General features: G+C 61.5%; 55 protein-coding genes (2 of these 55 cut by a window edge). 25 read left to right on the top strand and 30 right to left on the bottom strand.

Annotated features, from left to right (window positions below):
• The 3 genes from gltB to ACQ7C1_RS08635 form a co-directional block, all read left to right on the top strand.
• On the top strand, positions 1-550 hold the end of the coding sequence (gltB, locus tag ACQ7C1_RS08645; protein WP_430957990.1) for a glutamate synthase large subunit. 4172 nt of this gene lie to the left of the window's left edge; only the last 550 of its 4722 coding nucleotides appear in the window; its start codon lies beyond the left edge, outside the window; the stop codon is at positions 548-550.
• A gap of 220 nt (positions 551-770) precedes the next feature.
• A complete protein-coding gene (locus tag ACQ7C1_RS08640; RefSeq protein WP_085779410.1) occupies positions 771-2225 on the top strand; it encodes a glutamate synthase subunit beta in 1455 nt (484 codons plus the stop codon).
• A 214-nt stretch (positions 2226-2439) separates the two neighbouring features.
• Positions 2440-3066: a hypothetical protein gene (locus ACQ7C1_RS08635; protein ID WP_430957989.1), complete on the top strand. Its 627-nt coding sequence runs from the start codon at positions 2440-2442 to the stop codon at positions 3064-3066.
• A 20-nt stretch (positions 3067-3086) separates the two neighbouring features.
• On the opposite strand, the gene ACQ7C1_RS08630 is transcribed toward ACQ7C1_RS08635, so the two are convergent.
• Together ACQ7C1_RS08630 and ACQ7C1_RS08625 are read right to left on the bottom strand one after the other, a co-directional pair.
• Positions 3087-4304 carry an SGNH/GDSL hydrolase family protein gene (locus tag ACQ7C1_RS08630; protein WP_430957988.1) on the bottom strand — a complete coding sequence of 406 codons (1218 nt, stop codon included), beginning with the start codon at positions 4302-4304 and terminating at the stop codon, positions 3087-3089.
• Between the two features lie 64 nt (positions 4305-4368).
• Complete coding sequence (locus ACQ7C1_RS08625; RefSeq protein ID WP_085779407.1) at positions 4369-5592, bottom strand: lytic murein transglycosylase; 1224 nt, start codon at positions 5590-5592, stop codon at positions 4369-4371.
• Between the two features lie 204 nt (positions 5593-5796).
• Here ACQ7C1_RS08625 and galU point away from each other — a divergent pair, with 204 nt between their 5' ends.
• Positions 5797-6684: a UTP--glucose-1-phosphate uridylyltransferase GalU gene (gene galU, locus ACQ7C1_RS08620; protein ID WP_430957987.1), complete on the top strand. Its 888-nt coding sequence runs from the start codon at positions 5797-5799 to the stop codon at positions 6682-6684.
• A gap of 56 nt (positions 6685-6740) precedes the next feature.
• On the opposite strand, the gene ACQ7C1_RS08615 is transcribed toward galU, so the two are convergent.
• Positions 6741-8273, bottom strand: a complete 1533-nt coding sequence (locus ACQ7C1_RS08615; RefSeq protein ID WP_430957986.1) for an outer membrane beta-barrel protein — start codon at positions 8271-8273, stop codon at positions 6741-6743.
• A 140-nt stretch (positions 8274-8413) separates the two neighbouring features.
• Here ACQ7C1_RS08615 and ACQ7C1_RS08610 point away from each other — a divergent pair, with 140 nt between their 5' ends.
• Positions 8414-9409: a KpsF/GutQ family sugar-phosphate isomerase gene (locus ACQ7C1_RS08610; RefSeq protein WP_430957985.1), complete on the top strand. Its 996-nt coding sequence runs from the start codon at positions 8414-8416 to the stop codon at positions 9407-9409.
• Here the strand turns inward: ACQ7C1_RS08610 and ACQ7C1_RS08605 are convergent, their stop codons facing one another.
• The 10 genes from ACQ7C1_RS08605 to ACQ7C1_RS08560 all read right to left on the bottom strand — a co-directional run bounded on the left by ACQ7C1_RS08605 (position 9410) and on the right by ACQ7C1_RS08560 (position 20740).
• Complete coding sequence (locus ACQ7C1_RS08605; RefSeq protein ID WP_430957984.1) at positions 9410-9865, bottom strand: NfeD family protein; 456 nt, start codon at positions 9863-9865, stop codon at positions 9410-9412. It lies immediately after the preceding gene.
• A gap of 3 nt (positions 9866-9868) precedes the next feature.
• Positions 9869-10900 (bottom strand): SPFH domain-containing protein, encoded by a 1032-nt coding sequence (locus ACQ7C1_RS08600; RefSeq protein WP_085779402.1) that lies wholly within the window; start codon positions 10898-10900, stop codon positions 9869-9871.
• A gap of 184 nt (positions 10901-11084) precedes the next feature.
• Complete coding sequence (gene hemH, locus ACQ7C1_RS08595; protein ID WP_430957983.1) at positions 11085-12119, bottom strand: ferrochelatase; 1035 nt, start codon at positions 12117-12119, stop codon at positions 11085-11087.
• A 123-nt stretch (positions 12120-12242) separates the two neighbouring features.
• Complete coding sequence (locus ACQ7C1_RS08590; RefSeq protein WP_430957982.1) at positions 12243-14207, bottom strand: 5'-nucleotidase C-terminal domain-containing protein; 1965 nt, start codon at positions 14205-14207, stop codon at positions 12243-12245.
• A 202-nt stretch (positions 14208-14409) separates the two neighbouring features.
• Complete coding sequence (locus tag ACQ7C1_RS08585; RefSeq protein ID WP_430957981.1) at positions 14410-14784, bottom strand: hypothetical protein; 375 nt, start codon at positions 14782-14784, stop codon at positions 14410-14412.
• Positions 14785-14954: 170 nt separating this feature from the next.
• Positions 14955-16406, bottom strand: coding sequence for a homospermidine synthase (locus ACQ7C1_RS08580; protein WP_183698754.1), 1452 nt, complete (start codon positions 16404-16406; stop codon positions 14955-14957).
• Positions 16407-16572: 166 nt separating this feature from the next.
• Positions 16573-16857: a YciI family protein gene (locus ACQ7C1_RS08575; RefSeq protein WP_430957980.1), complete on the bottom strand. Its 285-nt coding sequence runs from the start codon at positions 16855-16857 to the stop codon at positions 16573-16575.
• 2 nt (positions 16858-16859) lie between these two features.
• On the bottom strand, positions 16860-17489 hold the full coding sequence (locus tag ACQ7C1_RS08570; protein ID WP_430957979.1) for an aminotransferase class IV family protein: 630 nt from the start codon (positions 17487-17489) through the stop codon (positions 16860-16862).
• A complete protein-coding gene (locus ACQ7C1_RS08565) occupies positions 17486-18592 on the bottom strand; it encodes an aminodeoxychorismate synthase component I (RefSeq protein ID WP_430958087.1) in 1107 nt (368 codons plus the stop codon). Before ACQ7C1_RS08565 ends, ACQ7C1_RS08570 begins: the two co-directional genes overlap by 4 nt.
• Before the next feature lie 291 nt (positions 18593-18883).
• Complete coding sequence (locus ACQ7C1_RS08560; protein WP_430957978.1) at positions 18884-20740, bottom strand: M3 family oligoendopeptidase; 1857 nt, start codon at positions 20738-20740, stop codon at positions 18884-18886.
• Positions 20741-20947: 207 nt separating this feature from the next.
• Here ACQ7C1_RS08560 and ACQ7C1_RS08555 point away from each other — a divergent pair, with 207 nt between their 5' ends.
• Both ACQ7C1_RS08555 and ACQ7C1_RS08550 read left to right on the top strand, forming a co-directional pair.
• On the top strand, positions 20948-22492 hold the full coding sequence (locus tag ACQ7C1_RS08555; RefSeq protein WP_430957977.1) for a sigma-54-dependent transcriptional regulator: 1545 nt from the start codon (positions 20948-20950) through the stop codon (positions 22490-22492).
• A gap of 178 nt (positions 22493-22670) precedes the next feature.
• The gene (locus tag ACQ7C1_RS08550; protein ID WP_430957976.1) at positions 22671-24512 is read left to right on the top strand and encodes a DUF882 domain-containing protein; all 1842 of its coding nucleotides are present in this window, start codon (positions 22671-22673) and stop codon (positions 24510-24512) included.
• A gap of 159 nt (positions 24513-24671) precedes the next feature.
• Here ACQ7C1_RS08550 and ACQ7C1_RS08545 read toward each other — a convergent pair whose 3' ends face one another.
• From ACQ7C1_RS08545 to ACQ7C1_RS08535, 3 genes are all read right to left on the bottom strand, one after another.
• Positions 24672-24935 (bottom strand): DUF2312 domain-containing protein, encoded by a 264-nt coding sequence (locus ACQ7C1_RS08545; protein ID WP_008533181.1) that lies wholly within the window; start codon positions 24933-24935, stop codon positions 24672-24674.
• A 91-nt stretch (positions 24936-25026) separates the two neighbouring features.
• Positions 25027-25332, bottom strand: a complete 306-nt coding sequence (locus tag ACQ7C1_RS08540; protein WP_430957975.1) for a DUF1244 domain-containing protein — start codon at positions 25330-25332, stop codon at positions 25027-25029.
• 26 nt (positions 25333-25358) lie between these two features.
• Entirely contained in the window at positions 25359-26147 is a 789-nt protein-coding gene (locus ACQ7C1_RS08535) for an N-formylglutamate amidohydrolase (protein ID WP_430958086.1), read from the bottom strand.
• A 199-nt stretch (positions 26148-26346) separates the two neighbouring features.
• Here ACQ7C1_RS08535 and ACQ7C1_RS08530 point away from each other — a divergent pair, with 199 nt between their 5' ends.
• The 3 genes from ACQ7C1_RS08530 to ACQ7C1_RS08520 all read left to right on the top strand — a co-directional run bounded on the left by ACQ7C1_RS08530 (position 26347) and on the right by ACQ7C1_RS08520 (position 29033).
• Positions 26347-26832 (top strand): DUF1036 domain-containing protein, encoded by a 486-nt coding sequence (locus tag ACQ7C1_RS08530; protein ID WP_011426762.1) that lies wholly within the window; start codon positions 26347-26349, stop codon positions 26830-26832.
• Positions 26832-28271 (top strand): pyruvate kinase, encoded by a 1440-nt coding sequence (pyk, locus tag ACQ7C1_RS08525; RefSeq protein ID WP_085779390.1) that lies wholly within the window; start codon positions 26832-26834, stop codon positions 28269-28271. Before ACQ7C1_RS08530 ends, pyk begins: the two co-directional genes overlap by 1 nt.
• Positions 28272-28397: 126 nt before the next feature.
• Positions 28398-29033: a LysE family translocator gene (locus ACQ7C1_RS08520; RefSeq protein WP_430957974.1), complete on the top strand. Its 636-nt coding sequence runs from the start codon at positions 28398-28400 to the stop codon at positions 29031-29033.
• Positions 29034-29035: 2 nt separating this feature from the next.
• Here the strand turns inward: ACQ7C1_RS08520 and ACQ7C1_RS08515 are convergent, their stop codons facing one another.
• Genes ACQ7C1_RS08515 through ACQ7C1_RS08505 form a run of 3 tightly spaced genes read right to left on the bottom strand, consistent with a single transcriptional unit; the run spans position 29036 to position 30401 of the window.
• Positions 29036-29587 (bottom strand): DUF4865 family protein, encoded by a 552-nt coding sequence (locus ACQ7C1_RS08515; RefSeq protein ID WP_430957973.1) that lies wholly within the window; start codon positions 29585-29587, stop codon positions 29036-29038.
• Complete coding sequence (locus ACQ7C1_RS08510) at positions 29584-29985, bottom strand: cupin domain-containing protein (protein WP_430957972.1); 402 nt, start codon at positions 29983-29985, stop codon at positions 29584-29586. The genes ACQ7C1_RS08515 and ACQ7C1_RS08510 overlap by 4 nt, the downstream gene beginning before the upstream one ends.
• Positions 29982-30401 carry a tautomerase family protein gene (locus ACQ7C1_RS08505; protein ID WP_430957971.1) on the bottom strand — a complete coding sequence of 140 codons (420 nt, stop codon included), beginning with the start codon at positions 30399-30401 and terminating at the stop codon, positions 29982-29984. The genes ACQ7C1_RS08510 and ACQ7C1_RS08505 overlap by 4 nt, the downstream gene beginning before the upstream one ends.
• Before the next feature lie 117 nt (positions 30402-30518).
• Between ACQ7C1_RS08505 and ACQ7C1_RS08500 the strand changes: the two genes are divergently transcribed.
• Positions 30519-31415: a LysR substrate-binding domain-containing protein gene (locus tag ACQ7C1_RS08500; RefSeq protein WP_430957969.1), complete on the top strand. Its 897-nt coding sequence runs from the start codon at positions 30519-30521 to the stop codon at positions 31413-31415.
• Between the two features lie 54 nt (positions 31416-31469).
• On the opposite strand, the gene ACQ7C1_RS08495 is transcribed toward ACQ7C1_RS08500, so the two are convergent.
• From ACQ7C1_RS08495 to ACQ7C1_RS08460, 8 genes are all read right to left on the bottom strand, one after another.
• Positions 31470-32444: a threonine ammonia-lyase gene (locus tag ACQ7C1_RS08495; RefSeq protein ID WP_430957968.1), complete on the bottom strand. Its 975-nt coding sequence runs from the start codon at positions 32442-32444 to the stop codon at positions 31470-31472.
• A 120-nt stretch (positions 32445-32564) separates the two neighbouring features.
• Positions 32565-34301 (bottom strand): gamma-glutamyltransferase, encoded by a 1737-nt coding sequence (gene ggt, locus ACQ7C1_RS08490; protein ID WP_430957967.1) that lies wholly within the window; start codon positions 34299-34301, stop codon positions 32565-32567.
• Positions 34302-34426: 125 nt separating this feature from the next.
• Positions 34427-35482 (bottom strand): alpha/beta fold hydrolase, encoded by a 1056-nt coding sequence (locus ACQ7C1_RS08485; RefSeq protein WP_430957966.1) that lies wholly within the window; start codon positions 35480-35482, stop codon positions 34427-34429.
• A gap of 111 nt (positions 35483-35593) precedes the next feature.
• Positions 35594-36208, bottom strand: a complete 615-nt coding sequence (locus tag ACQ7C1_RS08480; RefSeq protein ID WP_430957965.1) for a tetratricopeptide repeat protein — start codon at positions 36206-36208, stop codon at positions 35594-35596.
• Positions 36209-36315: 107 nt separating this feature from the next.
• The gene (gene ykgO / locus ACQ7C1_RS08475; RefSeq protein ID WP_003582204.1) at positions 36316-36441 is read right to left on the bottom strand and encodes a type B 50S ribosomal protein L36; all 126 of its coding nucleotides are present in this window, start codon (positions 36439-36441) and stop codon (positions 36316-36318) included.
• Between the two features lie 165 nt (positions 36442-36606).
• Entirely contained in the window at positions 36607-37683 is a 1077-nt protein-coding gene (locus ACQ7C1_RS08470; RefSeq protein WP_430957964.1) for a 5-(carboxyamino)imidazole ribonucleotide synthase, read from the bottom strand.
• Positions 37680-38174, bottom strand: a complete 495-nt coding sequence (gene purE / locus ACQ7C1_RS08465) for a 5-(carboxyamino)imidazole ribonucleotide mutase (RefSeq protein WP_064811306.1) — start codon at positions 38172-38174, stop codon at positions 37680-37682. Before purE ends, ACQ7C1_RS08470 begins: the two co-directional genes overlap by 4 nt.
• Before the next feature lie 16 nt (positions 38175-38190).
• A complete protein-coding gene (locus ACQ7C1_RS08460; RefSeq protein ID WP_010028538.1) occupies positions 38191-38394 on the bottom strand; it encodes a YdcH family protein in 204 nt (67 codons plus the stop codon).
• A gap of 227 nt (positions 38395-38621) precedes the next feature.
• Between ACQ7C1_RS08460 and ACQ7C1_RS08455 the strand changes: the two genes are divergently transcribed.
• On the top strand, positions 38622-38795 hold the full coding sequence (locus ACQ7C1_RS08455) for a YdcH family protein (protein WP_008533139.1): 174 nt from the start codon (positions 38622-38624) through the stop codon (positions 38793-38795).
• A gap of 186 nt (positions 38796-38981) precedes the next feature.
• Here the strand turns inward: ACQ7C1_RS08455 and ACQ7C1_RS08450 are convergent, their stop codons facing one another.
• Both ACQ7C1_RS08450 and ACQ7C1_RS08445 read right to left on the bottom strand, forming a co-directional pair.
• Entirely contained in the window at positions 38982-39242 is a 261-nt protein-coding gene (locus ACQ7C1_RS08450) for an ArsR/SmtB family transcription factor (RefSeq protein WP_003552646.1), read from the bottom strand.
• 67 nt (positions 39243-39309) lie between these two features.
• Positions 39310-40074 (bottom strand): sulfite exporter TauE/SafE family protein, encoded by a 765-nt coding sequence (locus tag ACQ7C1_RS08445; RefSeq protein ID WP_430957963.1) that lies wholly within the window; start codon positions 40072-40074, stop codon positions 39310-39312.
• Between the two features lie 107 nt (positions 40075-40181).
• On the opposite strand from ACQ7C1_RS08445, the gene ACQ7C1_RS08440 reads away from it, so the two are divergent.
• Together ACQ7C1_RS08440 and ACQ7C1_RS08435 are read left to right on the top strand one after the other, a co-directional pair.
• The gene (locus tag ACQ7C1_RS08440) at positions 40182-40835 is read left to right on the top strand and encodes a thiamine phosphate synthase (RefSeq protein ID WP_430957962.1); all 654 of its coding nucleotides are present in this window, start codon (positions 40182-40184) and stop codon (positions 40833-40835) included.
• A gap of 10 nt (positions 40836-40845) precedes the next feature.
• On the top strand, positions 40846-41928 hold the full coding sequence (locus tag ACQ7C1_RS08435; protein WP_430957961.1) for a tetratricopeptide repeat protein: 1083 nt from the start codon (positions 40846-40848) through the stop codon (positions 41926-41928).
• A gap of 119 nt (positions 41929-42047) precedes the next feature.
• On the opposite strand, the gene ACQ7C1_RS08430 is transcribed toward ACQ7C1_RS08435, so the two are convergent.
• Positions 42048-43790, bottom strand: coding sequence for a chemotaxis protein (locus ACQ7C1_RS08430; RefSeq protein ID WP_430957960.1), 1743 nt, complete (start codon positions 43788-43790; stop codon positions 42048-42050).
• 339 nt (positions 43791-44129) lie between these two features.
• On the opposite strand from ACQ7C1_RS08430, the gene ACQ7C1_RS08425 reads away from it, so the two are divergent.
• The 11 genes from ACQ7C1_RS08425 to ACQ7C1_RS08375 all read left to right on the top strand — a co-directional run.
• Positions 44130-44459, top strand: a complete 330-nt coding sequence (locus ACQ7C1_RS08425; RefSeq protein ID WP_430957959.1) for an STAS domain-containing protein — start codon at positions 44130-44132, stop codon at positions 44457-44459.
• A complete protein-coding gene (locus ACQ7C1_RS08420) occupies positions 44456-44824 on the top strand; it encodes a response regulator (RefSeq protein ID WP_064804861.1) in 369 nt (122 codons plus the stop codon). The genes ACQ7C1_RS08425 and ACQ7C1_RS08420 overlap by 4 nt, the downstream gene beginning before the upstream one ends.
• Positions 44821-46872 carry a chemotaxis protein CheA gene (locus ACQ7C1_RS08415; protein WP_430957958.1) on the top strand — a complete coding sequence of 684 codons (2052 nt, stop codon included), beginning with the start codon at positions 44821-44823 and terminating at the stop codon, positions 46870-46872. Before ACQ7C1_RS08420 ends, ACQ7C1_RS08415 begins: the two co-directional genes overlap by 4 nt.
• Positions 46869-47378, top strand: coding sequence for a chemotaxis protein CheW (locus ACQ7C1_RS08410; protein WP_430957957.1), 510 nt, complete (start codon positions 46869-46871; stop codon positions 47376-47378). The genes ACQ7C1_RS08415 and ACQ7C1_RS08410 overlap by 4 nt, the downstream gene beginning before the upstream one ends.
• Before the next feature lie 30 nt (positions 47379-47408).
• Positions 47409-49112: a methyl-accepting chemotaxis protein gene (locus tag ACQ7C1_RS08405; RefSeq protein WP_430957956.1), complete on the top strand. Its 1704-nt coding sequence runs from the start codon at positions 47409-47411 to the stop codon at positions 49110-49112.
• Between the two features lie 264 nt (positions 49113-49376).
• The gene (locus ACQ7C1_RS08400) at positions 49377-51302 is read left to right on the top strand and encodes a HAMP domain-containing methyl-accepting chemotaxis protein (RefSeq protein WP_430957955.1); all 1926 of its coding nucleotides are present in this window, start codon (positions 49377-49379) and stop codon (positions 51300-51302) included.
• A gap of 237 nt (positions 51303-51539) precedes the next feature.
• Positions 51540-53348, top strand: coding sequence for a methyl-accepting chemotaxis protein (locus ACQ7C1_RS08395; RefSeq protein WP_430957954.1), 1809 nt, complete (start codon positions 51540-51542; stop codon positions 53346-53348).
• A 2-nt stretch (positions 53349-53350) separates the two neighbouring features.
• The gene (locus ACQ7C1_RS08390) at positions 53351-53827 is read left to right on the top strand and encodes a chemotaxis protein CheW (protein WP_430957953.1); all 477 of its coding nucleotides are present in this window, start codon (positions 53351-53353) and stop codon (positions 53825-53827) included.
• A gap of 26 nt (positions 53828-53853) precedes the next feature.
• A complete protein-coding gene (locus ACQ7C1_RS08385) occupies positions 53854-54711 on the top strand; it encodes a CheR family methyltransferase (protein ID WP_430957952.1) in 858 nt (285 codons plus the stop codon).
• 8 nt (positions 54712-54719) lie between these two features.
• Entirely contained in the window at positions 54720-55817 is a 1098-nt protein-coding gene (locus tag ACQ7C1_RS08380; RefSeq protein WP_430957951.1) for a protein-glutamate methylesterase/protein-glutamine glutaminase, read from the top strand.
• A 199-nt stretch (positions 55818-56016) separates the two neighbouring features.
• Positions 56017-56214, top strand: the 5' portion of a protein-coding gene (locus ACQ7C1_RS08375; RefSeq protein WP_430957950.1) for an inositol monophosphatase family protein. It continues 603 nt past the right edge of the window; the window shows 198 of its 801 coding nt (coding positions 1-198); it begins with the start codon at positions 56017-56019; its stop codon lies off the right edge, out of view.

Genomic DNA, 56214 nt, shown 5'->3' with positions numbered 1-56214 from the left:
CACCGTGCTTTACGGTGCGACCGAGGGCGAATGCTATTTCCGCGGCGTTGCGGGTGAACGTTTCGCGGTGCGCAACTCGGGTGCGATCGCCATCGTCGAGGGCGTCGGCGATCACGGCTGCGAATACATGACCGGCGGCGTGGTCGTCGTGCTCGGTGCGACGGGCCGCAACTTCGCGGCCGGCATGTCCGGCGGCGTCGCTTACGTGCTTGATGAAACAGGCGATTTCGCCAGCCGCTGCAACATGGCGATGGTCGAACTCGAGCCGGTGCCGGAGGAGGACGACATGCTGGAGAAGCTGCATCATCACGGCGGTGATCTCATGCACAAGGGGCGTGTCGACGTCTCGGGTGACATGACGCGCCATGACGAGGAGCGCCTCTACCAGCTGATCTCCAACCATCTGCATTATACAGGCTCCGCCCGCGCCAAGCAGATCCTCGACAATTGGGCCGACTACCGTCCGAAGTTCCGCAAGGTCATGCCTGTGGAATACCGCCGTGCGCTCGAGGAAATGGAGCGTAGCCGGATGGGTATCGCCGCGGAGTGATTTGCGCCGGATATCGGCCGCCTGCCGAGCGCAGATGGCCGATGTCGGAAACGTCTCGATGACCCGTGACGATCATGCCGGTGAAGGCCGCCTGGATCGCGCGGATGTTTCAGAGGATATGTTCCAACGACGGTCAAGAGAAGCAACCCGCCCGGGATACCGGGACTGACGACAGAAACTGGCCGCGGGTGAGGCGGTCATGAGGGTAAGGGACGAAGAAATGGGTAAGGTAACAGGATTTCTGGAAATCGACCGGCAGGTGGCGAAGTACCAGCCGGCGTCGGATCGCATCCGTCATTTCCGCGAGTTCACGATCCCGATGTCGGACCCGGAAGTGCAGAAACAGGCGGCGCGCTGTATGGACTGTGGCATCCCCTATTGCCACGGCCCCACAGGCTGCCCGGTTCACAACCAGATTCCCGACTGGAACGACCTCGTTTACAACAACAACTGGGAAGCGGCGATCCAGAACCTGCATTCCACCAACAACTTCCCGGAGTTCACCGGCCGCGTTTGCCCCGCCCCCTGTGAGGAAGCCTGCACTTTGAATCTCGAGGATGCGCCGGTCGCCATCAAGACAGTCGAGCAGGCGATTGCCGACAAGGCTTATGAACTCGGTTTCATCCGGCCGCAGCCGGCAACGGTCCATACCGGCAAGAAGGTCGCCGTCATCGGTTCCGGCCCCGCCGGTATGGCTGCCGCCCAGCAGCTCGGTCGCGCCGGCCACGACGTGCATGTCTATGAGCGCGAGACCAAGCCGGGCGGCCTGTTGCGCTACGGCATTCCCGACTTCAAGATGGAGAAGAACTTCATCGACCGTCGCGTCGAGCAGATGAAGGGCGAGGGCGTGACCTTCCATTGCGGCGTCAATGTCGGCGTCGACGTCAAGGTCGAACAATTGCTGGCTGAACACGACGCCGTCCTTTACTGCGGCGGCTCCGAGACGCCGCGCGAGGCGGGCATTCCGGGCACCGACCTTGCCGGGGTGCATGATGCGATGCCCTATCTGGTGCAGCAAAACCGCCGCGTCGGGCGGGAGAACATCGATAGTGTCGGCTGGCCGTCGGATCCGATTCTTGCCGGCGCCAAACATGTCGTCGTCGTCGGCGGCGGCGATACGGCTTCGGACTGCGTCGGCACGGCCTTCCGCCAAGGCGCCGTCAAGGTCACCCAGCTCGATATCCGGCCGCAGCCGCCTGAGAAGGAAGACAAGCTTGCTGTCTGGCCCTTCTGGGCGACGAAGATGCGCACGTCCTCCTCGCAGGCTGAGGGCGCAGTGCGCGAATTCCAGGTTGCGACGCTCGAATTCATCGGCGAGGACGGCGTGCTGACCGGCGTCAAGTGCTGCGAGGTCGACGAGCGCCGGCGGCCGGTCGCCGGTACGGAATTCGTCATTCGCGCCGATCTCGCCTTCATCGCCATCGGTTTCCGCGGCCCGTTCACGACAAGCGTGCTGAAGGAGCTCGAAGGCAAGCTGACGCTCAACACCGACAAGCGCGGCTCGACCAACGTCGTCGCAAACGACCGCGACTACAAGACTTCGGTCGACAAGTTTTGGACGGCGGGCGATGTGCGCCGCGGCCAGTCGCTGGTGGTCTGGGCGATCCGCGAAGGCCGCCAAGCAGCGCGCGCCATCGACGAGGCGTTGATGGGCTCGACCGTCCTGCCGAACTGATCGCACCTCATATAGACTGACGAAGACACGAACTCCGCCTTTCCGGCGGAGTTTTTTATTGTGCGCGGCGCATCCGGCGGGACCTCTTTTCGCCGGTGCGACCGCTTGACGCGCCAGGCTGGGGCGCAAGCTTGAAGCAATGCCGGAGGGTGAGGCTTATGCCTGACGCGGGCTCAGGAGGAGCCGCCGCGAATGATCGACAAGGATTATTCAAATGGTTTCTGCACTCGATAATACCAGGATGGTTTCGGCCCAATACGCATTGAACAATCTTCGTAGCTCCGATGAAAGCTCAGAGGATACGCAGAGTTCGTCGGCGGGGAGCATTCTGAGCAGCTATGGACTCGATTCGAGCTCGGCGTCGCTTCTTTCCAATCAGGCGCTGTCGGGGCTGCTCGGCGCGCTTTCGTCCGAGGACGACACCTCAGATGAGACCGACACGACTGACGACAGCGCCGATGTGACCAGCGCCTCCTTCATGTCGATGCTGAAGCAGCAGCTGCAGGAAGCAGCCGCGGCCGAAGGCGAAAGCGGCAAGGCTCACGATATGCTGGCTGCGCTCGAAGCAGGCACGCTCACCATCTCCGATCCGACGCAGGGCGTGTCGGTCCCTGCCTGGGACATCGATGATCCGGACGAGGCAGACACCGAAAGCAAGGCCGGCGAGGCGATCAATGTCAGCGGTTGGAGCGACTTCCTCGATGCGCATCTGGAGCGCGGCAGCGACGGCGCCTTCGTCAAGGAGAACGGCAGCTATGTCGACCAGACGAATGACAGCCATGCCTTCTTCGGGCTGATCGGCTCCAATTACTATTATCTGAGCTGGCCGCAGGCAGCGTAAGAAGGCCGCCTCGCCTAGTTTTACTTCACCGAGACTTCGGCCGGCGTCTTGGCCGCCGGCATGCGATAGTCGTCGACGCGACCGACAGGTGCCGGCGTCATCTCGCCCTGCTCGACCAGGAGATCGCGCGGCGATTTCGTCAGCGTCACCGGTGGCGGCCTTGCGCCGAGGAGCTCGGCGCCGCCATCAAGATTGGGATCGGAGAGGCTGATCGGCACGGTATGCTCGACCGGATTGGTGGGAAGGCCGAGGCCCGGCAGGTTGCTTTCATCGAGGCGCACCAGATCGGGACTTGCCTGGGTGCCGAGAATCCGGCGGGCAGGTTTTTCCACATAGAAGGCAAGCTTACGCCGGCCGGCCTGCGTAAGATTGATGCCGTCGGAGGTGCGCAGACGCACCTGCTGACCGTTCACGTCGGAACCGGTGACGATGAAATTGCCGTTTTCGTCTACGAAGCCATCCCAGATGTCGACGAATTCGCCGCCGATGCTCTCGACCTGGTTGCGATAGAGCTGGTTCATCTGGACAGCATCGGCCGTCATTTGATCGGATTCGAAGGCAGGAAGACCGACCCAGAGCAGCGGTATCTTGCGGCTGGTGACTTCCTTTCCGAAAGAAAGGACACGACGGCGATATTCGGCAAACCAGCCGTCAGTGCGGAACTTCTCCTTCGCGCCGTCGGTCACCATCTGCTGGCGGTCATTGGCGCCGATCATGACGACGACCATTGCCGGCTTCAGCTCGTCGATCATCTTCGGTAACTGTTCCGGCCAGTCGTAATAGTCGTCGCGGACAAGGCCCGAGGAAATGTTGCCGCGGGCTTCGACGACGACGCCCGGCGAGGTCTCGAAGGCGGCGGTGAGCCCGTCGCCGAGGCCGCTGGCAAGGAAATCGCCGACGATCAGGATTTTCCGGGCGTCGCCAAGCTTCTGAACGACCGGCTCTTCCTGCACCGGCGGGCGCACAGGCGATGCGGTGCGGGTATTGATCACGGCTTTCTGGGCTGGCGGCGGGCGCTTGCGCTGCTGGCGTCTCGGCTGCGGCACATCAGGAGCCTGCGGGCTGTCGTCGAGATAGCGCCTGCCGAGGAAGAAATCCAAGATCGACCGGCGCTGATAGCGCTGCTCCTGAGCTTCCGCGACATGCACCGGCGCAACAGCGCCGAGACAAAGCGAAGCCGCCATCAATGCGAGCATGAGCCAGCGGATTTTAGGGGTCCGGTCAGTTTTCTTCATCATGGGCAGTTCCGCAGAGGGCAAGCCAGCTTCTACCCCCGCTATGTAGGTCACGGTTGGGCCGCTTCTAGCGGCGAAGCGCGTTCAGAAGCGGCAACGAGGGCTCGCCGTCCGGCTGCATGCCGATTCGCTCCTGCACGGCCGATATCGCCGCTTTCGAACCTGAGCCGAAATTGCCGTCGACCTCGCCATTGTAATATCCGAGCGTCTTGAGACGAGTCTGCAGCTCGAATTTCTCGGTGATGTCGAGCGCGCCGTCGGGACGCGGCCAGCGCTGCTGCATGCCGCCATAGCCGGCGATCTGGTCGGCCAGCAGGCCGACGGCAAGCGCATAGCTGTCCGACGCATTATAGTTCTTGATGGTGAAGAAGTTTGCCGTCATCAGAAAGCCGGGGCCGCCGGCTCCGGCCGGCATTTTCAATACGGCTTTGGTGCCGCCGTCGCGGAAGGCCTTCCCATTCGGCCGTTTCAGGCCGAGCTCCGCCCATTGAGCGAGCGTATGGGTCTTGCCGATCTGCTTGGCGGCTGCCGCGGGGACGACGACCTCGTAGCCCCAGGTCTTGCCAGTATCCCAGCCGTTCTTCATCAGGAGATTGGCCGAGGTCGCCAGCGCGTCCGGCACCGAATTCCAGATATCGCGATGGCCGTTGCCGTCGGCATCGACAGCGTAGAGCAGATAGCTTGTCGGGATGAACTGAGTGTGGCCCATGGCGCCCGCCCAGGAGCCGGTCATCTGACGTGCCGGCACATCGCCGTTCTGGAGGATCTTCAGCGCGGCAACCAGCTGCTTCTTGGCGAATTTGGCGCGGCTCGGATCGGCATAGGCAAGGGTTGCCAGTGCGCGCGGCACATAGTGCAGTCGGTCGTCCTTGTCGAGGATCGCGCCGTAATTCGATTCCATCGACCAGATCGCGAGCAGAATGGTCTTGTCGACGCCGAAGCGCTGCTCGATCGCATTGAGCGTCCGCGCATGCTTGACGGCCATCTCGCGGCCGATCCTGACGGTGTAGGGGTTAACGCGGGAATCAATGTAATCCCAGATCTTCGAGGTGAATTCCGGTTGATAGGCCGCCTTTTCGAGCACGGTCGGGTCGGGTTCGCTCACCCCGGAAAAGGCCTTTTGATAAGTTGCCTTACTGATGCCACTCTCAGCGGCTGTTTGGTAAAAGTCCGCGATCCATTTCTGGAACCGGGAATCGGCTTTCGCGTTGTCGGGGGCCAGCCCCACCTGGGCGGCGACAACGAGGGCGAGAGCAAGGCCACGAAGGGAGTTTTTGTGATTCTGGATCATCGACAGTCGTATCCGTCATCTTCAGTTTTCGGTGCAGCAGGGGGCATCATGTCCGCCCAGACCCGAGACTACAGGAACGGAGTCAACAAATTCTTTACCATGGCGGCCCGCGGCGGTCACCATTGCAAAACAGTAGCAATTCTATACTAGTCAGACATGAACGGCTTTATTTAAAAGGCGATTTAGTCAAAGCAGGAGGCCTGTGTGGCGCATCACAATAAAGTTCGTAAGGCAGTTTTTCCGGTGGCAGGGTTGGGAACGCGGTTCCTGCCGGCAACGAAGGCTGTTCCGAAGGAGATGTTGACCGTTGTCGACAAGCCTATCATTCAATATGTCGTCGATGAGGCGCTCGAAGCCGGAATCGAGCATCTGGTCTTCGTTACCGGACGCAACAAGCACATTATCGAAGACTACTTCGACATCCATTTCGAGCTGGAACAGACGCTGCGCGAGCGCGCCAAGGAAGCGGAAATTACCCTTCTTGCCGAGCAACTACCGAAGGCAGGAACGGTAAGCTTCACCCGTCAGCAGGAACCGCTCGGCCTCGGTCACGCCGTCTGGTGCGCCCGCGAAATCGTCGGCGACGAACCTTTTGCGCTGCTGCTGCCGGATATGATCATGAAGGGCGACAAGGGCTGCATGAAGGGGATGATCGATCTCTACGGCCAGAGCGGCGGCAATATCATCGCCGTCGAGGAATGTGCGCCCGATCAGGCTCATAAATACGGCATCGTCGGCGTCGGCGAAGCGATCGGCGAAGGCTTCCGCATTACCGGCATGGTGGAAAAACCTGCCAAGGGAACGGCGCCGTCCAACTTCTTCATCAACGGCCGCTACATCCTGCAACCGGAGATCTTTAAGATCCTCGAAACTCAGGAACGTGGCGCCGGCAACGAGATCCAGCTCACCGACGGCATGCTGAAGCTACTGAAGGAACAGGATTTCGCCGGCTACCATTTCCGCGGCACGACCTACGACTGCGGCGCCAAGGACGGCTTCATCCTGGCGAACGTCGCCTACGCCCTCGAACGTGCTGACATCCGTCCATCCGTCGAAGGCGGCTTCAAGGAATTGCTTGCCGGGCTGAAGTAAGGCTTCACTCAGACTTGTCATTGATAAACGCCGCGCCTTCCATCGAAGCGCGGCGTTTATCTTTTCAGCTTGAGGCCGACCCCCGCGCGCCATTGCCGCGAGTCGTCGCCGTCCTTGCGCGTCGTCAGCTCGTAGCCGAGCGTGCTGGTCAGATCGAGATAACGGTTGATGTTCCAGGTCAGTCCGGTCGCCGCGGTATAGACGAGCTCGTCGTTGATGGTGCTGTCAGTGGGATAATCGCGCCATATGACGCCGCCGATCATGGTTCCGACCAGATTGTCGCGCAGCTGGTGGGTGACGGTCGTCGTCAGCGCATGCGAGACGTAGCCGCTCTCGCCAGCGGTGGTCGAGGGCTGGATGCTCGTCTGCAGGTCGAGATTGACGTCGGTGCCGCGGATCGGTGACCAGAGCAGGCTCGCATCGAGCGTGGCCGTATCGATCGAGGCCAGCCGGCTGTCTTCGAAATCCGCCCTTTCGTAGCCGACGCCGACTTCACCCTTCAGCTTTTCGCCGAGGTCGACCTCAACGCCGGCTTTGGCGCCATAACTATGGCCTGAGCGCTCGTAACCCGCGGAATCGCGCGTCTCGTCATAGATCGTACGGCCGATCGTGGCCTCGATGAATGGGATGAGCGCCGGCGACAGCTCGTAGCCGACGCGACCGCGCAGCGTACCGGTCGTCTGATTGCGATCGCTCAACGCCACGGTCGTGCCGTTCGCAAGCGTGGCGTCGGAATAGATCGAACGGTTCAGGGCGAGCGCCGTCGTGCCGCGCAGGATGCCGAAATCGCGCTGGACGGAGGCGCCGGCGGTGAACTCCTGCACGTCGGACTGCTGTGTGGCATCGGCGATGGCGTCGGGATCGTCCGTATCCTCGCGGTAGAAATTATAGCCGGCCGTGAGATGCGCGACCGTGTCGTCGGGAAGGTCCAGCCGGAGATCGCCGTTGACCTTGAAGGACGGCTGCTCCTCGCCTTCACCGCTGATATTCCTCTGCCAGGCGCCTTCCGAGGTCACGGTCAGCTGGTGCCGTCCCCAGTCGGAGGTGAGCGTCGCGGCTGCGTCCGTTTCGAGGAAAGCGCGCCGCTGCCTGGTATTGCCGTCCTTGGTGGTCTCGGTGTTGATGCTTTGGGTCACGCTCGGGCGGAGCACGAAAGTGCCGATCGGAATACCGGGTGTTTCTGCCGTCGAGGCATTTTCGCCAGCCCTGCGGATCGGCGGCGTCTCGTCGATCCGCGCTTCACGGGTGTTCAGTCGGCGCATGTCCTCATCGAGGATGGAGCCGGTAATTTCGTCACCGGATTGCGCGTCCGGTATGGCGGGCCTCTGCTGGGTATCGTCCGGATCTCCCGCCGCACCCGTTGCCACAGGAGTGGTAGAAACGCTGATTTCGTCATCGAAACCGGCTGCGGCATTGTTCGTAGTGCGATTGTCCGGGCTGGCGGAGCGGCTAGCGACAGGCTGCTGTGAGGCGGACTGTGCGAGTGCTGCAGTCTGGCCGAACAGCAGTGTGCCGAACGCAGTAAAGCAGACGACACGCCTCATCGCGCGGAGCGGCGTCACACTGCTCGTCTGTTTTGGTTGGCCCATTCACTCGCCTGACATGCTTTCGGTTCTTACTCAAAGGTAAAGCCTTGTGGTTAATCATTCGTTGTCGCCGGCGGGCGCTGTTCACAATTCGGAAATGGTGCGGGGTGGACTTGGAAAGTGAAAAGGTCTAACGCATCTCCATGAACAGAAGAGCGATCAAACTCGTTGAAAACAGCGTGCTCGAATCGGCAAAACGCACGATAGAGACCGAGAAACGCGGTCTTGAAGCGCTCGAACGGGCCTTTGACAACGGACTGGCCGGCCCTTTCACCCGCGCCGTCGAAATCATCGGCGACATCTCCGGCCGGGTCATCGTTACCGGCGTCGGCAAGAGCGGCCATATCGGTACCAAGCTCGCGGCGACATTCGCCTCGACCGGCACCCCCGCCTTTTTCGTGCATGCGGCCGAAGCCAATCATGGCGATCTCGGCATGATCGCGCGCGATGACGTCGTCTTGGCGATTTCCAAAGGCGGCGAGAGCGCCGAGCTCAAGAGTATCATTTCCTTCACGCGGCGCTTCTCGATCCCCTTGATCGCGATCACCTGCAGCGAAGCTTCCTCGCTTGCGACGGCCGCCGATATCGTGCTTCTGGTCCCGAATGAACAGGAAGCCTGCCCCAACGGGCTGGCGCCGACGACCTCGACGCTGATGCAGCTTGCACTCGGCGACGCCTTGGCGGTCGCACTCCTGGAGGCGCGGGGCTTTTCCGCCACCGATTTCCACGTTTTTCATCCCGGCGGCAAGCTGGGTGCGAGCCTGATGCATGTCGCCGATATCATGCATACCGGCGAGAAGGTGCCGCTCGTTGCCAAAGGCACGCCGATGCCGGAGGCGATCACGGTGCTGTCGCGCAAGCATTTCGGCTGCGTCGGCGTGCTTGACGAGGATGGGCGGCTCTGCGGCATCGTCACCGAAGGCGACATGGCTCGGAACCTGAGCCGCAATCTTGCTGAGCTTGCCGTCGACGACATCATGACGACGACGCCGAAGACGGTGAAACCCACAGTGCTGGCGACGGCGGCTCTGGCGCTGCTCAACCAGCACCACATCGGCGCCCTGATCGTCATCGATGAGGATATCAGGCCGATCGGGCTGGTGCACTTCCATGACCTGCTGCGGATCGGCGTCGCCTGATCAGACCGGTTCGACCCGCAGGTCGCGGCCATGACATGAGATGACCTTCACCTGTGTTCCTACGGGCAAATCGGGCCCCATTACCTGCCATAGCGTATCGTCGAGGCGGATGCGGCCGCGGCCCTCGCGGATCGGCTCCTGCAGCGTGGCGGTGCGTCCGACAAGGCTTGCGCCGCGCTGATTGAGGAAGGGCTCGTCGGTCTCGGCGCTGCTCAGCGTCAGCCGGCGGCCGGCAAAGGTCGTGGCGACGGCCAGAACCGCAAAAAGGATCGCTTGCAGTTCCCAGACCCAGAAGGCGCTGTCCCAGAAAAGCAGCGACAGTGCGCCGACGATCAAGGCCGCGAGGCCGATCCAGACGAGGAAGAAACCGGGCACGATCATTTCGGCGGCGAGCAGCACGAGGCCCGCAACCCACCAGTTCCATGGACCGAGTTCGGCGATGATCTTCGCCAGCATGGCTTATCGCTCCTGATCCGGATTGAAGGGATTGGGGGCAGGCGGATTGATCGGCGGCGTAGAGCGGATCGGCGCGGGACGCGGACGCGGCGGGGAAGGCGGCGGCGGATTGCCGGCGTCCCCGAAGACTTCGCGGGCGATGGCGCCGATGCCGCCGAGCGAGCTCAGGATGGAAGAGGCTTCCATCGGCATCAGCACGATCTTGGAATTGGGCGCCGAGCCGACCGAGGCGAGCGCTTCGGTGTATTTCTGGGCGACGAAATAGTTGATCGCCTGAACATCACCGGCGGCAATCGCTTCGGAGACCATCTTCGTCGCCTTGGCTTCGGCCTCGGCCAGTCGCTCGCGGGCTTCGGCGTTGCGGAAGGCGGCTTCGCGCTGGCCTTCTGCCTGCAAAATGGCGGATTGCTTGGCGCCCTCGGCCCTGAGGATCTGCGCGTTGCGCGCTCCTTCGGCTTCCAGTACCTGGGCGCGCTTCTCGCGCTCGGCCTTCATCTGGCGGGCCATCGCATCGACGAGGTCGCGCGGCGGCTGGATGTCCTTGATTTCGACGCGGGTGACCTTAATGCCCCAGGGCTGCACCGCCTCATCGACGACGCGCAGCAGCCGGTCATTGATCGCGTCGCGGTTGGAAAGCAGTTCGTCGAGATCCATGGAGCCCATGACCGAGCGGATGTTGGTCATGGTGAGATTGAGGATGGCATTTTCGAGGTGGGAAACCTGGTAGGCGGCCTGGGCAGCATTCAGAACCTGAAAGAAGGCGACGGCATCGGCTGAGACCGAGGCATTGTCTTTGGTAATCACTTCCTGGGTCGGCACATTCAGTACCTGCTCCATCACGTTCATTCGCGCTCCGACGCGCTCGATGAAGGGAGTGATGAGGTTGAGGCCCGGCTCCAGCGTGCGGGTATAACGGCCGAAGCGCTCGATGGTGTAGCGATAGCCCTGCGGTACGGTCTTGATCCCGGCAAAGAGCACCAAAATGACGAAGATGACCAGCACGATCACGACGATGTCGAAGCCGCCGAACAGCATGAAAAATTCCTCCCATCGGCGCATGCGCGCCTGCCCAACTGATGTGGTGAGTTAGCACGTTATTTGCGAGGAAGAAATGAGGGCGCAACCGCCCGACTCCAAGTGAGAAGGAGGTTCCGCCTCGGCTACGTCACCCGACTGTTACCGGCGACTTGTCCGGCCCCAGCTTTCTGTCGAGAGTCTCTCAGACCCAGCCCTGCAACTCGCGGCGAACGACCTTTTCCAGCACCGTCATGCCGTCCTCGCTGTCGTTGAGGCAGGGGATATGCGCGAACTTCTCGCCACCATTCTCATGGAATGAGTGGGCGGCCTGTTCGGCGATCTCCTCGAGCGTTTCCAGACAGTCGGAGACGAAGCCGGGATTGATGACGGCGATGCGCTTGACGCCGTCCTGAGCGAGCTTCTCCACGGCCTTGTCGGTATAGGGCTGCAACCATTCCTCCGGCCCGAATCGGGACTGGAAGGTGACCATGAAGTTTTCCTTGGTCAGCCCGAGGCGCTCGCGCAGCAGCCGGCCGGTCTTCTGGCATTGGCAGTAATAAGGATCGCCCTGTTTGAAATAGGACATCGGAATGCCGTGGAAGGAGGCGAGCAGCATTTCCGGCTTCCAGTCGAGCGTCGAAAGGTGCTTTTCGACGGATTGGGCGAGCGCCTCGATATAGGTCTCGTCGTCATGATAGTCGGGCACGGTGCGCAGCGCCGGCTGCCAGCGCATGGTGAACAGCTGCTGGAAGGCCTTGTCGTTGACCGTCGCGGTCGTCGCCGCCGCATATTGCGGATAAAGCGGGAAAAGCACAATACGATCGCAGCCTTCTTGCTTCAGCGCGTCGATGCGCGAAGCGATCGACGGCGTGCCGTAGCGCATCGCCCAGTCGACCTTGACATTTTCGAGATCCCGCAGGCGCTCGGTCATTAGTTCCGACTGGTTGCGCGTGTAGGTGCGGAGATAACTTTCGTTTTTCTCCTTGTTCCAGATTAACTGATAGGCCTTGCCGACTTTCTGTGGACGGGTGTTGAGCACGATGCCAAAGAGGATCGGATACCACTTCCAGCGAGACCATTCGATGACGCGGCGATCGGTCAGGAACTCCTTGAGATAGCGGCGCATTGAGGTGTAGTCGGTGCCGTCGGGCGTGCCGAGATTGACCAGCAGGACGCCGATCTTGCCTGATTTGATGGCTGGATGATCTGCCGGACGGAGTGAAATATCTGCTGTCATTCTGGCCCCAACGGTCGTTGTCTCGTCGGCTGATACGCAGCCTCGAGAACATGGTTCACCCTATAGAAAGAAAAGCCGACCCGGGAAACCCCGGGCCGGCCGATGGTGTCGAGACAAATCGTCTTACTTTGCGGGAACCTGGATCTCCTTGCCGACCGTCAGATGACGTGGGTTGGGCTTGCCATTGGCATCCGAAAGCTTCCGCCACAGCGTACCATCGCCATAGAAGGTCTCGGCGAGATCCCAGAATGTGTCGCCCTCGGCGATGACGTGGGTGGACGGCGTGGCGGATGCGGGAGCGGCGGTCGGGGCAGGTGCGGGCTCTGCAGCGGGAGCCTGTGCAGAAGGTGCTGGCGCCGGTTCTGCGGGAGCGGGCGTTGCCGGAGCCGGGCTCGGTTCGGCAGATGGAGCGGGAGCTGCAGGCGCAGGGGCCGCGGGTGCCGGAGCGGCGGGCGCCGGTTCCGCGGAGGGTGCGGGCGCGGCCTGCGCCACCTCGTTGATACGGCCATCGGTATAGGGCTTATAGGGCGAATGCGCGGCCACGTAGTCGGCAGTCACGTCGGCGAGATCCGGGCCGTAATCGTAAGCATTTTTGCCCTCCTTGAAGATCGAATAGCCATCCCCGCCAGCCCGCATGAAGTTGTTGGTGGCGATCTTGTAGGTCTTGGCCGGATCGATCGGCACGAAGCTGTCGCCGTCCTTCACCTGAACATCGCTGACGCGGCTGCCGACAGGCTTCGACTGGTCGAACGAGAACTTCAGGCCGGCGACCTGCGGGAACCGGCCGGCGCCCTGATCGATTTGGCTGACGCCGTTCTCAAGCGCCTTGACGACTTCCGCGCCAGTGGCTTCAAAAGTGGCGAGGGTGTTCTGGAAAGGCAGGACGGTGATGACTTCGCCCTGCGTGACATCGCCGCCGTCGATAGACGCACGCAGGCCGCCGCCATTCTGAACGGCGATGGTGACGCCCTGGTTCCTCGTACGGTCAAGCATGGCGTCGGCCACCAGATTGCCCATCGAGCATTCCTTGACGCGGCAGACCTTGCGGTCGCCCTCGATAGGACCTTCGGAGGAGCCGATCACCTTTTTGCGCAGTTCTTCGATCGGTTTTGCCAGTTCGGCGACGCGGGTGACGACGGCCGGATCGGGTGTAAAGGACGAGTCGATCAGGATTGGATCGCCCTTGGCATCCTTGACGACGCCATTGTCGTCGAAGTTGACAACGATGTCGCCGAGATACTTGCTGTAAGAGGCGGCCTGAACGACCGGCACCTTATAGCCACCGGGGTTGTCGACCATCGTCGGATACGGGCCTTCGGCCTTCGGATCGGTATTGGAAAGCAGGCTGTGGGAGTGGCCGCCGACCACGACATCAACGTCCGGGATCTTGGCGATGAACGCTAGGTCGCGGGGATAGCCGACATGGGTCAGCGCGATGATCTTGTTGACCCCCTGGCTTTTCAGGTCCTGCACGGCTGATGTGATCGTCTGAACGTCATCTTCGATCGTGACATTCGGGCCGGGCGAGGAGAGCTCCGGCGTATCATTGGTGACGGCGCCGACGATGCCGATCTTCTGGCCGCCGACATCGAGCACCAGCGAGGGCTTGATGCGATCGCCGAGCTTTGAGACGGCACTCGCCTTGACGTTCGCGGTCACGACGGGAAATTGCACCTTGTCGAGGAAGGTCGCAAGCCCATCCTCGCTGTCGTCGAATTCATGATTGCCGACGGTCATGGCGTCGAACTTCATCAGATTCAAAAATTCGGCTTCGGCCGCGCCCTTGTAGGTGGTGTAAAAGAGCGAGCCCTGGAAATTGTCGCCGGCATTCAGGAGAAGGACATTCTTGCCCGACAGCGCCTGGCGGCGCTGGTCGATCGCAGTCTTCAGGCGGGCGGCGCCGCCGAAGCATTCCTTCTTGCCTTCCTCCTCGGCCGAGCAGGTGGAATCGAATTTGTTGATCGATTCGATGCGTGAATGGAAATCGTTGATGTGAAGAATATTGAGTTCGTAATCGGCAAAGGCGGCGCCCGCGCTCAGCGCCAGCATGGACGCGGTCAAAAGACCGAAGCTGAAAGACTTCGTCATCCCTGTTCTCCTGATTGAGGCGAGAGATCCCCCTGATCCTCGCCGATCCCTATCGTAGTGTCAGGCGGTATCCCGCGTGCCGATGTTTCAACAAACGACGCATAGTCGCAAGAGGGAAGCTGGGTTTGCTGCGGCGCTTTCCAAGAGGCCGCAAAACAAAAAAGCTCCCGAGTGGGAGCTTTCGCAGGGCCATGTTGAAGCGTTACAAACGACGTGTAAGCGTGAACTGCGAATTCGTTGCAGTCGTACAATTCAGCTGACTCGTGCCGCTCAAAGCGCAATTAACAAGCGAAGACGTCCGCTTAACATTCGAGTAAAGGTTTATCTGAATGATTCCGTCGGGGGTGGTTGTATATGTTCCCGACGCCATCTGCGTGTTCGTTCCGTCGCTGGTGCGGGTTACGAATTGTCCATTCGTGAAGGCGGAGGTCAAGCCGTTGGCATCCGTCCATTCGCCTTCAACAGAGTTTGTTGCAGGCGGCGCGACCGCGATCGGTCGCTGTTGCGGTCCTGATGAAACGCAGGCGGCAAGAGCGGCCGCTGCACCGACAAGAACGAGACCAGTTCTGATTTTCATAAGGCTTCTCCCGGCGAATCGGCGTGGCGGTCACCCGCCAAGTTCGGGCAAAACATGGCGTGCGTCTGCCATGATGGCAAGGCTTGGAGCAGTGGGGGCGGCATTTATACAGCCAGCGTTACAAAAATGCCCGCCTCGCGGCGGGCATCTTCAAAGTTGCACTGACAATGTCAGCGAACGAGGATGTTCCTGAACTGCCAGGGATCCTTGGTGTCGATATCCTCAGGAAACAGACCGGGACGGCCGTCGAGTGGCGTCCAGTCGGTATAGTGGCCTTCGACCGGGCCGAGATAGGGCATCTGCACGTCGAGGCAGCGCTTGTAATCGATCTCGTCGGCTTCGACGATGCCGGCCTTAGGGTTTTCCAGCGCCCAGACCATGCCGGCGAGAACGGCGGAGGTCACCTGCAGGCCGGTGGCGTTCTGGTAAGGCGCGATGCGGCGGGTTTCTTCCAGCGACAGGCGCGAACCATACCAGTAGGCATTCTTCTCATGACCGTAGAGCAGGACGCCGAGTTCGTCGATGCCGTCCTCGAGCTCGTCCTCGTCGAGAACGTGGTGGACCGGCTGCGGGGTGCCGCCGTTGCCGAACATCTCATGCAGCGAGAGCACGGCGTCGTTGGCCGGATGGTAGGCATAATGGCAGGTCGGACGGAAGGTGACTTCGCCGTCCTTGTCGCGGACCGTGAAGTAATCGGCGATCGAGATCGATTCGTTGTGGGTGACGAGGAAGCCGTATTGCGGGCCGGGGGTCGGGCACCAGGTGCGCACGCGGGTGTTGGCGCCCGGCTGCTCCAGGTAGATCGCCGCCTTGTTGCCCTTCTTGTGCTTCTTGGCGTTCTTCGGCATCCACTGCTCGTGCGTGCCCCAGCCGAGTTCGGCCGGCTGCATGCCTTCGGAGATGAAGCCTTCGACGGACCAGGTGTTCCAGAAGACGTTGAGCGGCTTCGGATGTTTGGTGCGCTGGGTGTCGCGCTCGGCGATGTGGACGCCCTTGACGCCGACTTTCTTCATCAGTTTGGCCCAGCCTTCGCGATCGTGCTGGTCCGGTTCCTCGAATTTAACACCGGTATCATTGGCGAGGTTGACGAGCGCCTGCTTGACGAACCAGGAGACCATGCCCGGATTGGCGCCGCAGGTGGAGACGGCGGTGGCGCCGCCGGGGTTTTTCGCCTTTTCCTTGCGCACCGTCTCGCGCAGCGCATAGTTGGTGCGGTCGGCATTGCTCATGCCCTTGTCGAAATAGAAGCCAAGCCAGGGCTCGACGACCGTATCGATATAAAGAACGTCGAGCTTGCGGCAGAGCTTGATGATGTCGAGCGAGGAGGTGTCGACCGAGAGGTTGACGCAGAAGCCCTGGCCTTCGCCTTTCGTCAGCAGGGGCTTCAGCAGCTCCTTGTAATTGTCCTTGGTAACATATTCCTTGATGTGGCGAACGCCGTGCTTCTTCAGGATCTCCATATCGGAGGGCTCTTCACGCGGGTCGATGACGACCATCCGGCTCTTGTCGAATTTGAAGTGGCGCTCGATCAGGGGCAGGGTGCCGCGGCCGATGGAGCCAAAGCCGATCATCACGATCGGACCGGTAATTTCGGCATATACCGGATAGTTCTGTTCCGTCATTCTTTTCTCCTGTGGAAGGGGACGAAGGCGCTCAGCCTGAAGAATTCTTGTGAGATTGCCGCAGAAATTGCGAAGTGACCGGCTCTAACCACAAAACGCCGTCACAATAAAGAGCGTTGACGGGGAAAGGCCAAATATCGGCGCGACAAGATGCCCTGACCGAAAATCACCGCTTCAGGATTTCCAATCCTTCGACCGTCGTCGTTATCGCAAGTTCGGTGATTTCGTATTCGGCGACGCCGTGGACGGTGAAGGGGTCGGCGGCGACATAGGCTTCGATTGCGGCACGGTCGCCAATGGCGAGGATCGCGCCGCCGGTGCGCGGCACCTTGCGGCCGGAGGCGAGGAACCAGCCTTTAGCGTAACCCTCCTTCACCCAGGCCATGTGCGGCTCCATGTGAATGTCGGCATCGTCGTTGGATTTGCGATAGGTGAGGGAGAGGATGAACATGGTCAATTCCTGAGGAGGTTTGCGCGGATCAGTCCACGCAGCGAGTTGCCGACATAGAGCGTGCCGGCATCGAGATCAGCGAGGCTCAAGCGACCGACGCGGGCCTTGCGCGCGCAGATGAGTTCGGTGCGCAGCACGCCGGCGAGCAGGCCGCAGGAGATCGGCGGAGTGCGTAAAATGCCGCTTCCGTCGTCGAGAAAGATGGAGGTGATGGTGCCCTCGCAGACCTCGTCGTGTTCGTTCAAGAGGATGACTTCGTCGGCTTCCGCTTGAGCATATTCGGAGCGCGCGGTTTCGTAGACGGCGCGTCGCGTGGTTTTGACCCGCAGCAGCCGGTCGGCGGAATCGAGGCGCGTTGCGGCGAGGCGGGCGGTCCAGACTGTATCAGGCGCCAACGGGACGAAGGGCGCGCTCGTCACCTCGATGCGGCCTTGTGCGTCGAAGGTCATGCGGATGCGCAGCGGGCCCTTTGCCTCACTGACGGCTTTATCGAGCTTCGCCGCCGCGCCGAGCGGCTGCGGAAAGCCGAGGCGGCGGGCGGAGCGGGAAAGCCGGGCGAGATGCAGGCGCAGGCGGATGAAGCCTTCCCCAGGCTGCCAGCGCAGTGTCTCGATCAGCGAGAAATCGGTCATCGCGCGATCCACTGGTCGCCAACGGCGAAGCGGGCCTTGAGCAGGCATTCCTCATATTCCGCCTCGGCGGTGGAATCGAAGACGATGCCGCCGCCGACATTGAAGACCGCCCTGCCGCCGCCAAAAAGCGTGACGGTGCGGATGGCGACGGAAAAACGCATGGCGCCGGTCGGCGAGATCATGCCGATCGCACCGCAATAGGCGTCGCGGGGACTATCTTCGAGCGCGTGGAGGATTTCCATCGCCCGTATCTTCGGCGCTCCGGTGATCGATCCGCAGGGGAAGAGGGCGGCAAAAATATCGCGGATTGATAGGCCGGGTCGCAGCTTTGCCTGCACATGGCTGACCATCTGGTGGACGGTCGGATAGGTCTCCACGTCGAAGAGCTTCGGTACATCGAGCGTGCCGACCTCGGTGATGCGGGAGATGTCGTTGCGCAGGAGATCGACGATCATGCGGTTTTCGGCCTGCGTCTTGATATCTGCCCGCATGGCCGCGATGATTTCGGCATCCTCGGCGGCAGTCGTGCCACGCTTTGCCGTGCCTTTCATCGGATGGGTCTCGATCCAGCCCTCTTCGTCGGTGCGAAAAAACAGTTCAGGTGAACGCGACAGGATGACCGGACCGCCGAGATCGACCAGCGCACCGTATTTCACCGGCTGACGTTCGATTAGCGACCAGAAGGCGGCGCGCGGATCGCCGCTCCAGCGGGCTTCGATCGGCATGGTGAGGTTCGCCTGATAGGCGTCGCCGAGCCGCAGGTGCTGGTGAAGGCGGTTGAAACGCTCTTTATATATAGGGAAATCCCAGGCGGCCTTCGGTGCGGTGAGGAATTCCTCGTTTTCGAGACGCTGTTTCGGCTGGGCGAGCGGGTGTGTGTCCGGCTGCGGAGCATCGAATACGCCGAAACAGAGGAGCGGCGTTTCGCGACCTTCTCCGGCGAAGGCAGCGAGTTTTTCTTCGAAGAGATATCCGGCCTCGTAGGCCATGTAGCCCGCAAGCCATTTGCCCTCGGCCTTGGCCTCTTCCATGCGGACAAGGCCGGCGAAGAATTCGCTGCGAGTCCGAGCGACGATGATCTCAGCCGGCTTGGCGAAAAGCATCACCTCGTCGGTCGTGTCGTCGCGAAAAAGGATATAGGGTTGGTCGGCCACGCGACACTTTCAATTTGTTCTGCTCTCCATTGCTCGAGGTGAGATGGGGAGGGTGAGATACTTCCCTCTTCTCCCTATGGGGAGAAGATACCCGAAGGGCAGATGAGGGGGCGGAGCGACGTCCTGAGCAGATGCGAAGGACAGCTTCTGCTATGTCGCCCCCTCATCCGCCTGCCGGCACCTTCTCCCCCGAGGGGAGAAGAGACTCATTGCTGCCTCTCCGCTCCTGGCGACGAGAATTCACCCCTTATCTAATGCTTCCAACTCATCAATCAGCCCTTCGATCATCGACAGGCCCTGGCTCCAGAACGACGGATCGGTGGCGTCGAGGCCGAAAGGCTTCAAGAGTTCAGAATGATGCTTGGTGCCGCCGGCCTTCAGCAGTTCGAAATACTTTTCCTGGAAGCCCTTCTCGGCCTTCTGGTAAACGGCGTACAGCGAATTGACCAGGCAATCGCCGAAAGCATAGGCGTAGACATAGAAGGGCGAATGGATGAAGTGGGGGATATAGGCCCAATAGGTCTCGTAACCCTCTGAAATATTGATCGCCGGCCCGAGGCTTTCCGACTGGACGGAGAGCCAGAGTTCGCCGATGTCGTCGGCGGTGAGTTCGCCTGCCTTGCGGGCGGTGTGCAGCTTGCGCTCGAATTCGTAGAAGGCGATCTGGCGCACGACCGTGTTGATCATGTCCTCGACCTTCTGGGCAAGCATCGCCTTGCGCTCGCGCCTGTCGGTCGTCTTTTCCAGGAGCGCGCGGAAGGTCAGCATCTCGCCGAAGACCGACGCGGTTTCGGCCAGCGTCAGCGGCGTCTGGCACATCAACGCGCCTTGCGCGCCGGCGAGAACCTGATGGACACCGTGGCCGAGTTCATGGGCAAGCGTCATGACGTCGCGCGGCTTGCCCATATAATTGACGAGCACGTAAGGGTGTGCCGAGGGAACCGTCGGATGAGCGAAGGCGCCAGGCGCCTTGCCGGGGCGAACCGGGGCATCGATCCATTGCTCGTCGAAGAAGCGCCTGGCGATATCGGCCATCTCGGGGGCGAAATTGCCGTAAGCCGATAGCACCGTGTCCTTCGCGTCGGACCAGGAGATCACGGCGCTCGACGTTTCCGGAAGGGGCGCGTTGCGGTCCCAGAAATTCATCTGCTCCATGCCGAGCCATTTCGCCTTCATTCTATAATAGCGGTGCGAAAGGCGGGGATAGGCTTCGCGGACGGCTGCGGCCAAGGCGTCGACAACCTCTCGCCCGACGCGGTTTGCCAAATGCCTGGAGTCGGCGATATCCTCGAAGCCGCGCCAGCGGTCGGAGATATCCTTGTCCTTGGCAAGCGTATTGGTGATCAGCGTGAAGATGCGGATATTCGCCTTGAAGGTTTCGGCGAGCGCCATGGCCGCCTTGCGGCGCACTTCCGGATCCTTCTCCTGCAGCATGTTCAGCGCCACCTCGAGCGGCACTTTCTCGCCATCGATCTCATAGCGAAGCTCCGCCATGGTTTCATCGAAGAGGCGATTGAAGGCGGAGGCCGATGTCATCGACTTCTCGAGGAAGAGCTGCTCCAGCCTGTCATCGAGCTGATAGGGCTTATCTTTGCGCAGGTCGATCAGCCAGGGGCGATAATGGCCGGCATCGGGGTCATTGGCCATGCAGGCGTCGATCACGGCGTCGTCGATCCGGTTCAGCTCGAGCGCGAAGAACAGGAGATGGCCCGAGAATTCGGTGATTTTGGCCTGGACGTCGCCGTAGAGCTTGCCGTTTGCCGGATTGGTGGTGTCGGAAAAATAAGTGAGGCCGGCAAAGGAGCCGAGGCGGCCCATGATGTCGTCAAGCGCCTCATATTCCTTCAGCGCCGCGCCGATGCCTTCGGTGCCGGTCTTCGCTGCCGCTTCGGCGAGTTTGCCCTTCCACTTTTCTTCGAAAGCGATCGCGGCCTTGCCGGCCTTTTCCATGTCGGCGACGAAGGCGGTGGAAGTGGCGGAGGGATAAAGATCCTGCAGCTTCCAAACCGGCAGGTCGCCGAGCGCCGGATCGGCCGCCGCCCCGGCTGGCGTTGCTGGCGAGAAAGAAAACCCGGCGTGCAGGGGCTCGATTTTCATGGGCGCAATTCCTCTCCACTTTATGACAGGTCTGCTTGAATAAGCGCGAGAAGGCCCCGCATCAAGGGCCTTTCGGCGCATAAAAGGCCTCGCTTCGGCACGAAATCGGGCCTTCGCAATCGTTAAAATGCAATTATTTCTCAAAACTGGATGTTCAAGCCTTTCTGCCAGAGTGCGCTTCATGGTTTCGCATGAAGTGGAGCGACAATGACCGGTTACAATGAGCTCAAGGGAGCAGGGCAAATCCTCGTGGTCGAGGACGACCCGGTGCAACGCCGTCTGCTCAAGAACGCAATCGAGCGTCACGGCCATGTCGTGCACCAGGCCGAAAACGGCCGCATCGGCCTGGAAATGGTCAAACGCGACAGCGGCCTTTTCAATGTCATCGTGCTCGATCTGATGATGCCCGAGATGACCGGCCTCGAGTTTCTCGACGCGCTTCACGAATTCGGCACGCAGATCCCGGTCATCGTCCAGACGGGCCAGGGCGGCATCGAGACCGTGGTGCAGGCGATGCGTGCCGGCGCCTTCGATTTCGTCGTCAAGCCGGTGTCGCCCGAACGCATCGCCACCTCAATCTCCAACGCGATGAAGCTAGACCAGCGCGAGGTGAAGGCTCGGGCCGGACGCCGGTCGCGCTCAGGCTCGGTCGGCTTCGACGACATTGTTTCGGCCAGCCCGGCGATGATCCGCGTCATCGATCTCGCCCAGCGGGCGGCGCAATCGAACATCCCGGTCGTGCTCGAAGGCGAATCCGGCGTCGGCAAGGAGTTGGTGGCCCGCGCTATCCAGTCCGGCGGCGACCGCTCGAACAAGCCTTTCGTCACCGTCAATTGCGGGGCGATCCCGCACAACCTCGTCGAAAGCATCCTCTTCGGCCACGAGAAGGGCGCGTTTACCGGCGCGACCGAACGTCACATCGGCAAATTCATGGAAGCCGATGGCGGCACCATCTTCCTCGACGAGATCGGCGATCTGCCGCTCGAGGTGCAGGTGAAACTCCTGCGGGCCGTGCAGCAGGGCGAGATCGAGACGGTCGGCGCGCGCACCGCGCACAAGGTCAATGTCCGGCTGATCTCCGCGACCAACAAGGACCTGATCGAAGAGGTCAAGAACGGCCATTTCCGCGAGGACCTCTATTATCGCCTCAACGTCTTCCCGATTACCATTCCGGCGCTGCGCAAGCGCAAGGAAGACATCCCGCATCTGGTGCGCGTCTTTACCGACCGCTTCTCCAGCGAGCAGAAGAGCGGCCGCCGGATGACCGTCAATTCAGGCGCGCTGGCACTGCTGACCGCCTATGATTGGCCGGGCAATATCCGCCAGCTCGAAAATGCGATCTTCCGTGCGGTCGTTCTCGCCGAAGGGCCGGAGCTGACGGAGGCGGATTTCCCGCAGATCGCCGCCCAGCTTCCGGAATATGAAGTGGTTGACCACCTGGCGCTCGTTGCCGACAATACCGGCCTCGACCCGGATGAAGCCTATGGCGAGGAATACCGGGCGCCGATGCCGGGTGAGGTGCATCACCGCCTGTCGGAGACTTCCGAAAACGCCATTGCCAGTGTCAATCCCTCCGGAGACGTGCGCAAACTTGCCGACGTTGAGGAGGAGCTCATCCGATTCGCGCTCAAATTCTATCGTGGGCAGATGAGTCAAGTGGCGCGCAAACTTGGCATCGGCCGGTCCACACTTTATCGCAAGCTCAAAGATTACGGCATAGATCCCGATAATCCCCAGAAAGATGCGGCTTAGGCCCTATTTATTAAGACTCGGGCAACCACGATTTGTTACTGATCATAAACCACTTGTTAGTGGCTCGTTCACTATGTAAAGAAAAGGTTGATCATGTGTGGCATTTTTGCCATCGTGTGACCGCATTTGACAGTCATCTGGGACAGTACGGGACATTGTCTGTCTGACGGGGATCGAGTTGCCGAATCTGAATGGGAATTCCAAGCCTTCGCGCTTGAGCTGGCGTTCTTTGTGCGCCGACATTTGCGGAAAGGCAGTGAGGACGGCGGCGGCCGCCCTTCTTGCGCTTGCGGTTTCCTCGCCGGTATTCGTCGGTACGCCTTCTCAAGCAGCGGGCGAAACCCGCAGCCTCAAGCTCTATTTCATCCATACCGGCGAAAAAGCCGTCATCACCTACAAGCGTAACGGCAAGTTCGACCCGAAGGGTCTGGAGCAGCTGAACCGGTTCCTGCGCGACTGGCGCAAGAACCAGCCGACCAAGATGGATCCGCGCCTGTTCGACCTGATCTGGGAAGTCTACCGCCAGAGCGGTTCGCGGGACTACATCAACGTCGTCTGCGGTTTCCGTTCGCCGGCAACCAACGAGATGCTGCGCGGCCGCTCGCGCAATTCCGGCGTCGCCGAAAAAAGCCAGCACATGCTCGGCAAGGCGATGGACTTCTTCATTCCCGACGTCAAGCTTGCGACGCTCAGGGCCATCGGAATGAAGATGCAGATCGGCGGCGTCGGCTTTTATCCGAAATCCGGTTCGCCCTTCGTGCACATGGATGTCGGCGGCGTTCGCGCCTGGCCGCGTATGAGCCGCGACGAGCTTGTCCGGCTTTTCCCGAACGGCAACACTATTCATATCCCGGCCGACGGCAAGCCGCTGCCCGGTTATCAGCAAGCGATGGCCGACTACAAGCGCCGCGTCAGCGGCACGCAGATCGAGATCGCCAGTGCTTCCGAATCGGCGCCGAAGCATAAGACGCTGTTTGAGGCGCTGTTTGGCGGCGGGGCTGACGAACAGGAAGATGATTCGGACGATTCGGCTCCCGTTGCTGTCGCCAAGGCGACGCCGTCGAAGGCGGAGCCTGCTCCTGCCGAGCCGCAGCAGACCGAAGTCGCAGCCCTGAACGCGCCGGTGCCGCAGGTTCGCCCGGCTTTCAGCAACCAGCCGGCCGGCAGCGAAATGGCCAGCGCACTGGTGGCGCCCTCTTCGGGTAACGCCGCGCAGCAGGCCCTCGTCGCGGCGCTTCCGGCCGATCAGGCCCAGCCACAGCAATTCGCCGATCTCAGCGCCTACAGCATTCCCGTTCCCTCGCTTCTCGGTCAGCGTCGCGCGCCTGGTGACGCCGAGGTCGCGTCGATCGATCCGAACATGCAGAACGGAATGCCAGTTCCCACTCCGGTCGAGCGCCCTGCCGTTGCTGAAAATCTGCTTGCTGCGGCGGATGCCGATCCCGAAGCGGAGGCAGACGAGGCCGATCAGGATGGCGGCCTGTCTCCTGCCATCGCCGCCGCGCTCGAGCAGCAGAACAAGGATACGCAAAGCCAGGTCGCCTCGCATGAGCCTCAAATGAGCGTGGAGCAGGCAATCGCCGCCGCGATGCCGCAAAAGGCGCCCGCCGAAAAGCCGTCATTGCAGCTCGCTGCCTTGGCGCCGGCGACGAAGTCGGCAAGCTTCGGCGATGCTTTCGACGCCCCGGCTGCCGAGAGCCCCGCGCCGCAGCCCCTCCCGGTCAAGGGCGGCCGTCCGACGCAGAAGGAAGCCGCCGCAGCCGATGCCAGCCGCGCGACGGTGCGTACCGAGCCGAAGCTGACGCAGAAGATGATCTCGCAGTGGGCGCTGACCAATGCCCGTCTCGAAATGGCGTCCAAACAGGTCAAGGCGCCGCGCTTCGTCAGCCAGACGATGCGCGCCCAACCGACCGCTGTCTATGCCGAGGGCTTCAACGTCAAGACCGCCTCAGTCGACCCGGCCCGTTTCAGCGGCAACGCCGTCAACTTCATGGAAGTGCGTAAGTTCAATACGAACTGAGCTTGCCGATCGCGTCAGACCGAAAACCGCCGGAGCGATCCGGCGGTTTTCTTCTGACTATTCGATCGGCTGGACAGTTGGAGTGCCAGCAAGATCCGGCGCAAAAGAAAAGCCGCCGGAAGGTCCGACGGCTTTTATCGAAGCAGCGACGTCGGCGAATCAGCCTTCCGGCGGCGCTTCGATCATGCCGAGCGCGTGCAGATAGGTGTCGAGGATGGCTTCCTCCTCCATGCGCTCCTGCTCGTCCTTCTTGCGCAGCGCCACGACCTTTTTCAGGATCTTGGTATCGAAGCCCATTCCCTTGGCTTCGCCATAGACGTCCTTGATGTCGTCGGCGATGGTCTTCTTTTCTTCTTCCAGCCGTTCAATGCGCTCGATGAAAGCGCGAAGCTGATCGCGGGCGACGCCATGAGCATCAGACATCGTGTTCTCCTGATTTTTCGGTGATCAATTCGGGATGCACGTGACTGCCGCGAAGCGGCGTCACGGTCAAGCCTGTTAAAGGCCAAGCGGACTATTTGTGTGGCTTGTTCAGCTCAAATGCCGCCTTTTGCACAGGCGAGGCCTCCTTCTGGTGGAGGTTCTTCCAGTCCTCGTAGGGCATGCCGTAGATCATCTCACGCGATTCGTCCCGGCTGACCGGAACACCTTCGGCCTCGGCGGCCTCGCGGTACCAGTTCGACAGGCAGTTGCGGCAGAAACCGGCCAGGTTCATCAGATCGATGTTCTGGACGTCGCTGCGGTCACGAAGATGCTTGACCAGACGACGGAAGGCGGCGGCTTCGAATTCGGTCTGTTGTTCCTTGCTGAGCGCTGTCATCTCGCTCTCCTTTCATTCCGTGGGCCTCAATAGGGGCCGGTGCGCGACGGATGGACGTCGTATTCGTGCAGGGCCGGATCCGCATTCATCGCTGCAAAAACCGGCGCCAGGCGCTCGGCCCATGCCGATATGCCGGCTTCATCCGCGATCAAATCCTGACGCACTTCGAGCAGGGCATGTGGGATTCCTGTCACCATACAATGGCGGTACATGGTATCGCCCTTCAAAGCGCCGTCATAGGGTTCGTTGTCGCCGACGACGAGATCGGGATCGGCGCGCAGCTTGTCGAGCAGCGGGCCGACGGCGCGCCGGTCGCTGTCCCAAAGAACGGCGGCGTGCCAGGGTCGGGGAATGCTCTTCCATGCCGGCGTGAAAGAATGCAGCGATAGCACCAGCGGTGCCTTGCCTGTGCTATTCGCCACCGCGTCGATCGTGCCTGCCACGGCCTCGTGGTAGGGGCGATGAAAGGCTTCGATCCGGTAAATACACTCCTGCGGCGTGATCGGGTGATTGCCTGGGATGACGGCGCCGTCCGAGATCTTCATGATCAGCGTCGGATCGTCTTCTCCGCGGTTCGGGTCGATCAGCAGCCGCGAGAAGCCGCCGAGCACGGCTGGTATGCCGAGCCTCGCTGAAAGCTGTCGCGTCAGGCCTTCGATGCCGATGTCATAGGCGATGTGGCGGGCGAAGGCAGACTCCGGCAGGCCGAGCCTTTCATACCGGGCGGGAAGGCGGTTCATTGCGTGATCGGCGAGGATCACCATGCCTTTGTCATGTTTTCCGGGTAGAATTTCGAAGGATTGGAAGTCGTCCATGAAGGAATTGCCGTTGCTCATTGCCCAGTCGCGCCCAGTGATTGCATGAGCCCGCGACCGGTTCAAGCGCGACGGGCGGCGACAGCGGATATGAACCTTTGCGGACCGTTATCAAAGGGAATATAATCGATTAGCATTGCGTTGACTTTCGGATGGCGGCGGCGCAAGAAGGCACGGATATGAATAACCGTGGAGCTATTTGGGAGCCGTGTTGATTCAAGCCGCGCCAAGTTTCCTCACGCGGTCCGGACCGCTGGTCCGACTCGCCCTGTTTGCTCTTGCAGCCGCCATGCCCTTCTTCATCGCAGATGCCGCACGCGCCGATTTTCGCGTGTGCAACGGAACGCAAAATCTGGTTGGGGTAGCGATCGGATACAGAGCCAAAGACGGCTGGATCACGGAGGGCTGGTGGCAGGTGCCGGCAACGACTTGCGCCACGCTGATCGAGGGAGAATTGCAGTCGCGTTATTATTACCTCTACGCAGAGGACGCCGCCCGGGGAGGACGGTGGACGGGGGACGTGCAGATGTGCGTGGCGGAAAACGAATTCAAGATCTCGGGCGTGCAGGATTGTTATGCCCGGGGCTACCAGAAGATGGGATTCAAGGAATATGACACGGGCCGCCAGGGCAGCTGGATGGTTCAACTCTCCGACACCCCAGGGACGCAAGAAAGTCAGAATTGATGAAGCGTAATCGCAAAATTAAAATCCTCGCCACCCTCGGGCCCGCCTCCGCCGAGGAATCGATGATCGAGAAGCTGCACCAGGCCGGTGCCGATGTCTTCCGCATCAATATGAGCCATGCGAGCCACGACCTGATGCGAACGCTCATCCAGCGCATCCGCTCGGTCGAGGCGCGTTCAGGCCGGCCGATCGGCATTCTCGCCGACCTGCAGGGACCGAAGCTGCGCGTCGGCAAGTTTGTCGACAGCAAGGTCGATCTGAAACCCGGCCAGACCTTCACGCTCGACAACAATGAAGCGCTCGGCGATGCCACACGCGTCTACCTGCCGCATCCCGAGATCCTGGAATCGGTGCAGCCTGGCCACCGTCTGCTGATCGATGACGGCAAGCTCTGCCTGCGCGCCGACAAGTGCGACGGGAAGAGCATCGTCACGACGGTGATCTCCGGCACGCGCATTTCCGACCGCAAGGGTGTCAGCCTTCCCGACACGTTGCTCGGCGTCGGTGCGCTGACAGACAAGGACCGGTCCGATCTCGACGCCGTGCTCGCCACCGACGATGTCGACTGGGTGGCGCTTTCCTTCGTCCAGCGTCCAGACGACCTAGCCGAAGTGCGCAAGATCGCCCGCGGCCGCGTCGGCCTGATGTCGAAGATCGAAAAACCGCAGGCTCTCGAGCGCATCGAGGAGATCATCGAGCTTTCCGACGCTCTGATGGTCGCCCGCGGCGATCTCGGCGTCGAAATGCCGCTCGAATCGGTTCCAGGCATTCAGAAGCAGCTGATCCGTGCCTGCCGCCGTTCGGGCAAGCCGGTTGTCGTCGCCACGCAGATGCTGGAATCGATGATTTCAGCGCCGGTGCCGACACGCGCCGAAGTATCAGACGTCGCGACCGCCGTCTTCGAAGGCGCCGATGCCGTCATGCTCTCGGCCGAATCGGCCTCGGGCGACTATCCGGTCGAAGCCGTTTCGACCATGGCCTCGATTGCCACGGCCATCGAGCGCGAGCCGCATTATCCCGGCATCATCTATGCTCAGCGCGCCCAGCCGGAAGCAACCGGCGCCGATGCGATCTCGCTTGCCGCCCGTCAAATCGCCGAAACGCTGAAGCTGTCGGCGATCGTCTGCTACACCTCGTCGGGCACGACGGGTCTCCGCGCCTCGCGCGAGCGCCCGCAGGTGCCGATCCTGGCATTGTCGCCGATCATCAAGACTGCGCGCCGGCTTGCCATCGTCTGGGGCCTGCATTGCGTCGTCACCCATGACGCGACCGATCTCGACGACATGGTCAACCGCGCCTGCCGCATCGTCGCCGACGAAGGTTTCGGCAAGCCGGGCGATCGCATCATCATCTCGGCCGGCGTGCCGCTCGGCACGCCGGGCGCCACCAACATGCTGCGCATCGCCTATATCGGTTCGGACGGCCAGAGCGGCGTCTGATCCGATCGCATCTGTGATGAAGCCTGCTTCCTAAAGGGGCGGCAGGCTTTTTTCGTTCATGTGACCAGGCATTGCCAAGGGATGCGGCGCATGCAAGTCTCGATCCTCGGGTTTGGAGGGATCATCATGGATATCGTCACTCTTTTGGCTTTCGCGGCCGTTTCCTTCGTCGGTATCGCCACACCAGGACCGACAGTGCTGCTGGCGTTGACAAATGGTTCTCGGCATGGGCTGCGCCGCGCGGTCGCCGGCATGGTCGGCGCGGTTCTTTCGGATTTCGTCCTGATTGGCGCTGTGGCTGTCGGACTCGGTGCGCTGCTTGCGGCATCGGAATTCTGGTTCTCGATGCTGAAATGGGCGGGTGCCGCCTATCTCACCTTTCTCGGCATCATGCTCTTGCGCTCGAAGGGCACGATCGACGCGGCGCTGAAACCCGATGAGGCGGCGGTCATGAGATCGGCCTTTTCGATCGGGCTGAAGAGTTTCATGGTCGCGGCGACGAACCCGAAGGGATATCTCTTCTTCTCCGCCTTTCTGCCGCAGTTCATCGAGCCCACCCAGCCGCAGACGGCGCAGTATTTGCTGCTCGCCCTTGTCTTCGCTGTGCTCGATTTCATCATCATGTTCGGTTACGCTTTCTTCGGCTCGCAGGCGGTCCGTTTCCTGAAAACGTCAGGCGCCTTATGGCTGGAACGCGCATGCGGCGGCGCGCTGCTCGCCCTTGCGGGATCGCTTGCCTTTTACCGTCGGGCCACCGCCTAAACTCATCGGGCCAAGGACATATGGCCGACGCGGTAGGTCTGCGCGTCATCGCCGATCTCGGGAGGCTCCCGCCACAAGCTGAAGCGTATGCGGGTCCAAGTCGTCGGTTCGAAGCCGGAGACGGAGGCGAGTGCGCCTGCCGCCAGATCGGCTTCGGCCTCTGCGATTTCGGCCCGCCGGAGATCGGCAAGCGGTGCATGGGCTTCAGTCTGCAGAATATTGCGGGTTGCGAAGGCGGCAGCGGCGATATCGGGCGAGATTTGCGCCTCCCACACGATCCAGGTCTTCACCTGCGGCCAGCCGAAGGCACTGGTGAGCGCCTGGAAACCCGTGCCGCAGAGGAAGTCGCCTGCGCGTTCCGGCCTCCGCCAGAGGTAGAAGGGCGCATACAGGTTGTCGCGGCTGCCGAATTCGCTGATGCGGGCGCTGAGATAGGCTTTGAAGCCGAGATTGGGGAAGCCGTCGAGCAACGGCCCCTTGTCGCGGATGCGGCGGTCGATGATCGACATGTCGTAATCGGCCGGCAGGGTAAAGCTGTATTGCATAGCGATCATGGCCGTGCCTCCACTGGATCCAGCCATTCGACAAAGCTGCCATTTTCCGCCGGCTGGATGCTGATATAAGTGAACGGGCTGTCAGCGGCGGCGCCATGCCAGTGGCGTTCGCCGGGCGCAAACCAAACCGCATCGCCGGCACGCAATTCCTCAACCGAGCCGCCCTCATTCTGTGCCAGGCCCTGTCCCACAAGGACATAGAGCAACTGCCCCTTGGGATGGGTGTGCCAGCGGGTGATGGTGCCCGGATCGAGCGTGGCACGCACCGCGGTATTTTCGCCGTCGGTGCCTTCGAGCAGCATCTCAACCCAGAAGGGCGCGGTTGCCACGCCTTCGGGCGAGCGGGTCACATTACCAGGTCGCCTGACGGTCATCGATTTCGGGTTCGAAGCGCTCATTGCCGGCCTCCGGCTATCTGCAGCCGCCAGTCTGGATCGGTCATTTGGGCGATCCCGTTGCCGAAGGACCAGTCCTCAGGCGCGCTGGTGCTGACGACGATCATCACGTCTTCCGGCCGAAGGCCCGGCGATTGGGTCAGCAGCTCGGCGAGCCGCCGATACAGCGCTGCTTTCATCTCCCCCGTTCGCGGCCGGCCGATCGTGACCGAGATATAGACGAAATCGTCCGAGCGAGGGCCGGCAAGATAGCTGCGGTCGAAGATCAGTTCATTCTCATCATGCTGATGGATGGCTTGGAAGCGGTCGTTTTCGGGCACGTCGAAGGTCTCGACCAGTGCGCGCTGGACGTTGTCGGCAAGCGCTGCGAGATATTCCTGTGACTTGCCTTTGCGAAGAGAGACGCGAACGAAGGGCATTGGGATCTCCATGGTTCGGGCCGTCCGGCGGCCTTGACAACAGCATCATCGCAGCACAGGATGATGCTGAAAATCAGAATTTTATGGATCAAATATCCCAAAATTTGGAACAATACGATGCGGCGAACGATCTTCGATCTCGATGTGCTGCGGACCTTTTCGACCGGCATGGAGCTCGGCAATTTCGCCAAGGCGGCGGAAAAGCTTGGGCGTTCGACGTCAGCGGTCAGCGCGCAGCTGAAGAAGCTGGAGGAACAGGCTGGCACCCCAATCTTCCGCAAGGCGGGTCGCGGGCTGGCGCTGACCGATGCCGGCGAAACGATGCTCGGTTATGCCAGACGGTTGCTGGAGCTCAATGACGAGGCGGCGGCGGCCGTGCACAGCATTGAGCTGGAAGGCTGGGTGCGACTGGGTCTGCAGGAGGATTTCGGCGAGAGCTTGTTGCCTGAGGTGCTTGGCCGTTTCGCGCGGGCCCACCCGAAAGTCCGCATCGAGGCGCGGGTGGTGCGCAATGCCGAACTTCTCCAGCGGGTCACCTCAGGCAAGCTCGATTTGGCACTCGCCTGGAGCGACGGGAAATTGACGGCGCATTGCGAGCGCATCGGCGAAGTGCCGATGTGCTGGATCGGGCCTGCCGAGGGACAGCCCGGCTGGCATGTGGCAAGCGGCGAGCCGATGCCGCTTGCCTCGCTGGAGGCGCCGTGCCTGTTGCGCAGTGCGGCGACCAAGGCGCTCGACGCGGCGGGAATCTCCTGGCGGCTCGCATTCGTCAGCCCCAGTCTCGGCGGCCTCTGGGCAGCGACGGCGGCGGGCCTCGGTTTGACCATCCGCACGCCGATCGGCCTGCCGGCAAAGGTCCGGGCGCTTGCGCCAGAGGCAATCGGCCTGCCTGAGCTGCCGAAGCTCGGCCTGGTGCTGCATAGAGCCGAAGCTGAGCTGCAACCAGCTGCGGCGCGGCTTGGCGAACTGGTTCTACAGTCCGTGCATGGCGCGCTGCACGGGACGGCAGGCTGATCTCTCGCTTGCCTCTGCGAGCGCAGGCCCCGATCAATGAATCCGCCCTGTTATTCAGCCGAAGCGTTCCAACGCCATAGCGAAGATGTCGGTATCCACATTGCCGCCGGAGGTGACGGCGACGACGGTATCGCTTTCCAGCGCCTCGCCGTGGAAGAGGGCGGCAGCCAGCGCCACGGCGCCGCCCGGCTCGACGACAATCTTCAATCTGACGAAGGCCAGCGCAATGGCGCGCAGCGCCTCGTCGTCGGTGACGACGATGCCGGCGCCGGCGAGGCGCTTCAAGATCGGGAAGGTGATCCTGCCCGGCTCCGGTGTGATGATCGCATCGCAGATCGAACCCGACATCGAGGCGTTGCGTTCGATCCTGCCGGAGGCGAGCGAGCGGGTGGTATCGTCGAAGTCCCTGGGCTCGCAGGGACGGACGCGAAAGCCGGGGGCGCTGGCTTCGAGGGCGAGCGCGATGCCTGACGTCAGTCCGCCGCCGCCGCAGGGAACGAGCACCTCGGCTTCCGTTATACCTTCTTCTTCCGCCTGTTCGGAGATTTCGAGACCAGTCGTGCCCTGACCGGCGATGACAAGCGGTTCGTCGAAAGGTTTGATCAGCGTCAGGCCGCGCTCGGCGGAGAGGCGGGCGCCGATTTCGTCGCGATCCTCGTTGGCGCGGTCGTAGAGTACGACCTCGGCGCCAAAGGCGCGGGTATTGGCGATCTTCAGCTTCGGCGCATCGCTCGGCATGATGATGACGGCGGGCACGCCGTGCAGCTTGGCGGCAAGAGCGACGCCCTGCGCATGATTGCCCGAGGAGAAGGCGATGACGCCGCGTGCGCGTACTGCCGGGTCGAGCCCGGAGACGGCAGACCAGCCGCCGCGAAACTTGAAGGAACCCGAATGCTGCAGACATTCCGCCTTCACGAACAGGCGCCGGCCGGCGATCTCGTCCAGGAAGGGGGAGGAGAGAAGCGGCGTGCGGCGCGCGCGACCACGCAGTCGAGCGCGGGCGGCAACAATCATTTCAATGCTGACCATTCGAGAATCGTCCTGCTTGCGGCGTCGCTCATGCATAGGACGGGGCAAACGGTTTGTGAACGGCGACTTTGTCACCGTGACATGAATGACCATGCGCAATGCCCGGCGGCTCGCCGACCGTCAATAGCCGCCCGCCGAGCCTTCTGTCGCGCGGGCGTCCATGGCGCCGTTGTAACGAGCGCCGCCGCCCTTTTCGATGGCGGCAAGGCTTTTGCCGCCAACGAGGATGCCAGCGGCCTGGCCCCAGAGCGGCGCGTCGTTGCCGCCGTCGAAGCTATAGCCCATTGCCGCAAGCGTCTTTTCCGTATCCGGCGAGAGCGCATAGGGCTCGAGATAGACCTTGTCGGGCTGCCATTGGTGATGAAGCCGCGGTGCGTTGACTGCCTGGCTGATATCCATGCCAAAATCGACGACATTCAAAATCGCCTCCAGCGTGATGGTTATGATGCGCGAACCGCCGGGGCTGCCGATCACCATGAAGGGCTTGCCGTCGCGGGTGACGATCGTCGGGCTCATCGAGGAGAGCGGCGTCTTCTTCGGAGCGATGGCGTTGGCTTCGCCCTGAACGAGGCCATAAAGGTTCGGCACACCCGGCTTGGAGGTGAAATCGTCCATCTCGTTGTTGAGCAGAATGCCGGTGCCGGGTGCCACGACCGCTGCGCCGAAGGAGCCGTTCAGTGTATAGGTCACGGCAACCGCATTGCCCTCGTCGTCAATGATCGAATAGTGGGTCGTCTCGTTGCTTTCCTTGCCGCCGAGCGGTTCCAGGTTGGCCGAAGTCCCGGCCTTGTAGGGATCGATCTTTGCTGCGATCTCCTTGGCGTAGCTCTTGTCGAGCAGTTTTTCGACCGGATTATCGACGAAATCGGGATCGCCGAGGGCCGCGTTGCGGTCGACATAGGCGTAGCGCATCGCCTCGACCATCACATGCACGGTTTCAGCCGAGGCGTAGCCGAGATAGGAGAGCGGATAACCTTCGAGGACGTTGAGGATCTCGCATATGATCACGCCGCCGGAAGAGGGTGGCGGCGAGGAGATGATGTCATAGCCGCGGTAATTGCACTCGATCGGCTTCAGCTCGCGCACGGCATATTGCTCGAAGTCCTCCTTGGCGAGGATGCCGCCCTTGGCCTGGCTCGCTTTTACGATCGCCTCGGCGGGGGAAGCCTTATAGAAGGCGTCCGGTCCTTTTTCCGAAATGGCCGCCAGGACTGCAGCGAGATCCGGCTGCGCAAGCTTTTCGCCGGAGCCATAGGGCTTGCCGTCCGGTTTCAGGAAAATCTTCGCCGCCGTCTCGTCCTTGGCAAGGCGCTTGGTGCTGCCGGCAAGGATCGCCGCGTCACCCTGTTCCAGCGTATAGCCCTCCTTGGCGAAGCGGAGCGCGGGAGCGATCAGATCCTGGCGTGAGCGGGTGCCGTATTTCTCGCGAGCCGTCTCGAAACCCATGACGGAGCCCGGAACGCCGACGGCGAGATAGCCATCAAGGCTGGCCCGCGGCACAATATCGCCCTTAGCATCGAGATACATGGTCTTTGTCGCGGCGAGCGGCGCGCGTTCGCGGAAATCGAGGAAGGTCTTGGTGCCGTCTTTCAGGCGGATGGTCATGAAGCCGCCGCCGCCGAGATTGCCGGCCGAGGGATAGACGACCGCCAGTGCATAACCGACGGCGACCGCTGCATCGACGGCGTTGCCGCCGCTCTTCAGCACCTCGACGCCGACATCGGTCGCCAGATGCTGGGCGGTGACGACCATCCCGTGTTCGGCTTCGACCGGTGCGGGCGAGGCCGCGAAGGCCGTCGTCAGAGTTAGCGACAATGCCGATATGACGGAGATCGTCCCGATATGCAGCCGGCCCATGATTTCCCCTCCTATGGACAACAACGGAAAGACATATGGGGCTGCTGCGGCCCGCGGCAATGCAAGGAGCAGGCTTTGTGCGAGGAAGCGGAGCGAATGTCCCGAGAGGAACACCGCCGGAGAGATCAAACGCCGTGGAGAGCCCCCGGCATCAGCGACGGCTGGGTTTGGACCGCCGGACTATGCAGAGAGGCGGCGAGCCTTTCTTCGGCCCGGCGGGCGGCCGCCTGAAGGTCGCGCGGCTCGCCGGCGATCTTTTCCATGGCGGCGATGGCGACGTCGGTGGCGAGATAATCCGGCTTATGGCCGACGCCGCGGACCGTAACGAGTTCGGAGCCTGCTATATCGCGGGCAAGGCCACGCGAATGCAGGTGTTCCCAGACGATCTCGTCGCGGTCGCCTGTGATGATGACGGTCGGCGCGGTGATCTGCGAATAGAGCGGCGACTGCTCCTTCACATAGGCGAGCAGTCTTTTGAAATCGGCTGCATTGTTGTGGAAGGTGCGCGGCCGCAGCACCAGCGACGGGCCGGTTTTTTCGATGTAGTCGGCAGGGCGTGGATTGGGACGGAAGACATTCAGCGTGCCGCGCTCCAGCCGGCTCAGTCCAAGCGGAATGACGATGGCGTGGTTGAAGAGCCAACCGATGACCGGCACGGTCGCCACATGATAATACCAGTCGATGCCGCCGGGCCACGGATGGGTGGCGGGTGCGAGGAAGAGCAGGCCGGCGGTTTTATCCGGGTGGCGCAGGCAGAAGGCGGCGGTGATCGCGCCGCCGAAGGAATGGCCGACGATGATCGCCTTCTCGATGCCGCGCCTTTCCATCAGCCGGGCGATTGCATCGGCCTGGCCCGAGGGTACGGCGTTCTCAGGGCCGCCGCGCTCGGAATAACCGTGACCGGGACGATCGACGAACAGCATTTCCGCCCGGCCCTCGAGCGGTGCGCGAAAAGCGACGATCTGATCGAGCAGATTGCCGCTGGCGCCGTGAATGAAGACGAGCGCCGGCAGGTCCGCATTTTCGGGACGCTTGACATGGACGGCGTTCATGCGGCAGCCGCCGACATCCGTTAACTCGCCGATATTCGGATAGGTCTGTTCGAATTGCCGCGCCTTGTAAGAGGAGTAACCGATGGCGGCGGCGAGCGGGGCGAGAAGAGCGGAAACTTCGGCAAGCATGATCTTAAAGGCGACAGTCGGTGGGTTTTGCGGGGGACGGTTATGTCAAACATCCCGCGACAGTTCTAAAATTGCGCGCTCTGGCCGCAGGTCAAGCTCGGTGAGCCGGCTTCAGGTTCGATTGCCGGCCAGTTTTTCCGCAAGTATGTTGACCTGCTCCTGCGCGGTGCGATCGGCGGGATAGATATCGAGGAACCGTTCCCAGGCCTTCAGGGTCAATTGATCATTCCCGGAATTGCTGAGGATCGCGGCCATGCCGGAGAGCGCGCCGAAATGGCGCGGCTCGATATCCAGCACATGCTCGATGTCGGACATCGACTTGCGATAATTGCCCATGACGAAATTCAGCGTGGCGCGGCGATTCCAGCTCTCGGCATAATCGGGCTTTAGGGCAATCGCCTCGTCGAGGAAATCGAGAGCGGCGGGATTGCGTTTTTCCTCGATCGCCTTGTCGGCCCATTGCATCAGCAGGTTCACGGTCGCACTGCCGGAATCATTCCATTCCAGACGAATTTCATTGGCGATACTGCTGGCCTTGTCGGGATCACGCTCGCGCTTCAACTGGCTGAAGAGCTGATCGAGACGCTGCTTCGGCGAACTACTGGCATCCCTCCGCTCGACAATGACGTTCTTTTCCGCCGCGGCGGCCGGAAACGGGGAAGTGGAGAGGATGAAGGCGAGTGGCAGCACCGCTGACGTCAAAGCAAAAAAGCGCATGGCGGACATATTAGTCCGCCAGTGCCGAAGATCAAACAAAATAGACGTGATCACCGCAGCGACCACCGGATGTCCGTCGACGCAATCTGCGCGCCGCACGATCCGGATGCGCGCAATCAGCCCTGACGAGCCTTGTAGCGCGGGTTCAGCTTGTTGATGATGTAGATGCGGCCCTTGCGACGAACCAGACGGTTGTCACGGTGACGAGCCTTGAGCGACTTGAGCGAATTCTTGATCTTCATTTTTCTGATCCGCGATCTCTATGGGGGAATTCACATTCGCCCGTAACTTTAACAATCAAAAGCGCGCCGTCGGGGCGCGCTCTTTAGGTGGGGGTGCAGATACCCCGTCACCTCCAGCGTGTCAACCGCGTGACGATGTTTTTCCCAAGCCGCACGGTCATTTTCTCACTGCGAAACCGGCAATTTCGGCGCCAATGTCGTGACATGACCCATCTTGCGGCCGGGGCGCCACTCATTCTTGCCATAGAGGTGAACCAGCGTGTCGGGACGCTGCAGCCAGTCGCGAACGGCAAGGACATCATCGCCGACCAGATTCTGCATGACGCAGTCGGAGTGCCGCTCGCCATTGCCGAGCGGCAGGCCGGCGACAGCGCGGATATGCTGCTCGAACTGGCTGACGACGCAGGCGGCTTCCGTCCAATGACCGGAATTGTGGACGCGCGGCGCCATCTCGTTGGCGATCAGGCCACCGTCGGCGAGCACGAAGAATTCGATGCCGATCACGCCGACATAGTTCAACGCGGCGAGAATCTTTTCGGCCGATTGACGAGCAGCCTCCGCTGTCGTCGCCGAGATTGCGGCCGGAACGGTCGAGGTGTGGAGGATGCCGTTGCGGTGGACATTCTCGGCGGGATCGAAGCAGACGACCGTCCCGTCCGCGGCGCGGGCGGCGATGATCGAGACCTCGCGCTCGAAGGCGACGAAGCTTTCGAGGATGAGCGGCACGGCCCCGAGCGCGGCATAGGCGCCGTCGGGATTGTCAGCGGGCGAGCGGAAAACCTTCTGCCCCTTGCCGTCATAACCGAGACGGCGGGTCTTCAGTACACCCTTGCCGCCGAAATCCTTCAGCGCTGTTTCTAGATCAGCCTGGCTGTCGACCGCATGAAAGCGAGCGGTTGATATGTCGCAGCCGTTGAGGAAGCGTTTTTCGACGAGCCGATCCTGGGCGGCCTCGAGCGCCTTGGCAGGCGGATAGACGGCGATGCTTGCCGAGAGCGCTTCGGCGGCGGCGACGGGCACATTCTCGAATTCGTAGGTGACGACGTCGCAGGCGTCTGCCAGTTCGGCCAGCGCCGCCGGATCGTCATAGGCGGCGACGATCTGCCGGTTCGCCAGTTGGGCGGCGGGGCAGTCGAGCTGCGGCTCGAGGATGACAGTGCGGAAATTCAATTTGGCGGCGGCGATGGCCAGCATGCGACCGAGCTGGCCGCCGCCGACAATGCCGATCGTTCCTATGGTCATTGGTCGTCCATTGGATATTCGGCGACGGCAGCACTCTGGCGCTCGCGCCATTCGTCGAGCCTGTCGGCAATCTCTTCGTCGGAAAGGGCCAGCACGGCGGCCGCGAGAAGAGCCGCGTTGACCGCACCCGCCTTGCCGATCGCGAGGGTCCCAACCGGAATGCCGGCCGGCATCTGCACGATGGAAAGAAGGCTGTCCTGGCCTGACATGGTCTTCGACTGAACCGGGACGCCGAAGACCGGCAGCGGCGTCATCGATGCGGTCATGCCCGGCAGATGCGCCGCACCGCCGGCGCCGGCGATGATGACCTTGAAGCCTTCCGCGCGCGCGCCCTTGGCGAAATTCATCATGCGCTCGGGCGTACGGTGCGCTGAGATGATGCGCGCATCATAAGCGATTTCCAGCGCTTCCAGCGTGTCGGCCGCGTTCTTCATGGTTTCCCAATCGGATTGGCTGCCCATGATGATGGCGACGAGTGGTCTATCTGTCATCCTGCGACCGTTCCTTTCAGGCAATGATATCGGGAACGATCTGGTCTTCCAGCTTGGAGAGCTTGTCCTTGATGACGAGCTTCTTCTTCTTCATGCGCTGGATTCGCAGAGCGTCGCATCCGGTCTCGATCATGGCGTTGATCGCAGCGTCGAAATCCTCGTGCTCCTGGCGCAGACGCGCCACCATGAGCCTGATTTCCGCCTGTTCCTGATCGGCCATATGCATTCCCCGTTATCGTCCTCGGACCTTGTCCGATCTGCCGATGATTTCCGCAAGCTCCTATCACCAAATACGGGTAACGGCTAGTTAGTCTTGATCATGAATTTGCCATCGCATCTTCATCTTTTGGCCTTCGACAAGCCGTCAAAAATATGTCACAGTCCGCCCCGTTGACACCTTGATCCCCGACGAGATGGTCGGGGAGGGTAAGAGGAAGGAAGGGTCAAATGACAGTTGAAGCTCATCTTGAATCACTCCAGAAAAAGCATGTCGCTCTCGAGGAGGAGTTACATGCTCTCAGAACAGCTCCCTCTATCTCCGATACAGAAATTGCCGAATGCAAGCGCCGCAAGCTGCGCATCAAGGACGAGATTCAGCGTCTCAAGTCATCCGTCCATTAATCTTCCCAAGGGTCGCCGGCGATCATCTTGCGCACGAGGTAAATCCATCCATTCCGCCTAAAATTTGCAAGAACCGGTGATTACACCAGAATTGCGCCAGCCCGATGCTTTGTGACGTCGCGGCTGGCGCATTTGCGTCTGCGTGTCGCCAATGGCGATAATGAGTGCGTCAGGGCGTCATGGGAGTCAGGCCCAGAACTGATCCAGCCACAGATTGAGCTTGTCAAAGCCGCGGTTGTTGACCGCATAGATGCGTTTCGTACCTTCCGAGGTCACGGAGACAAGATTGCTGTCGAGCAGGGCCTTCAGGTGCTGCGAGACAGCAGGACGACTGATCGGCAGGCCCTCGGCAAGCTCGTTGACGGTGCGCGGCGCGCGCCGCAACTCCTCCAGCAGAAAGCGCCGGTTCGGGTCGGCAATCGCAGAGAAAGGGTCCGTGTTCGACATGGCGGAAACGCTACGTCAAACCGGCCGATGCAGCAAGGAAATTGTGCATTGCAGCGTGCCGCCGCGCTTACCAGCCGAGGCCCTCTCGCGTGATCAGAAGGGCTGCGATCAGCGCCATCATATACATGAAGGGATAAAAGATCTGCGGCTTCATGCGGCGCACGCACCAGGCGCCGGCAAGAGTGGCGAGCGGCGCGAAAGGCAGGAGCGTGGCCGAGGTCGCAAGGTTCTGTGTGTCGAGCTGGCCGAGCGCAAAGTAGGGAATGAGCTTGATGGCGTTGAGGATTGCGAAGAAGCGCACGCTGGTGCCGGTATATTCGCGCGGCTCCAGTTTGAGCGGTAGGGCATAGATCTGAAACGGCGCGCCTCCGGCATGGGCGACGAAGCTGCCATATCCGGAAAATGTGCCCCAGAGACGGGCGGCGACCGGCCGCTGTCCGCGCGGAGGGATCGTCTTGCCGGCGCGGGGGCCGAAATTGCTCCAGAAATAGCGGAGGCAGAAGAGGATCGTCACCGCGCCGATGACGACGCGAAGGACGTTGCCGGGAACGAGCGCCGAGGTCGCCCAGCCGAGGGCAATGCCGAAAATTGCGCCCGGCAGCATGATCCTCAGCGTCGCCCAATCGCCATGCCTGCGCCAGATGACGAGCGAGATCATGTCCATGAAGACCAGGATCGGCAGCAGGATCGCCGCCGCCTCGAGCGGCGAGACGGCGAGCGCGAGAAAGGGCAGGCCAATCAGCGACAAAGCGTCGCCCATACCGCCTTTTGCGAGGCCGACAAGCAGAACCGCGGGCACGGCGGCGTAGTAGAATGACAAGTCCTGCGGCATGCTTTCGACGTCCTCCTCTTGCAAGCCTCCTCTAACGGAACTACTCACACAAAACGAGTGCGGATCCGTTATTTCGAGAAGGGAATTCGCAGGAAACGGAAAGACTCATGACCGAAGCCGAAAACCGCTGCCGCCTAGTGCTCATCGTCCCCGATATGGCCGACGCCGATGAACAGGCAAAGATCGTCGCCGATGCGCTGAAGGGCGGCGATGTCGCCTCCGTCATCGTGCCGCAATACGGGCTCGACGACGGCGCCTTCCAGAAACATGCCGAAAAGCTGGTGCCGGTGATCCAGGATGCGGGGGCCGCCGCGCTGATTGCAGGCGACAGCCGCGTGGCGGGACGGGCGAAGGCGGATGGCCTGCATATTACCGGCAATGCCCAGGCACTGTCGGAGGCGATCGACAAACACGCTCCGAAGCTGATCGTCGGCGGCGGTAATGCCAGCGACCGGCACAATGCGCTGGAGATCGGCGAAGTCAGGCCGGATTATATCTTCTTCGGCAAGCTCGATGGGGATATCAAGCCGGAGGCGCATCCCAAGAACCTTGCGCTGGGCGAATGGTGGGCCTCGATGATCGAAATCCCCTGCATCGTTATGGGCGGCACCGATCCGGCGTCGGCTCTTGCCGTCGCCGAGACCGGAGCAGAGTTCGTGGCGCTGCGCCTGGCGGTATTCGAGGAGCTCGGCCGAGCACCGTCCATCGTTGCCGAGATCAATGCTCTGCTCGACGAAAAAGCGCCACGGTTTGAGGATTGAAATCCCGCTCATGTCGATCCTGCCCGCCCGCCCTTTGAAATATCTGCTTGCCAGCATAGTCGCCCTCACTGCGGGCGGGTCTGATATCGCCGTGGCGCAGGCACCGGACAGCGTCATCAGCCAGCCAGGCACCGCGCCGGCGTCAAGCTTTCGCACCGACCGGCTCCCCAATGGGGATGTGAAGCCCTCGGATGGCGTGGGCGTTTTCGACCGCATGGGCGCGAAGCTGCCCGACCTTCCGCCGGAGAAGGACTACAAAGGGCCGATTGACGAGGCGTACGGCGCCTTTCAGCGCGGTTACTATCTGACCGCGATGGACAAGGCGCTGCCGCGCGCCCAGCTCGGCGATCCGGCGGCGCAGACGCTGATCGGCGAAATCCTGTCGCAGGGTCTCGGCGTGAAGAAGGACGTGAAGAATGCCGCCTTCTGGTATGGCAAGGCGGCCGAAGGCGGCGATCCTGCGGCGATGTTCAAATATGCGCTGATGCTGATGGAAGGCCAGGGTGTGCCGCGCGACAAGGCCAAAGCCGACGACTATATGCGCAAGGCCGCCGAAGCCGGCAATCCTTCAGCCGAATTCAACTGGGCGCAGATCCTCGTCGCCGACAATCCCGGAGAAAAGGGGCTGAAGCTCGCGCTGCCGTTCTACGAGAAATCAGCCGAGCAGGGCATTGCCGATTCGCAGTATGCCGTGGCGCAGATCTATGGAACGCTGAAGGACCTGCCGCAGGAAAAGAAGCAGCTCGCTCGCGAGTGGATGGCGCGCGCAGCGCGTGCCGGCTTCGACACGGCCCAGCTCGATCTCGGCATCTGGCTCGTCAACGGCGTCGGTGGCCCGAAGGATTATGTCAAGGGTTTCGAATGGCTGAAACTTGCCGCCAATGGCGGCAATGTCGTCGCGCAGAACAAACTCGCCCATCTCTACATCAACGCCATCGGCACGCCGCCGAATCCGATCGAGGCGGCGAAGTGGTATGTGCTGTCGCGCCGTGCCGGGCTTGCCGATCCCTCGCTCGAGGATTTTTATCTCGGGATCGAGGACGATCAGCAGAAGGCGGCGATCGATGCCGCCAACAAGTTCCGGCGGCGATAGCGGCCGCGCGCTTCATTCTCTAAGGCATGCCGCGATCTTTCAGGTTCGCTTATCCTGCCGTCGGTTTTTCCTTATGTCTTTATCGCAAGACCGCCGCACAGTCTTGCGAGAGACATGCTTTAGAAAAGCGCGTCGGCGAAAAGATCCTCGTCATTTTCGACTTTGGCGGTCTCGGCCGGCGCTGGAATGCTCTCCTCGCTTGCCGGGATGATGTCGCGATGAATGTTGCGCTCCTGGACCATCGTATAGAGCTTGAAGATCTTGCGGTCGAGCGGTGCGATGGCCTCCGCGAGATCGGAGATATCGGCGACATCGGTGCCGGCGACGCCTTCGAGCACATCGGCACAGCGGGCAAGGACATCGCCGAGTTCGTGCTGGAAGTCGAGCTTGCCGATCAACAGACCGATCTTGGTGGCGACCTCGCGGCCGTTCTCGGCGAGCACCTTCAACTCGTTTTCCATGACGTTGGCCGCGGAACGGATGTTGCCGACGGCCGAGGTCAGGCTCTCGCCCAGCCCGCCGGCCGCGGCGTCCGTGGCCGGAGCCACGCGCCCGGCGGCGGCTTCGAGCGCCGGCAGGCCGTTGACGATGGCGTCGGCGGATTCGTCGAGCTTGCCGGCGAAGATGCGCAACTCGGCTGTGACGACATTGATCGATTTGCCTTCCTCTCCAAGCCGGCTGCAGCGCAGATTGGTGTTCAAAGCCATGTAATGGATGTCGGTCCTGACGACGCGGATGTTGGTGATGGCTTCGGAAAGCTTGGCGGCCGTGCCGATTGTCGAATGGCTTACCTGGTCGGCCTGCCGGCTTGCCGTGTCGACCTGCTTGACGATCTCGTGGGCGGCGGAAACGCTGGATTCCAGCGCGCGCATGAAGTTGCCGCCGGCTTCACCGCTTTCCGCGCCCATTTGATCGCGCAGTTTGAGGATTTCCCGCATGTCGTGGTCGAAACTCGCAATCGTCTTGACGACATTCTCCGAATCCCGCTGGAAATTGACGCACATGTCGCTCATCTGCGCCGCGGTCAGATGGTGAACGACATTCTGGAGACGCTGGCGCGCACCGGCCTCGAGCCTGGCGCCATCTTCGCCGGTGAGGAAATCTTCAAGCAGCGAAAAGGTTGCTTGTACATGCTCGATGCGCTGACGGGTGATATCGCCGATCTGCAGGGCCGATAGAGTGGAACTGACCTTGCTCTGGACGCCGCGTGCGATCGCGCCGACCTCACGGGCGATGACCCCGAGATTCTTGCGATGTTCGGCGATTTTGGCGGCATCGTCGCGCAGGGCTTCGGCGACGGCGGGAACGGTATCGGCGTAGCCTTTGGAAACGCTGACGCCGAAGGACGCGGCGAGTTTGACCTCTTTCTCGAGGCTGTCGAGATGGGCAGCGAAGCGATTGACCTCGTCGGTACCCGAATAGATACGTTCCAAAATCTCCTGCGCAAAGCCGGCGAATTCGGCAAGGCCGGCGCCGGTGATCTTTACGGTCACGGCAAAGGTTCTGAGATAACGCATCGTCTCCTGCATGTCGGCGACATGCTTGCGCAGTTCCCTGCCGGTTTGCGCCAGCGAGACGAGTGCCTGCTGGCGGTTTCCTTCGGCCACCGGCAACGCAAGCAGGCTCTCCACAGTGGCGCGGAGATCGGCGCTGGTATCGCTCGCCTCGTTGTCATCGAGTGCCTTGGCGACACTTTCGAGCGAATTCAGCAAGCGGTTGAGGACATCCATCACCGACAGCAGCACCGAGCCGCCCTCGAGAAAACGCTCCTCGACTTGGCAGCGGGCGGATTCCAAGGTCTGACTGATCTCCCGCCCCGATGTGTAGGCTGCAGCGTTGGATGTTACCAGAGCGTGTGCCACATTTATACCTTTTCTTAAAACGCCGGCCATTTGACTCTATTTCTACGGGCAGGATGGAAATGTCCGGTAAACGCGCCAGACTCGCCTCCGTTGTGATTAATGAAAGGTTTGAGACGAGGCGCCCGGTGCAGCGCGTGGCCGAAAGGGGCCATTTAAGATTCTGTTTTTACTTTATTTATCTCTAAATTTTCAGAGAAATATACAACTTATTCCAGATAAGAATTGGGAGTCGCGGACTGCGACCCACGTCGGTTTTCTACAACCGCTGTTTACGCTGCATTAACGCTGTCGTGAGAGTCCTCTTAGGGTCGAAGTATTTCTCGGGCCCAGGAGGCTGCATTGGATGCTCAGAGCCAATATTATGAATCTATAAATTTACCGGGTGTGCTAAGCATTCGTCATGTGGCTGAACTACATTCCAAGCTTATGGACGAATTTAATAGTAAATATGACATTGTCGTCAGCATAATCGCTGACGCCGAAGCTGACATTAGTTTCATTCAGCTTATCGAGGCAGCGCGTCGTCAAGCAAAATCTGACGGAAAGACGTTCAGGCTTTCTTCTCCGGTCAGCGGCTCACTGCTGAAGGTACTTGAGCGCGCCGGTTTCATCGAATCTTTCGATCAAGAAGACTTAAAGTTCTGGTTGCATAAAGAGGTGACATTATGAGTGCCAACATCCTGACCGTAGACGATTCCGCCAGCATCCGCCTGACTACAAAAGTCACGCTGACCAATGCCGGCTACAGCGTCACCGAAGCGGTCAACGGGGCGGAAGGCCTCATGGCGGCAAAGGGCAGCAGCTTCGATCTGATCGTGACCGATCTCAACATGCCTGTCATGGACGGGCTGACAATGATCGAGGAATTGCGCAAGCTGCCGGCGCAGGCCGGTGTTCCGATTATCTTTCTAACCACGGAATCTGACGCCGATCTCAAGGCACGTGCCAAGGCTGCCGGCGCGACCGGCTGGCTGACCAAGCCGTTTGACCCGGAAAGTCTCGTGAAGATCGTGAAGAAGGTCCTCGGAAGATGAGTACGCTCGACCCCGTCGCCGTATTCCGCATGGAGGCTGCCGAATGCCTCGAAGCGATCGAGGCCGGTCTTCTCGACCTCACTCACCAACTCGACAATAGGGATCTCGTCGACGCGGTATTCCGCGGGCTTCACACGCTCAAGGGATCGGGCGCGATGTTCGGTTTCGAGGCGCTCGCCGCCTTCACCCATCATTGCGAAACGGCCTTCGACCGCGTCCGAAAAGGTGAGGTCGCGGCGACCAGCGAACTCGTCGCCGCCGTTCTCGCCGCCCAGGACCATATGCGTGCCCTCGTTGACCGGCCCGACGCCGATCACGGCGACATCGGGCATAAGCTTCTGGCACAGCTGCAGGCGGCGGTCGGCGCCAAGGCTGCGGCGCCCGCCACGGCGACGGCGGCCGTGGCAGTGCCCGTGCAGGAGGCGTCGGCGAAGAAGACGACGAACAGCTGGCGCATCCGCTTCAGTCTGCCGGCCAATTCGATGGCCAACGGCACCAATCCGCTCGGTCTGCTGGACGAACTGCGCGATCTCGGCGAATGCAGCGTGCGCGCCGACACTTCGGCCATTCCGCCTCTCGACGAGCTCACGCCGACGGAACTCTACATTTCCTGGGATGTGACGCTGATGAGCGAGCAGGACCGTTCGGCGATCGACGACGTCTTCATCTTCGTGCTCGACGACATGGAACTCAGCGTCGAGGAGATCGACGGCACGGTAGCGGCAACGGCCGCTCCGGCTGAAACAACGCCGGTGCCTGCCGCTGCCGCCTCAGCACCACCAGCGCCTGTCCCGGCGGCCGCCGTGCCGGAATTTCGTCCCGTCGAAGCGGTTGCTGTCAAGCGTGAGGCACCCGCCGCCAGCCAGGCGAAGGCTGCCGAGAACGTGCGCGTTCCGGCAGAGCGCCTAGACGAACTGATGGACCGCGTCGGTGAGCTCGTGATCGCGCAATCGCGCCTCAGCCAGCTCGCGAGCGCCAGCACCGATATCGCACTGCGCTCCGTCTCGGAAGAAATCGAACGTCTGTCCGGCGAACTGCGCGACACGATGATGGTGCTGCGCATGGTGCCGGTTGCGACCCTCTTTTCCCGTTTCCGCCGCCTCGTCCACGATCTTGCCCGCGAGACCGGCAAGGTGATCGAGTTGGTGACGGAAGGCGAGAGCACCGAGGTCGATAAAACGGTTATCGAGCGGCTGGCCGATCCGCTGGTGCACCTGGTGCGCAACTCGATCGATCACGGCCTCGAAGTGCCCGCCGACCGCCTTGCCGCCGGCAAGGCCAAGGCCGGCACGGTAACGCTTTCGGCCCGTCAGGCCGGTGGCGAGGTGATTATCTCGATCAAGGACGACGGCCGCGGCATCAACCGTGAACGGGTCCGCGCCAAGGCGGAATCCTCCGGCCTCATCCATCCGGGCCAGCCGCTTTCGGATCCCGAGCTCTTGCAACTGATCTTTGCTCCCGGGTTTTCGACGGCGGCGGCGATCACCAATCTGTCCGGGCGCGGCGTCGGCATGGACGTGGTCAAGAAGACGGTCGAAGAGCTTCGCGGCGCAATCGATATCGTCAGCGTGCCCGGACAGGGTTCGGAAGTGTCGCTGCGCATTCCGCTAACGCTTGCCATTATCGACGGCCTATTGGTGCGTGTCGGTACCGGCCGTTACGTCATCCCGCTTTCTGCCGTTGAGGAATGCCTCGAACTGTCGCTCGAGGAGGATCTGCGCTCGCGCGGCCGCAGCTTCATCTCGCTGCGCGACAGCCTGGTGCCGTTCCTGCGCCTGCGGGATCTTTTCCGCACCGGCACGAAGCCCGACGTGCACCAGAAGGTCGTCGTCATCTCGACCGGCACGGAGCGCGTGGGCCTCGTCGTCGACCAGATCATCGGCGACCATCAGACTGTCATCAAGTCGATGTCGAAACTACACAACGACGTGGCGACCTTTTCGGGCGCCACCATTCTCGGCGACGGCAGCGTCGCTCTCATTCTCGACGTCGGGCATCTGGTTGCCGCGGGTCAGCAACAGGAGGCGCAAATGCGGGTAGCAGGATGAATGCAACAGCAGCACTCGAACACTTCGACAATCATTGGAGCTATGCCGAGGAAGTCGAGGTTCTGACTTTCGATCTCAACGGCGAAACCTTTGCGCTGGAGGCGGTCATCGTCCAGGAGATCCTGGACCTGCTTCCGGAGACGGCGGTGCCGGGAAGTCAGCCCTTCGTCGCTAGCGTCATCAACTTCCGCGGCAAGGTCATTCCGCTTGCCGACCTGCGTCTCGCTTTCGGGATGGAGGCGGCGGAGGCAACGATCGATAGCCGCTTTATCGTCATCGAGATCGATCTGCAGGGTGAGCCGACGCTCGTCGGCCTCAGAACCGACAAGGTGAACGAGGTGACGACACTCGCAAAAACCGCGAGTGAGGCGCCACCGAGCGTCGGCATGCGCTGGCGCGCCGACTACATCAACTGCCTGGTGAAGAGGGGTGGAGAGTTCATCATTCTCCCGAATCTGCAGGCGATTTTTTCAACGCGACATGACGCGGCGGGGGCCGCCAATTGACGTCGGAAAATCCAAGAGGGGTTTGGGACGATGAGACTGACAATCAAGACGAAACTGGTGACGGCGTTCACCTTTATTATTCTCATGTTATTGGGCACTGCTGCTTATGGCATTTTCAGCCTTGGATCACTGAACGATACGATCGGCAATCTTCTTGCCGGCCCGGCAGCCCGCCTCGATCTTGCGCAGCAGATCAACATCGCGCAGCTCGAAGCCATCCGTCAGCAGAAGAACCTGCTCACTGCCCGTGGCGCCGATGAAGCGGCCGCGGCGATCGACAAGGGCAACCAGGCCCGCAAGGACTTCAGTGACGCCTTCAATCAAGTGCTGACGCTTGCCACGGAAGAAGGCAAGGCGCGTTGGACGCGCATCGCCGAGCTTTCCAAGGCTTTCAACGCAGCCGACGACCAGATCCGCGACTACGTGAAGAGCGGCAACGCGGAGGGTGCAAACAACGTCTCCATCACGACGGCGCGGGCTGCTGCCAACAATATCGACTCGACACTCGCCGAGATTCTGTCGCTTGAAAAGCAGCGCATGAAGGCCGCCGACGCCGATGCCGACACGCAGTATGGGACGACACGCACGACGATGATCGCCGTCGCTGCCGTTGCACTGCTGATTGCCGCGATAACCGCCTTCTGGATCGCCAGCACGATTAGCAAAGGCCTCAGCCGCGCCAACACCGTGGTTCGCGAAGTGTCTGAAGGCGACCTGACGAAAATGGCCGAAATCACCAGCCATGACGAAATCGGCGAGCTTCTGGGCAATGTCAACATCATGATCGAACGCCTGCGAGGCGTCGTCGCCGACGCGATCTCGGCCGCCGAGAACGTCTCGTCCGGCAGCCAGGAGCTTTCCGCAAGTTCCGAACAGGTGTCGCAGGGCGCCACGGAACAGGCCGCTTCGGCCGAAGAGGCCTCCGCTTCGATGGAGCAGATGGCCGCCAACATCAAGCAGAATGCCGACAATGCCGCCCAGACGGAAAAGATCGCCCGCCAGTCGGCCAAGGACGCGGAAGCCAGCGGTGAAGCGGTAACGCGGGCTGTCGACGCCATGCGCACGATCGCACAGAAGATCGGCATCGTGCAGGAAATCGCTCGTCAGACCGATCTGCTGGCCCTTAACGCAGCTGTAGAAGCAGCACGCGCCGGCGAACACGGCAAGGGTTTTGCGGTCGTGGCCTCGGAAGTGCGCAAGCTTGCCGAACGCAGCCAGTCGGCCGCAGCCGAAATCAGCTCGATGTCGAGCGATACCGTCAAGGCCGCTGCCGATGCCGGTGAGATGCTCGGCCGCCTGGTGCCCGACATCCGCAAGACGGCGGAACTCGTTTCCGAGATCAGCGCCGCCTGCCGCGAGCAGGATATCGGTGCCTCGCAGATCAACGAAGCGATCCAGCAGCTCGACAAGGTGACGCAGCAGAACGCGGGCGCCTCCGAACAGATGTCGGCAACCTCCGAGGAGCTCGCTTCCCAGGCGGAAGAACTGCAGACCTCGATCGCCTTCTTCAAGGTCGATACGACGGGCAGCGCGCGGTCCGGCGCCCAGAAGATGCGGGCGAACGGCTCAGCCAAGGCGGTCAAGGCCCCGGCCCGCAAGCCTGCGCCGCAGGCCCAAAGCCAGGGCCGCGGTCAGACGGTTTCGGCTCAGCAGCAGCGTCTCAAGGGCTTTGCTCTCGATATGTCGATGGGCGGTCCGGACGCCAGTGACGACGATTTTCGGGAGAGCGCGTAGACGCTTCCTGAGACGCGCATAGCGTTTCCCGGCGAGGCACCTGAGCGCCTTCGCCCTCATCGGATATCTCGGGCCGCCCCGGTGGCCCGAGGCGGAATATCCCCAACGCGTGTAGGCGTTGGCGCTGCGACCGATAAATGTCCGGCTGCCGGGAAGTGAATGTAGTCGCTTTCCCTCTTTCAGACACATCACTCTGAAGTTCGGCGTTCCCTGGACCGGAACGTCTCGCTATCCATCGCTTTGGCGCATAGAACGGGGTATCACATGCGTTTCACCATCAAACTCAAACTGGGCCTTGCCTTTGCAGTCATGACGCTGCTTTTGATCGGCATCGCAATTTATGGAAGCCTGAGCCTCGGCACTTTGGACAAGGCTAGCGGCAATATGATCGATGGGCCGGTGCGCCGCCTGGAGCTGGCGCTGAATGCCAATATTGCCGAAGTCGATGCGATCCGCGCTCAGAAGAACGCGCTGCTTTCGACCGATCACGAAACCGCCGCCGGCTTTTATAAGGAAGCCGACCAGAAGATGCAGACCCTGTTCGACACTGTCGATGCCGGCCTCGCCATCGCCTCGCCGGAGGGCAAGCCTCATTGGGAGAAACTGCGGACGATCGGCGGGAAATTCCGGGAAAAATCTGCCGAACTGCAGCAGCTTGACGCAAGGGGCGACAAATCAGGCGCGCTGGCGCTTTCGCTCGGCGATCTCAGAGTGATGACTGACGATATGGCCGGTGCGATCGCTTCCCTGACCGAGATCCAGCGCAAGGGCATGCAGGCGACCGATCAGGCCAACACCGATCTTTACAATTCGACCAAGCTTATCCTCACCACAGCATCCGGGATCGCCGTGCTCGTGGCGCTCGGCGCCGCATTGTGGATCACGCTCGGCATCAACAATGGTCTGAGGAAGATCACGAGCGTCGCAAACGCCGTGGCAATCGGCGATCTCAATCAGAAAGTCGACGTCAGGACCAATGACGAGATCAAGGATCTCATCGATACGGTCAACACCATGACCGCCAATCTGCGCGCGACCGCCGCCCTTGCCGACCAGATCGCCACGGGCGACCTGACCACGGATGCAAAGCCGCTCTCGGACAAGGACACGCTCGGCATTGCGATGCAGAGCATGGTCGCCAACCTGAGGACCACGGCGGGGATCGCCAACCAGATCGCAAACGGCGATCTCACCGTGTCTCCGAAGCCGCTCTCCGACAAGGATGCGCTCGGCCTTGCCCTGGAGCAGATGGTTGAGCGGTTGCGCGGTGTGGTCGCCGACGCGATCTCGGCCGCCGAGAACGTCTCGTCCGGCAGCCAGGAGCTTTCCGCAAGTTCCGAACAGGTGTCGCAGGGCGCCACGGAACAGGCCGCTTCGGCCGAAGAGGCCTCCGCTTCGATGGAGCAGATGGCCGCCAACATCAAGCAGAATGCCGACAATGCCGCCCAGACGGAAAAGATCGCCCCCCAGTCGGCCAAGGACGCGGAAGCCAGCGGTGAAGCGGTAACGCGGGCTGTCGACGCCATGCGCACGATCGCACAGAAGATCGGCATCGTGCAGGAAATCGCTCGTCAGACCGATCTGCTGGCCCTTAACGCAGCTGTAGAAGCAGCACGCGCCGGCGAACACGGCAAGGGTTTTGCGGTCGTGGCCTCGGAAGTGCGCAAGCTTGCCGAACGCAGCCAGTCGGCCGCAGCCGAAATCAGCTCGATGTCGAGCGATACCGTCAAGGCCGCTGCCGATGCCGGTGAGATGCTCGGCCGCCTGGTGCCCGACATCCGCAAGACGGCGGAACTCGTTTCCGAGATCAGCGCCGCCTGCCGCGAGCAGGATATCGGTGCCTCGCAGATCAACGAAGCGATCCAGCAGCTCGACAAGGTGACGCAGCAGAACGCGGGCGCCTCCGAACAGATGTCGGCAACCTCCGAGGAGCTCGCTTCCCAGGCGGAAGAACTGCAGACCTCGATCGCCTTCTTCAAGGTCGATACGACGGGCAGCCGCCGTGACCGCGCGCCGGCTGCCAGGACAACGGTGCGGAGTCCCGTTCCAGCCGCCGCCCGCAAGCCTGCGGCCAAAAAGCCGGCCGCCGGCAGTGTCGCTGCTCAACAGGCGCTAGTGAAGGGGTTTGCCCTCGACATGTCGATGGGCGGTCCCGACACCGTTGACGACGAGTTCAGGGAGAGCGCTTAGCGCTCCCCCTTGGGGAGAACGGTCCCCTGGAGAAGCGCATGAGCGCTATCTCCGTTCGAAACTGTCGTGGGCCAGCTACATGGCCCATGACGCACACTTCCGGCGCTTGGGGGTGCCTGCGCGGGAGTCTATTTGTTCTCTCCGTGACAGGTTATCGCCTGACGGAATTTCTTTGCTGCATGATGCCGCGCCACCTGGACCATATTTATTGCCTCGCTCTCAGAGAGGAATATTGAGATGCGTATTACGATCAAACTTAAACTCGCAGCCGCTTTCGGCTTTGTCATACTCTTGCTGGTGGGCAGCGCGGCCTATGGAATCTTGAGCCTCAGCTCACTGAACGACGCTGTCAGCGATCTTATTTCCGGTCCCGCAAAAAGGCTGGAATTGGCTCTGGAAGCCAAGACTGCCGAGCTCGATGCCGTCCGCTGGCAGAAGAACGCGCTTCTGGAAATGAATCCCGAAGCGGTCAAGAAGTACTATCTGAATTCGGCAAAAAGCGTGGATGAAATGCGCGCCCTCGCGACAAGCGGCCAACAGCTCGCAACCGCCGAAGCAAAGCCCACCTGGGACAGGCTGATCGAACTGGCGAAACGCTTCGGCGAAGAGTCCAGCAAAGTCGCCTCCATTCAGGAAAGCGGCGACAGGGCGGGGGCCACCGCATTCTCGCTGGGAGAGGTTCGCGCCCTCGTAGCGGAGCTGGAAGAGGTTTTTGAGAACCTCGTCACGCTTCAGCAGAAAGCGATGAAGCAGGCCGACAGCGACACCGACGATCTCTATAGTTCGACGAAGAACATGCTGATCGGTCTCGCAATCGGCGCTTCCCTTATCGCTTTTGCGGCTGCGTTGTGGATCGCGCTTGGCGTCAACAGCGGTCTGCGCAAGATCATGAGCGTCGCAAGCGCCGTCGCCATCGGTGACCTGAACCAGAAGGTCGAGATCAGGACCAACGACGAGATCAAGGATCTGGTCAACATGATCAACACCATGACGGACAACCTTCGCGTCACCGCCGACATTGCGGCGCGGATCGCCGACGGCGATTTGACGGTGTCCCCGAAACCACTTTCGCAGAAGGATACGCTCGGTATTGCGCTGGAGCAGATGGTCGAGCGCCTGCGCGGCGTCGTCGCCGACGCGATCTCGGCAGCGGAAAATGTTTCGGCCGGCAGTCAGGAATTGTCGGCAAGCTCAGAGCAGGTGTCGCAGGGCGCCAGCGAACAGGCAGCTTCCGCCGAAGAGGCCTCAGCCTCGATGGAGCAGATGGCCGCCAATATCAAGCAGAATGCCGACAACGCCGCCCAGACGGAAAAGATCGCTCGCCAGTCGGCTAAGGACGCCGAGATGAGCGGTGAAGCGGTATCGCGCGCCGTGCAAGCGATGCGGACCATTGCCGAGAAGATCGGCATCGTCCAGGAAATTGCCCGGCAGACCGATCTACTCGCACTCAACGCGGCTGTGGAAGCAGCACGCGCCGGCGAACACGGCAAGGGTTTTGCCGTCGTTGCCTCGGAGGTGCGCAAGCATGCCGAACGCAGCCAGTCGGCCGCCGCCGAAATCAGCTCGATGTCCGGCGATACGGTCCAGGCCGCTCAGGACGCCGGCGACATGCTTGGTCGCCTGGTGCCCGATATCCGCAAGACGGCTGAACTCGTTGCCGAAATCAGCGCCGCCTGCCGCGAACAGGATATCGGTGCTGGCCAGATCAACGAAGCGATCCAGCAGCTCGATAGGGTAACGCAGCAGAATGCCGGCGCCTCCGAGCAAATGTCCGCCACCTCGGAAGAGCTCGCGAGCCAGGCTGAAGAAATGCAGGCGTCGATCGCCTTCTTCAAGGTCGATAACACAAGCGACCACCAGTCCCGCATGCCGGCCGCGAGGGTGACCGTCCGAAGCTCGGCTTCCGTCACCGGCCGCAAGCTCGGTGTCAGAAAACTGGCCGCCAACAGCGTCGCCGGGCAACAAGCGCGGGCGAAGGGTTTCGCTCTCGATCTCTCCATGGGCGGTCCCGATGATGGGGACGCCGAATTCAAGGAAAGCGCCTGATCATGGCTCCAACACCTCTGGAAGCGCAATTCGTGACCTTCAGCCTCGGTGAGGAAATTTTCGCCGTGCCGGTCGAGGTCGTGCGGGAAATCCTCGACTATGCGGAAGCTTTCAAGATTCCGAACGGTCCCGACTATCTGCTCGGCCTGCGCGACGTGCGCGGGCAGGGGGTGCCGACGATCGATCTTCGATTGAAGCTCGGCATGACGAAGACCGAGCCCACACCACATACGAGGGTGCTCGTCCTCGACGTGCCGATGGAAAACCGGCTGCTCACTCTCGGCCTCGTCGCCGATCGCGTCTTCGAGGTCACGCCGTTCCGGCGTGACCAGATCGAGGCGGCGCCCGATATCGGCGTGCGCTGGCGTTCCGACTATATTGCAGGTGTCGTTCGCCGCGAAAACGGCTTCGTCGTCATCATCGATCTCGCGCGGCTCTTGTCGCGCGAGGACGCCTCGGCTCTGCAATCGGCCGCCTGACCCTGCATTAACGGAGTACTGCGTCAATGAGTGTGGCAGCAATGGCGGAAACCCAATTGCCAGGTGACCGGATCAGCAAGCGCAATTTCGATAAGCTTGCCCGGTTCATCTACGACTATAGCGGCATCAAGATGCCGCCGACCAAGCTGACGATGCTCGAGGGCCGGCTGCGACGCCGCCTTCGTGCGACCAATCATTCGACCTTCGACGATTATTGCGAGTTCCTGTTCAATCAGGACGGGCTTGCCCAGGAAACCGTCTACCTGATCGACGTGGTGACGACCAACAAGACCGACTTCTTCCGGGAAGCCAAGCACTTCGAATATATGCAGACCGTGGCGTTGCCGGCGATCGCCAATAACGGCGTGCGCACCATCCGCACCTGGAGCTCGGCCTGCTCGACGGGGGCCGAACCCTATACGATGGCGATGGTCCTGGCGGAATTCGCGGAAGGCCGCAATGATCTTTCCTATAGCGTGCTGGCCACCGATCTTTCCACCGACGTGCTGCAGACGGCGCGCCGCGGCATCTATCCGGAAGATCTGATCGCGCCGGTGCCGCGCGATCTGCAGCGCAAATATGTTCTGGTCGCCAAGCAGCCGGGCCGCAAGGAGGTGCGCATAAGCCCCAAGCTGCGCAGCAGGGTGGGATTTGCCCGAATGAACCTGATGGACGACAAATATCCCGTCGGCGACTTGATGAACATCATCTTCTGCCGCAACGTGCTGATCTACTTCGACAAGCAGACCCAGGCCGGCGTGCTGAACCGCCTCTGCGAGTGCCTGGCGAAGGGCGGCTACATGTTCATCGGCCACTCCGAGTCGATCACCGGCTTCGACCTGCCGCTGAAACAGGTCTCGAACACGGTGTTCCAGCGGATCTAGAGGCATTCATGCGCAAGAAAATCCGCGTTCTCATCATCGACGATTCCGCCAGCGTCCGGCAGACGCTGGCCCATGTGCTGGAGCAGGATCCGGATATCGAGATCATGGCGGTGGCGTCCGATCCTTTCGTGGCGGCGCGCAGGCTGCTGGACGAGGTCCCCGACGTCATCACGCTCGACGTGGAGATGCCGCGCATGGACGGCATCACCTTCCTGCGCAAGCTGATGGCGCAGCGGCCGATCCCGGTCGTGATGTGCTCGTCGCTGACGGAGGCGGGTTCGGAAACGCTGATTCAGGCTTTGGAGGCGGGCGCCGTCGACGTCATCCTGAAATCGAAGATCGGCGCCGCCGACAGCCTTGCCGACGACGCCATGCGCATTCGCGAAGTCGTTAAAAGCGCCTCGCAGGCGCGGCTTTCGACCGTGCGCCGCGCCGCGGGAACCATCCGCTCCGCTTCCGCCGAGGGGCCGGCTAAGAAACTGACGGCTGATGCCATGCTGCCGCCGCCGACGGGGCGGGCGATGGCGAAGACGACGGAAATGGTCGTCTGCGTCGGCGCCTCCACCGGCGGCACCGAGGCACTGCGCGAATTCCTGGAGGAACTGCCGGCCAATGCGCCCGGCATGGTGATCGTCCAGCATATGCCGGAGAAATTCACAGCCGCCTTCGCCAAGCGCCTGAACGGGCTCTGCGAGGTCGAGGTCAAGGAGGCCGCCGACGGCGATCCGGTGCTGCGCGGCCATGTGCTGATCGCGCCCGGTGACAAGCACACGCTGCTCGAACGCCAGGGTGCGCGCTATTATGTGAGCGTGAAGACCGGGCCGCTGGTCTCCCGCCACCGGCCTTCCGTCGACGTGCTCTTCCGTTCGGCGGCGCGCTCGGCCGGCTCGAACGCCATGGGGATCATCATGACGGGTATGGGCGACGACGGTGCGCGCGGCATGCTGGAGATGCATGAAGCCGGCGCCTATACCGTGGCCCAGGACGAGGCGAGTTCGGTTGTCTTCGGCATGCCGAAGGAGGCGATTGCAAAAGGCGGCGTCGACCGCATTCTGCCGCTCGATCAGATCGCCCGCGAAGTCCTGATAACGCAGCAGAAGTTCTGAGTCCGGTCCAGTTCCAATGGCAAATAAGGCCGACGCTTTTCAGGCCTGTGAGCAGCCCTCCGTGCCTCCCCTTGAAATTTCCGCGATTTTGTGGTCTTGAGGCCGCCAATCTTTGCTAGCGCTGCCTGTCATGCATGTTCAGGGACATTTCCCGCCCCTGGCAGCGCGCGTCCCGTATCAGTCCCAAGGAAATGCGCCGATGGCCCGTTCAGCTCTTCTCAATGTCATGGTTCAGGCTGCTCTCAAGGCAGGAAAATCGCTGGGGCGTGATTTCGGCGAAGTGCAGAACCTGCAGGTTTCGGTGAAGGGACCGGGCGATTTCGTTTCCGCCGCCGACCGCAAGGCCGAGAAGATCGTCAGGGAAGAACTGTTGAAGGCGCGGCCGACCTATGGCTTC

Source organism: Rhizobium sp. Nf11,1 (genome assembly GCF_050587665.1).
In the GTDB taxonomy this organism is placed as follows: Bacteria; Pseudomonadota; Alphaproteobacteria; order Rhizobiales; family Rhizobiaceae; genus Rhizobium.
This window is presented reverse-complemented; position numbering and strand designations above follow the sequence as displayed.

Bases quoted from the DNA above. Each gene is read 5' to 3' on its own strand.
- pyk (WP_085779390.1), top strand. From the start codon at position 26,832: ATGAAGCGTAATCGCAAAATTAAAATCCTCGCCACCCTCGGGCCCGCC.
- ACQ7C1_RS08580 (WP_183698754.1), bottom strand. From the start codon at position 16,406: ATGACGGAACAGAACTATCCGGTATATGCCGAAATTACCGGTCCGATC.
- ACQ7C1_RS08435 (WP_430957961.1), top strand. From the start codon at position 40,846: ATGTCGATCCTGCCCGCCCGCCCTTTGAAATATCTGCTTGCCAGCATA.
- ACQ7C1_RS08495 (WP_430957968.1), bottom strand. From the start codon at position 32,444: ATGGTCAGCATTGAAATGATTGTTGCCGCCCGCGCTCGACTGCGTGGT.
- ACQ7C1_RS08480 (WP_430957965.1), bottom strand. From the start codon at position 36,208: ATGTCCGCCATGCGCTTTTTTGCTTTGACGTCAGCGGTGCTGCCACTC.
- ACQ7C1_RS08600 (WP_085779402.1), bottom strand. From the start codon at position 10,900: ATGCTGTTCGGCGGCTTCGACATCGTCGTGATCGTGCTGGTCATCTTC.
- ACQ7C1_RS08575 (WP_430957980.1), bottom strand. From the start codon at position 16,857: ATGTTCATCCTCTCCCTCACCTATCGCAAATCCAACGACGATGCCGAC.
- ACQ7C1_RS08605 (WP_430957984.1), bottom strand. From the start codon at position 9,865: ATGCTGGCGAAGATCATCGCCGAACTCGGTCCATGGAACTGGTGGGTT.
- ACQ7C1_RS08400 (WP_430957955.1), top strand. From the start codon at position 49,377: ATGCGTTTCACCATCAAACTCAAACTGGGCCTTGCCTTTGCAGTCATG.
- ACQ7C1_RS08460 (WP_010028538.1), bottom strand. From the start codon at position 38,394: ATGGCCGATCAGGAACAGGCGGAAATCAGGCTCATGGTGGCGCGTCTG.
- ACQ7C1_RS08585 (WP_430957981.1), bottom strand. From the start codon at position 14,784: ATGAAAATCAGAACTGGTCTCGTTCTTGTCGGTGCAGCGGCCGCTCTT.
- ACQ7C1_RS08570 (WP_430957979.1), bottom strand. From the start codon at position 17,489: ATGACCGATTTCTCGCTGATCGAGACACTGCGCTGGCAGCCTGGGGAA.
- ACQ7C1_RS08470 (WP_430957964.1), bottom strand. From the start codon at position 37,683: ATGACCATAGGAACGATCGGCATTGTCGGCGGCGGCCAGCTCGGTCGC.
- ACQ7C1_RS08515 (WP_430957973.1), bottom strand. From the start codon at position 29,587: ATGATCGCTATGCAATACAGCTTTACCCTGCCGGCCGATTACGACATG.
- ACQ7C1_RS08450 (WP_003552646.1), bottom strand. From the start codon at position 39,242: ATGTCGAACACGGACCCTTTCTCTGCGATTGCCGACCCGAACCGGCGC.
- ACQ7C1_RS08410 (WP_430957957.1), top strand. From the start codon at position 46,869: ATGAATGCAACAGCAGCACTCGAACACTTCGACAATCATTGGAGCTAT.
- hemH (WP_430957983.1), bottom strand. From the start codon at position 12,119: ATGACAGCAGATATTTCACTCCGTCCGGCAGATCATCCAGCCATCAAA.
- ACQ7C1_RS08555 (WP_430957977.1), top strand. From the start codon at position 20,948: ATGACCGGTTACAATGAGCTCAAGGGAGCAGGGCAAATCCTCGTGGTC.
- ACQ7C1_RS08455 (WP_008533139.1), top strand. From the start codon at position 38,622: ATGACAGTTGAAGCTCATCTTGAATCACTCCAGAAAAAGCATGTCGCT.
- ACQ7C1_RS08540 (WP_430957975.1), bottom strand. From the start codon at position 25,332: ATGACAGCGCTCAGCAAGGAACAACAGACCGAATTCGAAGCCGCCGCC.
- ACQ7C1_RS08485 (WP_430957966.1), bottom strand. From the start codon at position 35,482: ATGCTTGCCGAAGTTTCCGCTCTTCTCGCCCCGCTCGCCGCCGCCATC.
- ggt (WP_430957967.1), bottom strand. From the start codon at position 34,301: ATGGGCCGGCTGCATATCGGGACGATCTCCGTCATATCGGCATTGTCG.
- ACQ7C1_RS08610 (WP_430957985.1), top strand. From the start codon at position 8,414: ATGAACAGAAGAGCGATCAAACTCGTTGAAAACAGCGTGCTCGAATCG.
- ACQ7C1_RS08405 (WP_430957956.1), top strand. From the start codon at position 47,409: ATGAGACTGACAATCAAGACGAAACTGGTGACGGCGTTCACCTTTATT.
- ACQ7C1_RS08535 (WP_430958086.1), bottom strand. From the start codon at position 26,147: ATGGACGACTTCCAATCCTTCGAAATTCTACCCGGAAAACATGACAAA.
- ACQ7C1_RS08565 (WP_430958087.1), bottom strand. From the start codon at position 18,592: ATGCTTTTCGCCAAGCCGGCTGAGATCATCGTCGCTCGGACTCGCAGC.
- ACQ7C1_RS08635 (WP_430957989.1), top strand. From the start codon at position 2,440: ATGGTTTCTGCACTCGATAATACCAGGATGGTTTCGGCCCAATACGCA.
- ACQ7C1_RS08385 (WP_430957952.1), top strand. From the start codon at position 53,854: ATGAGTGTGGCAGCAATGGCGGAAACCCAATTGCCAGGTGACCGGATC.
- ACQ7C1_RS08500 (WP_430957969.1), top strand. From the start codon at position 30,519: ATGCGGCGAACGATCTTCGATCTCGATGTGCTGCGGACCTTTTCGACC.
- ACQ7C1_RS08625 (WP_085779407.1), bottom strand. From the start codon at position 5,592: ATGATCCAGAATCACAAAAACTCCCTTCGTGGCCTTGCTCTCGCCCTC.
- ACQ7C1_RS08520 (WP_430957974.1), top strand. From the start codon at position 28,398: ATGGATATCGTCACTCTTTTGGCTTTCGCGGCCGTTTCCTTCGTCGGT.
- ACQ7C1_RS08590 (WP_430957982.1), bottom strand. From the start codon at position 14,207: ATGACGAAGTCTTTCAGCTTCGGTCTTTTGACCGCGTCCATGCTGGCG.
- ACQ7C1_RS08630 (WP_430957988.1), bottom strand. From the start codon at position 4,304: ATGATGAAGAAAACTGACCGGACCCCTAAAATCCGCTGGCTCATGCTC.
- ACQ7C1_RS08415 (WP_430957958.1), top strand. From the start codon at position 44,821: ATGAGTACGCTCGACCCCGTCGCCGTATTCCGCATGGAGGCTGCCGAA.
- ACQ7C1_RS08615 (WP_430957986.1), bottom strand. From the start codon at position 8,273: ATGGGCCAACCAAAACAGACGAGCAGTGTGACGCCGCTCCGCGCGATG.
- ACQ7C1_RS08380 (WP_430957951.1), top strand. From the start codon at position 54,720: ATGCGCAAGAAAATCCGCGTTCTCATCATCGACGATTCCGCCAGCGTC.
- ACQ7C1_RS08510 (WP_430957972.1), bottom strand. From the start codon at position 29,985: ATGAGCGCTTCGAACCCGAAATCGATGACCGTCAGGCGACCTGGTAAT.
- purE (WP_064811306.1), bottom strand. From the start codon at position 38,174: ATGACAGATAGACCACTCGTCGCCATCATCATGGGCAGCCAATCCGAT.
- ACQ7C1_RS08445 (WP_430957963.1), bottom strand. From the start codon at position 40,074: ATGCCGCAGGACTTGTCATTCTACTACGCCGCCGTGCCCGCGGTTCTG.
- ACQ7C1_RS08640 (WP_085779410.1), top strand. From the start codon at position 771: ATGGGTAAGGTAACAGGATTTCTGGAAATCGACCGGCAGGTGGCGAAG.
- ACQ7C1_RS08505 (WP_430957971.1), bottom strand. From the start codon at position 30,401: ATGCCCTTCGTTCGCGTCTCTCTTCGCAAAGGCAAGTCACAGGAATAT.
- ACQ7C1_RS08440 (WP_430957962.1), top strand. From the start codon at position 40,182: ATGACCGAAGCCGAAAACCGCTGCCGCCTAGTGCTCATCGTCCCCGAT.
- ACQ7C1_RS08545 (WP_008533181.1), bottom strand. From the start codon at position 24,935: ATGTCTGATGCTCATGGCGTCGCCCGCGATCAGCTTCGCGCTTTCATC.
- ACQ7C1_RS08395 (WP_430957954.1), top strand. From the start codon at position 51,540: ATGCGTATTACGATCAAACTTAAACTCGCAGCCGCTTTCGGCTTTGTC.
- ACQ7C1_RS08420 (WP_064804861.1), top strand. From the start codon at position 44,456: ATGAGTGCCAACATCCTGACCGTAGACGATTCCGCCAGCATCCGCCTG.
- ACQ7C1_RS08390 (WP_430957953.1), top strand. From the start codon at position 53,351: ATGGCTCCAACACCTCTGGAAGCGCAATTCGTGACCTTCAGCCTCGGT.
- ykgO (WP_003582204.1), bottom strand. From the start codon at position 36,441: ATGAAGATCAAGAATTCGCTCAAGTCGCTCAAGGCTCGTCACCGTGAC.
- ACQ7C1_RS08560 (WP_430957978.1), bottom strand. From the start codon at position 20,740: ATGAAAATCGAGCCCCTGCACGCCGGGTTTTCTTTCTCGCCAGCAACG.